The 56,357-nt window shown below is 48.5% G+C and carries 59 protein-coding genes (1 of these 59 running past the window's edge); 39 read left to right on the top strand and 20 right to left on the bottom strand.

Annotation, left to right across the window (positions count from 1 at the left end):
• Positions 1-4, top strand: partial view of a putative hemolysin gene (locus tag L2I46_RS17650; RefSeq protein ID WP_236948090.1) — the 3' portion only. 260 nt of this gene lie to the left of the window's left edge; 4 of the gene's 264 nt are visible here — the last part of the coding sequence; the start codon falls outside the window, past its left edge; the stop codon is at positions 2-4.
• A gap of 31 nt (positions 5-35) precedes the next feature.
• Here L2I46_RS17650 and hslJ read toward each other — a convergent pair whose 3' ends face one another.
• From hslJ to L2I46_RS17635, 3 genes are all read right to left on the bottom strand, one after another.
• A complete protein-coding gene (hslJ, locus tag L2I46_RS17645; RefSeq protein WP_048334938.1) occupies positions 36-476 on the bottom strand; it encodes a heat shock protein HslJ in 441 nt (146 codons plus the stop codon).
• A gap of 122 nt (positions 477-598) precedes the next feature.
• Complete coding sequence (locus tag L2I46_RS17640) at positions 599-1,588, bottom strand: 2-hydroxyacid dehydrogenase (RefSeq protein ID WP_065805961.1); 990 nt, start codon at positions 1,586-1,588, stop codon at positions 599-601.
• A gap of 147 nt (positions 1,589-1,735) precedes the next feature.
• A complete protein-coding gene (locus L2I46_RS17635; protein ID WP_023289432.1) occupies positions 1,736-2,236 on the bottom strand; it encodes a DedA family protein in 501 nt (166 codons plus the stop codon).
• A 206-nt stretch (positions 2,237-2,442) separates the two neighbouring features.
• On the opposite strand from L2I46_RS17635, the gene L2I46_RS17630 reads away from it, so the two are divergent.
• Genes L2I46_RS17630 through L2I46_RS17620 form a run of 3 tightly spaced genes read left to right on the top strand, consistent with a single transcriptional unit; the run spans position 2,443 to position 5,595 of the window.
• Positions 2,443-5,082 carry a YdbH family protein gene (locus L2I46_RS17630; RefSeq protein ID WP_236948089.1) on the top strand — a complete coding sequence of 880 codons (2,640 nt, stop codon included), beginning with the start codon at positions 2,443-2,445 and terminating at the stop codon, positions 5,080-5,082.
• Positions 5,079-5,264 (top strand): YnbE family lipoprotein, encoded by a 186-nt coding sequence (locus L2I46_RS17625; protein WP_004204017.1) that lies wholly within the window; start codon positions 5,079-5,081, stop codon positions 5,262-5,264. The genes L2I46_RS17630 and L2I46_RS17625 overlap by 4 nt, the downstream gene beginning before the upstream one ends.
• A 7-nt stretch (positions 5,265-5,271) precedes the next feature.
• On the top strand, positions 5,272-5,595 hold the full coding sequence (locus tag L2I46_RS17620; protein ID WP_023289434.1) for a YdbL family protein: 324 nt from the start codon (positions 5,272-5,274) through the stop codon (positions 5,593-5,595).
• Here the strand turns inward: L2I46_RS17620 and feaR are convergent, their stop codons facing one another.
• Positions 5,596-6,498, bottom strand: a complete 903-nt coding sequence (gene feaR / locus L2I46_RS17615; protein ID WP_236948088.1) for a transcriptional regulator FeaR — start codon at positions 6,496-6,498, stop codon at positions 5,596-5,598.
• Between the two features lie 251 nt (positions 6,499-6,749).
• Between feaR and L2I46_RS17610 the strand changes: the two genes are divergently transcribed.
• From L2I46_RS17610 to L2I46_RS17600, 3 genes are all read left to right on the top strand, one after another.
• Positions 6,750-6,920 carry a hypothetical protein gene (locus L2I46_RS17610; protein ID WP_023279958.1) on the top strand — a complete coding sequence of 57 codons (171 nt, stop codon included), beginning with the start codon at positions 6,750-6,752 and terminating at the stop codon, positions 6,918-6,920.
• Positions 6,920-7,306 carry a hypothetical protein gene (locus tag L2I46_RS17605; protein ID WP_088402462.1) on the top strand — a complete coding sequence of 129 codons (387 nt, stop codon included), beginning with the start codon at positions 6,920-6,922 and terminating at the stop codon, positions 7,304-7,306. The genes L2I46_RS17610 and L2I46_RS17605 overlap by 1 nt, the downstream gene beginning before the upstream one ends.
• Before the next feature lie 141 nt (positions 7,307-7,447).
• Positions 7,448-8,167, top strand: coding sequence for an HNH endonuclease (locus tag L2I46_RS17600; protein WP_236948087.1), 720 nt, complete (start codon positions 7,448-7,450; stop codon positions 8,165-8,167).
• A gap of 36 nt (positions 8,168-8,203) precedes the next feature.
• On the opposite strand, the gene L2I46_RS17595 is transcribed toward L2I46_RS17600, so the two are convergent.
• Both L2I46_RS17595 and L2I46_RS17590 read right to left on the bottom strand, forming a co-directional pair.
• Positions 8,204-8,863, bottom strand: a complete 660-nt coding sequence (locus L2I46_RS17595) for a baseplate hub domain-containing protein (RefSeq protein WP_236948086.1) — start codon at positions 8,861-8,863, stop codon at positions 8,204-8,206.
• Positions 8,863-9,423, bottom strand: coding sequence for a hypothetical protein (locus L2I46_RS17590; protein WP_236948085.1), 561 nt, complete (start codon positions 9,421-9,423; stop codon positions 8,863-8,865). The genes L2I46_RS17595 and L2I46_RS17590 overlap by 1 nt, the downstream gene beginning before the upstream one ends.
• Before the next feature lie 57 nt (positions 9,424-9,480).
• Here L2I46_RS17590 and L2I46_RS17585 point away from each other — a divergent pair, with 57 nt between their 5' ends.
• The 5 genes from L2I46_RS17585 to L2I46_RS17565 are packed head-to-tail and all read left to right on the top strand — an operon-like array spanning position 9,481 to position 13,660.
• Complete coding sequence (locus L2I46_RS17585) at positions 9,481-9,966, top strand: glycoside hydrolase family protein (protein WP_236948084.1); 486 nt, start codon at positions 9,481-9,483, stop codon at positions 9,964-9,966.
• A 35-nt stretch (positions 9,967-10,001) separates the two neighbouring features.
• Positions 10,002-10,316, top strand: coding sequence for a hypothetical protein (locus tag L2I46_RS17580; RefSeq protein WP_023279964.1), 315 nt, complete (start codon positions 10,002-10,004; stop codon positions 10,314-10,316).
• A 41-nt stretch (positions 10,317-10,357) separates the two neighbouring features.
• On the top strand, positions 10,358-10,699 hold the full coding sequence (locus tag L2I46_RS17575; RefSeq protein ID WP_134914114.1) for a hypothetical protein: 342 nt from the start codon (positions 10,358-10,360) through the stop codon (positions 10,697-10,699).
• 9 nt (positions 10,700-10,708) lie between these two features.
• A complete protein-coding gene (locus L2I46_RS17570) occupies positions 10,709-12,973 on the top strand; it encodes a hypothetical protein (protein WP_236948083.1) in 2,265 nt (754 codons plus the stop codon).
• A gap of 57 nt (positions 12,974-13,030) precedes the next feature.
• Positions 13,031-13,660: a hypothetical protein gene (locus L2I46_RS17565; RefSeq protein ID WP_236948082.1), complete on the top strand. Its 630-nt coding sequence runs from the start codon at positions 13,031-13,033 to the stop codon at positions 13,658-13,660.
• Here the strand turns inward: L2I46_RS17565 and L2I46_RS17560 are convergent.
• Positions 13,609-14,049 carry a hypothetical protein gene (locus L2I46_RS17560; RefSeq protein WP_236948081.1) on the bottom strand — a complete coding sequence of 147 codons (441 nt, stop codon included), beginning with the start codon at positions 14,047-14,049 and terminating at the stop codon, positions 13,609-13,611. The genes L2I46_RS17565 and L2I46_RS17560 overlap by 52 nt on opposite strands.
• A gap of 367 nt (positions 14,050-14,416) precedes the next feature.
• Between L2I46_RS17560 and L2I46_RS17555 the strand changes: the two genes are divergently transcribed.
• Complete coding sequence (locus tag L2I46_RS17555; protein WP_236948080.1) at positions 14,417-14,956, top strand: hypothetical protein; 540 nt, start codon at positions 14,417-14,419, stop codon at positions 14,954-14,956.
• Here the strand turns inward: L2I46_RS17555 and L2I46_RS17550 are convergent.
• From L2I46_RS17550 to L2I46_RS17530, 6 genes are all read right to left on the bottom strand, one after another.
• A complete protein-coding gene (locus L2I46_RS17550; RefSeq protein ID WP_236948079.1) occupies positions 14,933-15,172 on the bottom strand; it encodes a hypothetical protein in 240 nt (79 codons plus the stop codon). The two genes, L2I46_RS17555 and L2I46_RS17550, sit on opposite strands and share 24 nt — an antisense overlap.
• On the bottom strand, positions 15,169-15,336 hold the full coding sequence (locus tag L2I46_RS17545; RefSeq protein WP_168734026.1) for a hypothetical protein: 168 nt from the start codon (positions 15,334-15,336) through the stop codon (positions 15,169-15,171). Before L2I46_RS17545 ends, L2I46_RS17550 begins: the two co-directional genes overlap by 4 nt.
• Positions 15,337-15,485: 149 nt before the next feature.
• A complete protein-coding gene (locus L2I46_RS29770; protein WP_032427763.1) occupies positions 15,486-15,692 on the bottom strand; it encodes an FmdB family zinc ribbon protein in 207 nt (68 codons plus the stop codon).
• On the bottom strand, positions 15,679-15,819 hold the full coding sequence (locus tag L2I46_RS17540) for a hypothetical protein (protein ID WP_168734025.1): 141 nt from the start codon (positions 15,817-15,819) through the stop codon (positions 15,679-15,681). The genes L2I46_RS29770 and L2I46_RS17540 overlap by 14 nt, the downstream gene beginning before the upstream one ends.
• 44 nt (positions 15,820-15,863) lie before the next feature.
• Positions 15,864-16,724, bottom strand: a complete 861-nt coding sequence (locus L2I46_RS17535) for a hypothetical protein (RefSeq protein WP_236948078.1) — start codon at positions 16,722-16,724, stop codon at positions 15,864-15,866.
• A 12-nt stretch (positions 16,725-16,736) separates the two neighbouring features.
• On the bottom strand, positions 16,737-16,910 hold the full coding sequence (locus tag L2I46_RS17530) for a hypothetical protein (protein ID WP_168734024.1): 174 nt from the start codon (positions 16,908-16,910) through the stop codon (positions 16,737-16,739).
• 1,627 nt (positions 16,911-18,537) lie between these two features.
• On the opposite strand from L2I46_RS17530, the gene L2I46_RS17525 reads away from it, so the two are divergent.
• The 17 genes from L2I46_RS17525 (at position 18,538) to L2I46_RS17450 (ending at position 38,258) form a co-directional block, all read left to right on the top strand.
• Positions 18,538-19,038 carry an HNH endonuclease gene (locus L2I46_RS17525; protein WP_159204651.1) on the top strand — a complete coding sequence of 167 codons (501 nt, stop codon included), beginning with the start codon at positions 18,538-18,540 and terminating at the stop codon, positions 19,036-19,038.
• Positions 19,038-19,175: a hypothetical protein gene (locus L2I46_RS17520; RefSeq protein WP_168734022.1), complete on the top strand. Its 138-nt coding sequence runs from the start codon at positions 19,038-19,040 to the stop codon at positions 19,173-19,175. The genes L2I46_RS17525 and L2I46_RS17520 overlap by 1 nt, the downstream gene beginning before the upstream one ends.
• The gene (locus L2I46_RS17515) at positions 19,153-21,063 is read left to right on the top strand and encodes a terminase gpA endonuclease subunit (RefSeq protein WP_236948077.1); all 1,911 of its coding nucleotides are present in this window, start codon (positions 19,153-19,155) and stop codon (positions 21,061-21,063) included. The genes L2I46_RS17520 and L2I46_RS17515 overlap by 23 nt, the downstream gene beginning before the upstream one ends.
• A gap of 33 nt (positions 21,064-21,096) precedes the next feature.
• Positions 21,097-21,579 (top strand): hypothetical protein, encoded by a 483-nt coding sequence (locus L2I46_RS17510; RefSeq protein ID WP_136342811.1) that lies wholly within the window; start codon positions 21,097-21,099, stop codon positions 21,577-21,579.
• Complete coding sequence (locus L2I46_RS17505) at positions 21,576-23,126, top strand: phage portal protein (RefSeq protein WP_110244157.1); 1,551 nt, start codon at positions 21,576-21,578, stop codon at positions 23,124-23,126. Before L2I46_RS17510 ends, L2I46_RS17505 begins: the two co-directional genes overlap by 4 nt.
• A 61-nt stretch (positions 23,127-23,187) precedes the next feature.
• Positions 23,188-25,167 carry an HK97 family phage prohead protease gene (locus tag L2I46_RS17500; protein ID WP_236948076.1) on the top strand — a complete coding sequence of 660 codons (1,980 nt, stop codon included), beginning with the start codon at positions 23,188-23,190 and terminating at the stop codon, positions 25,165-25,167.
• An 81-nt stretch (positions 25,168-25,248) separates the two neighbouring features.
• Complete coding sequence (locus tag L2I46_RS17495) at positions 25,249-25,545, top strand: hypothetical protein (RefSeq protein ID WP_117264067.1); 297 nt, start codon at positions 25,249-25,251, stop codon at positions 25,543-25,545.
• Positions 25,538-25,945 (top strand): hypothetical protein, encoded by a 408-nt coding sequence (locus L2I46_RS17490; RefSeq protein WP_134914121.1) that lies wholly within the window; start codon positions 25,538-25,540, stop codon positions 25,943-25,945. Before L2I46_RS17495 ends, L2I46_RS17490 begins: the two co-directional genes overlap by 8 nt.
• A 1-nt stretch (position 25,946) precedes the next feature.
• Positions 25,947-27,134, top strand: coding sequence for a hypothetical protein (locus L2I46_RS17485; protein ID WP_236948075.1), 1,188 nt, complete (start codon positions 25,947-25,949; stop codon positions 27,132-27,134).
• A gap of 9 nt (positions 27,135-27,143) precedes the next feature.
• Complete coding sequence (locus tag L2I46_RS17480) at positions 27,144-31,238, top strand: tail fiber domain-containing protein (RefSeq protein ID WP_236948074.1); 4,095 nt, start codon at positions 27,144-27,146, stop codon at positions 31,236-31,238.
• A 54-nt stretch (positions 31,239-31,292) separates the two neighbouring features.
• A complete protein-coding gene (locus tag L2I46_RS17475; protein ID WP_236948073.1) occupies positions 31,293-31,763 on the top strand; it encodes a hypothetical protein in 471 nt (156 codons plus the stop codon).
• A gap of 76 nt (positions 31,764-31,839) precedes the next feature.
• On the top strand, positions 31,840-32,253 hold the full coding sequence (locus L2I46_RS29765) for a DUF6950 family protein (protein ID WP_442910096.1): 414 nt from the start codon (positions 31,840-31,842) through the stop codon (positions 32,251-32,253).
• A gap of 1 nt (position 32,254) precedes the next feature.
• A complete protein-coding gene (locus tag L2I46_RS17470) occupies positions 32,255-36,412 on the top strand; it encodes a phage tail tip fiber protein (RefSeq protein ID WP_236948072.1) in 4,158 nt (1,385 codons plus the stop codon).
• Between the two features lie 39 nt (positions 36,413-36,451).
• Positions 36,452-36,745, top strand: coding sequence for a hypothetical protein (locus L2I46_RS17465; RefSeq protein WP_236948071.1), 294 nt, complete (start codon positions 36,452-36,454; stop codon positions 36,743-36,745).
• On the top strand, positions 36,738-37,220 hold the full coding sequence (locus L2I46_RS17460) for an endonuclease domain-containing protein (protein WP_236948070.1): 483 nt from the start codon (positions 36,738-36,740) through the stop codon (positions 37,218-37,220). Before L2I46_RS17465 ends, L2I46_RS17460 begins: the two co-directional genes overlap by 8 nt.
• Positions 37,221-37,373: 153 nt before the next feature.
• A complete protein-coding gene (locus L2I46_RS17455; protein WP_236948069.1) occupies positions 37,374-37,913 on the top strand; it encodes a hypothetical protein in 540 nt (179 codons plus the stop codon).
• A 30-nt stretch (positions 37,914-37,943) separates the two neighbouring features.
• Positions 37,944-38,258 carry a hypothetical protein gene (locus L2I46_RS17450; protein ID WP_236948068.1) on the top strand — a complete coding sequence of 105 codons (315 nt, stop codon included), beginning with the start codon at positions 37,944-37,946 and terminating at the stop codon, positions 38,256-38,258.
• A gap of 21 nt (positions 38,259-38,279) precedes the next feature.
• Here the strand turns inward: L2I46_RS17450 and L2I46_RS17445 are convergent, their stop codons facing one another.
• Positions 38,280-38,537 (bottom strand): hypothetical protein, encoded by a 258-nt coding sequence (locus tag L2I46_RS17445; RefSeq protein ID WP_236948067.1) that lies wholly within the window; start codon positions 38,535-38,537, stop codon positions 38,280-38,282.
• The gene (locus tag L2I46_RS17440; RefSeq protein WP_236948066.1) at positions 38,530-40,044 is read right to left on the bottom strand and encodes a recombinase family protein; all 1,515 of its coding nucleotides are present in this window, start codon (positions 40,042-40,044) and stop codon (positions 38,530-38,532) included. Before L2I46_RS17440 ends, L2I46_RS17445 begins: the two co-directional genes overlap by 8 nt.
• 211 nt (positions 40,045-40,255) lie before the next feature.
• Between L2I46_RS17440 and L2I46_RS17435 the strand changes: the two genes are divergently transcribed.
• A complete protein-coding gene (locus tag L2I46_RS17435; RefSeq protein WP_072420307.1) occupies positions 40,256-41,755 on the top strand; it encodes an aldehyde dehydrogenase family protein in 1,500 nt (499 codons plus the stop codon).
• A gap of 124 nt (positions 41,756-41,879) precedes the next feature.
• Positions 41,880-42,770, top strand: a complete 891-nt coding sequence (locus tag L2I46_RS17430) for an oxidoreductase (RefSeq protein ID WP_048334934.1) — start codon at positions 41,880-41,882, stop codon at positions 42,768-42,770.
• Between the two features lie 17 nt (positions 42,771-42,787).
• Here L2I46_RS17430 and L2I46_RS17425 read toward each other — a convergent pair whose 3' ends face one another.
• Genes L2I46_RS17425 through L2I46_RS17410 form a run of 4 tightly spaced genes read right to left on the bottom strand, consistent with a single transcriptional unit; the run spans position 42,788 to position 46,798 of the window.
• Positions 42,788-43,519 (bottom strand): class II aldolase and adducin N-terminal domain-containing protein, encoded by a 732-nt coding sequence (locus tag L2I46_RS17425; protein WP_032452631.1) that lies wholly within the window; start codon positions 43,517-43,519, stop codon positions 42,788-42,790.
• 5 nt (positions 43,520-43,524) lie between these two features.
• On the bottom strand, positions 43,525-44,355 hold the full coding sequence (locus L2I46_RS17420) for an ABC transporter substrate-binding protein (RefSeq protein ID WP_032452632.1): 831 nt from the start codon (positions 44,353-44,355) through the stop codon (positions 43,525-43,527).
• A 23-nt stretch (positions 44,356-44,378) separates the two neighbouring features.
• The gene (locus tag L2I46_RS17415) at positions 44,379-45,251 is read right to left on the bottom strand and encodes a phytanoyl-CoA dioxygenase family protein (protein WP_065882212.1); all 873 of its coding nucleotides are present in this window, start codon (positions 45,249-45,251) and stop codon (positions 44,379-44,381) included.
• 26 nt (positions 45,252-45,277) lie between these two features.
• Positions 45,278-46,798: an amino acid ABC transporter permease/ATP-binding protein gene (locus L2I46_RS17410; RefSeq protein WP_023289441.1), complete on the bottom strand. Its 1,521-nt coding sequence runs from the start codon at positions 46,796-46,798 to the stop codon at positions 45,278-45,280.
• 488 nt (positions 46,799-47,286) lie between these two features.
• Here L2I46_RS17410 and L2I46_RS17405 point away from each other — a divergent pair, with 488 nt between their 5' ends.
• From L2I46_RS17405 to L2I46_RS17375, 7 genes are all read left to right on the top strand, one after another.
• Positions 47,287-48,201, top strand: a complete 915-nt coding sequence (locus tag L2I46_RS17405) for a LysR substrate-binding domain-containing protein (protein ID WP_004204026.1) — start codon at positions 47,287-47,289, stop codon at positions 48,199-48,201.
• A gap of 170 nt (positions 48,202-48,371) precedes the next feature.
• Complete coding sequence (locus L2I46_RS17400) at positions 48,372-49,628, top strand: flavin-containing monooxygenase (protein ID WP_102002224.1); 1,257 nt, start codon at positions 48,372-48,374, stop codon at positions 49,626-49,628.
• Positions 49,629-49,654: 26 nt separating this feature from the next.
• A complete protein-coding gene (locus tag L2I46_RS17395) occupies positions 49,655-50,089 on the top strand; it encodes a RidA family protein (protein ID WP_044522612.1) in 435 nt (144 codons plus the stop codon).
• Positions 50,086-50,760, top strand: coding sequence for a DUF1028 domain-containing protein (locus L2I46_RS17390; RefSeq protein WP_044522615.1), 675 nt, complete (start codon positions 50,086-50,088; stop codon positions 50,758-50,760). Before L2I46_RS17395 ends, L2I46_RS17390 begins: the two co-directional genes overlap by 4 nt.
• Positions 50,738-51,922: an acetylornithine deacetylase gene (gene argE, locus L2I46_RS17385; protein WP_406943777.1), complete on the top strand. Its 1,185-nt coding sequence runs from the start codon at positions 50,738-50,740 to the stop codon at positions 51,920-51,922. Before L2I46_RS17390 ends, argE begins: the two co-directional genes overlap by 23 nt.
• Positions 51,923-51,946: 24 nt before the next feature.
• A complete protein-coding gene (locus tag L2I46_RS17380) occupies positions 51,947-52,765 on the top strand; it encodes a phytanoyl-CoA dioxygenase family protein (protein WP_236948065.1) in 819 nt (272 codons plus the stop codon).
• A 22-nt stretch (positions 52,766-52,787) separates the two neighbouring features.
• Positions 52,788-53,771: a zinc-dependent alcohol dehydrogenase family protein gene (locus L2I46_RS17375; RefSeq protein ID WP_074423194.1), complete on the top strand. Its 984-nt coding sequence runs from the start codon at positions 52,788-52,790 to the stop codon at positions 53,769-53,771.
• Between the two features lie 2 nt (positions 53,772-53,773).
• Here the strand turns inward: L2I46_RS17375 and tynA are convergent, their stop codons facing one another.
• Positions 53,774-56,041 carry a primary-amine oxidase gene (gene tynA / locus L2I46_RS17370; RefSeq protein ID WP_064154698.1) on the bottom strand — a complete coding sequence of 756 codons (2,268 nt, stop codon included), beginning with the start codon at positions 56,039-56,041 and terminating at the stop codon, positions 53,774-53,776.
• Positions 56,042-56,357: the final 316 nt, after the last annotated feature.

Here is a 56,357-nt window from a genome sequence, read left to right as displayed (position 1 = left end):
TTAATGGCAACCCCGCAGCGGGTTCACCACGCCGGCTAGTGCATCAGGTCGGCGAGCTTATAGACCAGCGTCTGGTCGGCGGTCGCCAGCGTCAACTGGTTTTCCGTCAGATCGACCTGCGCGCCCTCGCGCAGCATCTTACCAATGGTCGCGTCAAGGGTATTGAGCTGGGCATCGTGGCACAGCATCCGGGTCATCGCCAGCGATTTAACCTTCAGCTCGCCGTCCGACACCTTACCTTCCCCGCTGAAGCCGTTGCACATATTGCCCGAAACATACATATTGCCCGTAAGAGCCATCTTCTCGCCGAAGCTCAGCTCCAGCGGCCGGTCGCCCGCGTTCACTGCCTGGCCGTTGACGCTGGTCAACACGAAACGATGATGCTGTAGCTGTTCCGCGCCGGTGGACACCTTACTGTTATAGACACAGCCGGACAGCAGCAACCCTGCCGCCAGTAATGCCGCAAATTTGTTCATTTTTACTCCAAAACATTCACATTACTAATAAAACAAAGCCAGTGTAACGGTATCGCAGCGGGGATCTGTGGGGATTATCTGAATGTGCTCCCCCGGGGAGAGGAGCACAAAAGGGAAAGGAGTCAGACGATAGCGTTCGGGCAGGTTTCACCGTTGGCGACCTGCTGCAGATTGCCCAGGGTGGTCTCCGAAATGCTGATCAGCGCCTCGGCGGTGAGGAACGCCTGATGGCCGGTAAACAGCACGTTGTGGCAGGCGGAGAGGCGACGGAAGACGTCGTCCTGGATCACGTCGTTGGATTTGTCTTCGAAGAACAGATCGCGTTCGTTCTCATAAACGTCCAGCCCCAGCGCGCCGATTTTCTGGTGCTTCAGGGCATCGATGGCCGCCTGGGAATCGATCAGCGCGCCGCGGCTGGTGTTAATCACCATCACCCCGTCCTTCATCTGATCGAAGGCCTCGCGATTGAGCAGATGGTAGTTTTCATCGGTGAGCGGGCAGTGCAGGGAGATCACGTCCGACTCCTTGTACAGCGTGGCCAGGTCAACATATTCCACCCCCAGCTCCAGCGCGGCGGCGCTTGGGTACGGGTCAAAAGCCAGCAGACGCATGCCGAAGCCTTTAAGGATCCGTAGCATCGCCACGCCAATTTTCCCGGTGCCGATCACCCCGGCGGTTTTGCCGTACATGGTGAAACCGGTGAGGCCTTCGAGGGAGAAATTGGCATCACGGGTACGCTGGTAGGCGCGGTGGATGCGGCGGTTAAGCGACATCATCATGCCGATCGCATGTTCAGCGACCGCTTCCGGCGAGTAGGCCGGGACGCGCACGACGCGCAGGTCAAGCGCTTTCGCCGCCTCGAGGTCGACGTTGTTAAACCCGGCGCAGCGCAGGGCGATATACTTCACGCCGTGAGCCTTCAGCTCCTCCAGCACCGGACGGCTGCCGTCGTCATTGACGAAGATGCATACCGCTTCGCAACCGTGGGCGGTTTTGGCGGTTTTCTCTGTCAGCAGGAAGTCGAAGAATTCCAGTTCAAAGCCGTAGGTATCATTAACGTGCTGCAGGTACTTTTTATCGTACTGCTTCGTACTGTAAACCGCGATTTTCATAAGACTTTTCTCCAGTGATTATAACGTCACGGTAGCATATTTAAAATTATCGTACAATTATTAAAAAATAGTTTAAATAGCAGGTGCTTATCCTAATTCTAGAGCATATCGCGGATTTGCGGAATCTCTTTGAAAGACAAAGTTTTTTCACCACAAACTCAGGCTTAAAGCGCCGGGGGAGAGCAGCAGAAACGGCCACAGCAGACCGGAGGTGACGTTAGCCAGCTGAAACGACCACAGCGGCAGGCCGCTGGCGCCGCTGACCAGGGGCAGGGTGGCGCGCAGGGGAGAGAGGAAGCGACTGAAAAAGACCGCCCACAGCCCGCGGCGCTGAAAAAAGAGTCGACTGCGGGCCAGCCGCTCGGCGGTCAGCCAGCGCAACTGCGTGAGGCGGTGACGATAGCGAACGCCTAACCACCACGAGAGCCAGAATCCGCCGATGGCGCCGAGGCTGGCGCTGGACCACATTAACAGGAAATGACCGAGGCTGGCGGAAGCGAATGTCCCCAGCAGCAGCAGGCCGGAGGTGCCCGGGATCGCCAGCGACACCAGCGCGCAGGATTTAGTGAAAGTGAGCAGGAAAACCATCAGTAATACCAATGGATAGTGGCCCTGTGCGCTCTCAATGAGCGAGATAATTAACGACACTGTCTCTCCCGCAAGCAAAACCGAACTGGCTGGAGTGTGGCAGGTAGCGCTTAAACAAAAGCTAAATAGTGACGAGCGATCGCCGCGCCGCGATACCGGCTGGCAACTATGCTTTAACAGGTCGCAAACTTTCACTCACTGGTCGAACGTGTCACAATGGGCGCCTTTCGGCTTTTACTTATGTTGAATCAGGATATTAACTGCCCATGAAGGGTAAATATAAAGCCGCCATCGCGCTGGTGCTAGCGCTGGTGTTACTGCCGCTAACCCTGCTGTTGACGCTGACCCACTGGGTGCCGACGCTGGCGGGCATCTGGCTGCCCGTGGGGACTCATATCGCTTTGCAGGAGAGCCCGCGTCTTACGCGCTCCGCCCTGCTGATCCCCGATCTGCGCTATCTGGTGGGCGACTGTGAACTCGCCCGGGTGACCGATGCCCGTCTCTCGCGCCCCAGCCGCTGGCGGCTGCATATTGGCCAGCTGGAGATCAACAGCGCCTGCCTGAGCAAACTGCCGGCCAGCGATCCCGCGCCGGGGGCGCCGCGCACCCTCGCCGAATGGCAATCAATGCTGCCCTACAGCTGGTTAACCATTGAGAACCTGCGGCTGTCGCCGTGGGAAAAATGGCAGGGGCGGCTGGTGATGTCCTTGACGCCTGCGCAGCAGGATATCGGCTTCGCCGGAAACGATTTGAGCCTGCAGGCGCGCCTGCGCGGCCAGGCGCTCACTGTCAGCCAGTTCAGCGCCAGGCTGACTGACGATCAGCCGCCGGTGAAGCTGGTGGGGACCTTCCATCTGCCGCTGGTGCCGGATGGCCTGCCGGTCGATGGCCAGATGCAGGGCACCTTCGAATTCCCGCAGACTGCAGAATGGATCGATGCCGAGCTGGCGTGGCAGCATAATCGCGGCCAGCTGCTGGTCACCCCGCGCGGCGAGGTGGAGCCCATTCTCGACCTGCCGTGGGAGATCACCCCGGAACGGATCACCATCAGCGACGGCCGCTGGCGCACCCGCTACGAGGCGTATCCGCTGAGCGGCCGCGTGGCGCTGTCGGTCGGTGACTGGCAGCAGGGCACGGAACAGATGATCGTCAGCGGCCGCTTAAATGTGCTCACCGAGGGGCATGCCGGCAAAGGCAACGCGGTGCTGAATATCGGCCCGGGCAAGTTAAGCATGGATAACAGCGACCTGCCGCTGCGGCTCACCGGCGAGGCCAAGCTGGGGGAGATGATCTTTTACGCCGCGCTGCCGGCCCAGCTCAGCGGGTCGCTGGTCAGCCCGCAGCTGGCGTTTCACCCCGGGGCGCTACTGCGTTCGCGCGGGCGGGTGATCGACGCGCTGAACATTGACGAAATCCGCTGGCCGCTGGCCGGGGTGAAGGTCACCCAGCAGGGCGTCGATGGCCGCCTGCAGGCGATCCTCCGCGCCCATGAGCAGCAGATGGGCGACTTTACGTTGCACCTGGACGGGCTGGCGAACGATTTTCTGCCCGACAGCGGCCGCTGGCAGTGGCGCTACTGGGGCGAGGGGCATTTCACGCCAATGCAGGCGCGCTGGGATGTGAAGGGCAGCGGTGAGTGGCGGGACAATGCCATTACGCTGAGCAGCCTCTCCACTGGCTTCGATAAGCTCGAGTACGGCACGATGCGGGTCAGCACGCCGCGTCTGACCCTCGAGCAGCCGATTCGCTGGCTGCGCGACGCTGAGCATCCGCGGCTGACCGGCACGCTGTCGCTGGATGCGGCAAAAACCACCTTCTCCGGCGGCAGCTATCTCCCGGCGTCGACGCTGAAATTCGCTCTCGACGGCCGGGATCCGACGTGGTTCCAGTTCACCGGCGCGCTGCACGCCGATACCATTGGCCCGGTGCGGTTGACCGGGCGCTGGGATGGCGAACGGCTGCGCGGCCAGGCCTGGTGGCCTAAACAGTCGCTGACGGTATTCCAGCCGCTGGTGCCGCCGGACTGGAAGATGAACCTGCGCGAAGGCAGTCTCTATGCGCAGGTGGCCTTCTCGGCAGCAGCCGGGCAGGGATTTGAGGCGGGCGGTCATGGCGTCCTGAAGGGCGGCAGCGCCTGGATGCCGGATAACCAGATCAATGGCGTCGACTTCGTTCTGCCGTTCCGCTTCAGCGATGGCCACTGGCAGCTGGGCACCCGCCGTCCGGTCTCCCTGCGCATTGGCGAAATCGTCAACCAGGTCACCGCGCGCAACCTGACGGCGGACCTGCAGGGCACCTGGCCATGGAGCGAGGCCAATCCGCTGCAGCTTAGCGACGTCAGCGTCGACCTGTTAGGCGGCAAGCTGACCCTGCTGCAGCTGCGCATGCCGCAGCGCGACCCGGCGCTGATCCGTCTGCAGCACATCTCCAGCAGCGAACTGACCAGCGCGGTCAAGGTGAAGCAGTTCGCCATGTCCGGGGCGGTGAGCGGCGCGCTGCCGCTGTGGCTGGAGAACAATCAATGGATTATCCACGACGGCTGGTTGCGCAATGACGGACCGATGACGCTGCGGCTCGATAAAGACACCGCCGATGCGCTGGTGGCGGACAACGTCTCCGCCGGGGCGGCGATCAACTGGCTGCGCTATATGGAGATCTCCCGTTCATCGACGCAGATTAACCTCAACAATCTGGGCGTGCTGACGCTTAAGGCCGCCATCAACGGCACCAGCCGGGTGGACGGGAAAAGCAGTACCGTGCATTTAAACTACGCTCATGAGGAGAATATTTTCGATCTGTGGCGCAGTTTACGCTTCGGCGACAATTTACAGGCGTGGCTTGAGCAAAATGCCACGCTGCCCGTGCGGCGCTGTACGGACGGTAAGACATGTAAGGAACCTAAATGAAGAAGCTGTTACTGGCCATAGTGGCGTCGATGCTGCTCGCCGGCTGTACGCCGCGTATCGAAATTGCGGCGTCGAAAGAGCCCATCACCATCAATATGAATGTCAAAATTGAGCATGAGATCCATATCAAGGTCGATAAGGATGTGGAAAACCTGCTGAAATCCCGCAGCGATTTGTTCTGAGGCGACGATGAGAAAACGACTGTTAACCGCAGCGCTGGCGCTGACTCTGCTCAGCGCGCCCGCGCTGGCGTTGACCCTGAACGAAGCGCGCCAGCAGGGGCGGGTGGGGGAGACGCTGAACGGCTATCTGGCGCCGCTGCGTCAGGATAAAGAGACGCTGGCGCTGGTGAAACAGATTAACGCCGCGCGCAGTGAAAGCTACCAGCAGCTGGCGGATGACAACAATCTGCCGGTGGATGAGGTAGCGAAAATGGCCGGACAGAAGCTGGTGGCCCGCGCTCAGCCCGGGGAGTACGTCCAGGGGCTGAACGGCCAGTGGCTGCGCAAATAGTTAGCGGCAGCGCTTACGGTATTCGCCCGGCGAGACGCCGAAGCGCTGCTTAAAGGCGGTGGAGAAATGGCTGTGGTCGCTGAAGCCCCAGCGGTAGCCGATCCCCGCCAGCTTTTCGTCGTCATGGACGTTCTGTAACGCCCGGGCGCACAGATCCAGCCGCCGGTTCTTAATATACTGCGCCACTACCAGCCCTTTGTCGGCAAACAGCCGGTAGAGGCTGCGCACCGACATTCCCGTCTCGCTGGCCAGCCACTCCGGCCGCAGGTGTTCCGACTGAATGGACGCGTCGATTAACGCAATGATCTTCTGAAACTGCTGGTCCCGCCGGGACGGGGTCGGCTCGCGCTGGCGCAGCACCGGGCGCAACAGGCAGGCGATCGCGTCCAGCGCCGCCTCACTCTCGCTGGCGGAGAGCGTCGTGCCGCCCATACTCTCCAGCAGCAGGCGCTGACTGAGCTGCACCATCGGCAGAGACTTGTCCAGCCGGCAGGCGGTAGCGATCTCGCCCGTCGGCGCCACCCGCTGGCGCGGCAGCAGCAGCGAAGCCTGACGCGAGGTCTGCTGCCAGACGATAGAGCACGGGCGGGCGGCGTCGATCAGCGTGATATCCCCCGCCGCCAGGGTCACCTGGCGATCGTCCTGTTCGATCACCGCTTCGCCGGCGAGCTGAAACACAGTATAGAACCAGGCGTCGTTATCGCGTTTGATCTCATTGCGCGTGCGGTAGAGATTGACGCCGGCGGCGGTGACCGTGCTGACTTTGAGACTGCCGGCGTAGCGGGCGTCAATCTCGCCGTGAAAGTGTCCCTCCAGCGGCCGGGCGGCGAAATGGCCGCAGACCTGATTGATCGTCGCCAGCCAGCGCTGGTAGGCCAGCCCCCCCTCAGCCGTGGTCATCATTCGCCGTTCTCCTGTAATAATAATGTTTCTGCATTGTTGCATTTATGCCGCCTCAGGCAAGGGCGCGATGGCGGGTATATGAAAGAACTATTACCTGAAGAACGGTTTCATTTTGACAAAAGAATATTTCAATCAATCTCAATAACTTAACGGCTTATGACTGTATATCCATACAGTTCTGGTGTACGCGTGTGCACACACGGATTATATTAAAACTCCGAGCAAAACTTACTGTTTATCAAGGAGTTAACATGGAAAGCCGCTTTGAAGATATTTTATTTGATACTGTGAACTCGATCGTTGAGTACACAAGGATAGGGCGTACTAAAGCTGTTACTAAGTTGTACAGAAACGGGAAGTTGGCAGCGGTGAGAACCATCACTGCGGAAGGTACTACATATGCTTTTAAAGGAGATAACTGATGGACCAGAAGTTCAAAGACGAGTTCTTGAAAGTAGGCATCACTGAACATCTACTGCCAGTGATTGAGCGGTTGTTTAGTCATACTGCGGGAAGGTTCTGTGAGAATTTTGTTGAGCAAGAATGGGCTTCATTGGATTTTCCGGGATTAATCTATCACCCGCTGCATGACACTGCATATTACGTAATCAATCCAGGTAATCAATCAGATGCTATTCTGAACAACAGAGAGTTTGGAGCATTCGTCTCAATGATGACGATTAACAACCTGTGCTGGAAGTTCGAGAACACAGACTATTGCTCAAGCATATGTGATTTGTACTATCAAACGAGGGAGTCATTCTATGATAACTTTAAGAATCGATCCTTATTTAGGCTTATTGATTAAAATACAATGAGTTAGCTGGAGTGTGTTTTATGGCTCGGTTCAAAAAATACTACAATTCAGTCCTGAGCCATAGATTTCCATTTTATTGTTTACTTCTGCTGATAAAATGAACTCTTGTATAAAACGGGTTGAGGTCATCATATGTTGAACAATATAGAAAGAATGAAATATGCATTAACCGAATGGGCTATTAAAGAGGGCGTATTTGATGATGCAACTTTCTATACTCAAAGGGAGTGGAAAGAACGTGGAGAGGATTTTCACAATGATGCGGTAATGGTGCTTGTGATCGATGGTAGTGGATTATTCCATCTGCTTAATTATGGCTGTGACACAACTGAATTTGAGGATTTGGTCGAATCCTTTGGGTTCTTCTATGAACAAGGTTATAGCTGGAGCGTTGGATTTTATCCTGTAGATGACTATGACTACAGAAGACAGACCGGAAGTTACCGTTCTAAATTACGTGATCCTCGGTGGTTAAGGAAATCCGAGTTAGTTAAAAAACAAGCGGGGAATCACTGCCAAGATTGTGGAGCAGTGGGACGTCTCGAAGCTCATCATTGTTATTATACGACGATGAGCAAAGGTTATGAACCATGGGAGTATCCTCTGAGCGCATTTAGAGCACTTTGCCCTACATGTCATGATAAGCGTCCAATACCTGAAATCAGAGCACGTGCTTTCTTGGCTAGATTAACTCATTCCCAACTAACTGGATTGCTTGAGGGATTGGACAATGGTTTTAATCGATTTGAAGCAGATTCTTTTATTGAGTTTATGAAGAAGGCCACTTTTGACAAGAAGCGCATGGAAGAAGCGTTATTACTTCTAAAGAAAAATGGTGAAATCTATGATTAATGATTGCTTTTGATAAAAAGGACCTAACGGTCCTTTTTATTTGACTGACGTCCAACGTGCTTCACTATTCCACTTACCAATTCGAGCAAAGAAACTGTCATTTTCATTACCTGGATAAGCACGATGGACACCATCTGATGCATGATTACGAGCTGATTTTTCAAGTACAGCCCAGATACTATCTAAAGTTGCTTCTGTTTCGTTCTTACATTCTGCGTCATTATAATCAAGTTGAATACTTAACTTATCAATGACACCAGTAAAGATGTTAAAACTCGTCTGAACTGAACCGTTGTTTGGGTTAATAAAGCCGATATCAATTTTTACTTCAGAGTTATCAAGAGCTTTGGAACGAATAAGACTGATATACTCAGTCCGCACGTTTGATAGACGAACTGTCATACCAGTGTTATTAATCTCTTTACTTTCTTGAATGGTACTAATATCCGTAAAATCACCAGTAGCAAGATAAGTTTTTCCTTGATATTGAACATCAAAGTAAGCATCTGTAATGAGTAGTTCTTGATTATCATGAGTTTTGATACTCACGAAGTGAAACAAAGTACCAACAGAAAACAACTGGCTAAGACTTAGTGAGGCAAGACTTTTGCCATTAAAATCGTTATATGCACTGATAAAATCAGGGTTCTTGCATAACTCTTCAAATCTTTGTTTGATATTATTAATCTCAGACATTAGATGTTCTCCGTTGCTGTGAATGATATTTTACTAATGCTTTTCAAATCGTAAGGTATAGAGTCATTCGTCAGAATAAACTCACCACGAGGGTTCTGATATTTAACAGTCTCGCCATTCTGAACATTCTTTATTAAAGCAGGGAATAACTTCATTGGTTTCCCTGAAACAACATCTTCAGTTACAGTATAAAGTTTTTTATGATTTTCAAACTGTATGATTGTCCCTGCTTCCAATGTACCAGAGAAACCATTAACTACAATCTGTCGAGCGCCGGGTTGAATGGTCTGTGTTGTATTAACAGAACCGCGAGCTGTACCAGTGTATTGACCAGCATAGCTGATATTAAATTCAAAAGGACGTCCATACATATGCTTGGCAATAAAGTTCTGAACTATTGAAATATCTTTAGCCATATAGTTAGCGTTAAATTCTAAGTCGTAGTACTGAATGCCTGTGTATCTTCGTTGGTATTTTCCTGAAACTGCTCTGTTCCCAAAAAACGGAGCATTAGACGTTAATTTAACGTCAGTTAGTTTAACGTTAGTGTTAGATAACATAAGAGCCTCTTATTAAATACGTATACAAATCTATTTAATAAGAAAATAAGAGGCCGTATGACATTATATGAAATGCTCCGCTTTGATGAAGGCGAGAAACTACAAGTTTATAAAGACACTGAAGGATATTGGACTGTTGGTATTGGTCATTTATTGACTAAAAACCCATCTAAGGAACAAGCCATCGCTCGTCTTGATAAAGAACTAAACCGAGTTACTTCTGGTGTTATCTCTAAATCAGAGTCAGAACAGCTGTTCAATCAGGACATTTCTAGGGCACTCCAGGACATTTCCCGCTCAGAATTGAGTTCCATATACATTCAGATGAATGGACCTCGTAGGGCTGCTCTGGTGAACATGGTGTTCCAGTTAGGGCTAACTGGTGTGTTGAAGTTCACGAAAATGATTCAGTACCTCAAAGTTGGTAATTATGAGGCTGCTGCTGATGAAGGGCTTGATAGTAAGTGGGCAAGACAGACACCTAATCGTGCACGTCGAGTAACTGAAGTTATTCGGACAGGAACCTTTAGTTCTTACAGTTGATAAATACACCTATAAACTAACTAAAGGTAAAATAAATGTCTAAATTTAACTTCGAAGAAATGATTGCTGCTCTTAGTCCGAAACGTGAAGCAGTAGAACTGAATGGCTTTAAATTCTATGCTCGTCCAATGACTGTATCTGAATTTGGTGAAGCTTTCTATCAGGGTAAAGATAAAGAAGACCGAAACGACATCATGATTTTGGAATGCATCGAACATGAAGATGGCTCTAAAGTTTTCGACTCACTTGAGCAAGTCAAAGCTCTTTATACGACTGTTCGCGCTCAACTTGCTGGTGCCGTTACTCGCGCAAGTATCTTTACTGAAACTGTAGAAGAACTGGAAAAGTAATACGCGCCAACGATTTTTTAATGTTCAAATTCAGGACCATGATGCGTAAAGGACTCACTGGAGATGAAATACTCTCCATGAGTATGAAAGAATTCTACATGGTATATCTGTTCGATACTTTCATTGAGCCTCAAGGTCCTGTCATGAACGATTTCTATCAGGCGCGTCTGGCGCATAGTGTAATAGCTTCTAATCCTAATCTTACTGCTGAAGGCCGTAAGAAAATCAATATGAAAGATTTCTATCTGTTGAAGGATAAAGTATTCAAAAGTCCTGAGGAACTTCAAAAAGAAAAACAGAAAGAGCAAGAACGTAAACGAAAAGCTCTTGAAAGTATGTTTGAACCTGAACTTCTGGCTAAAGCTAGAAAGTCAATCAAATAAGGTGGGATAATGGCACGTTCTAGATATGACGTAGAAATTAATGGCGACAACAAAGGTCTAACAACGGCCGTTAATAAATCTATGGATGAACTGAACAAACTCAATGAGGTCGCCGGAGGGTTGTTCAGTAATTTAACCGGACCACTTGGTAGTCTCCAAGGTGGTATTAATACCATAAACACAATGAACCCTGCTTTACGTGCTCTTGGCGTAGCAGGGTTAGCGGCTGGTGCTGGACTCGCAGCAATCAATAAAGCAGCGGATACGGTTAATACGCTTAATCAGATTAGTACAAACACAGGTGTATCTGTTGAGATGCTTCAAAAGCTCCAGAATCAGTTCAAAGATACTGGGATGGAAGCCGAGAAGTTCGGTGATATCAACAAAGATGCAATGGATAAACTTGGTGACTCATTCAGAAACGGTGGCGGTGGTGTAGCTGATGACCTGAAAGAATGGGGTATAGAACTACAAGAATATACCAAATATGCTGGTGATGCTGAAGGTGGTATCAAAGCTGTAATTGATACTTTCTATAAAATGAAAGAAGCTGGTAAATCTCATGCTGAAATCACTAACGCAATGGAAACAATGGCGAGTGATTCAAGTCATTTAATTACGACTCTTGAGAAGTACAGTTCTACACAAGAAGCTCTTAACAGTATTAATAGACAACACGCTAATATCACCAAAGAAACTTCTGAGGAATACAAGAACTTCCAGAAAAATATCAATACCCTGAATAGTAATGTTCAGGACCTGACGGTTAAGGCTGTTACTCCATTAGTTGCTGAAATCAATGACCTGTGGTCTTTGTTTAATAAAGAATGGACGAAGACGGATATCATGGACGCTCTTAAGCAGTTCTGGTATGGCGGTGATAACGGTATCGCTAAACTTAACCGTTGGATTGATGGCGTTGATGATGAAGGATATACAACAGCTTCTAAGCAACGCGCCGCAAATCTTAAGCAGATGGCAGCTGATTTAGCTAGTGATGTTAAAACATCTGTTGACCAAGCCGAAGAAGCAACTGCTGCTCAAAAAAACATCCTCAAGAAACAACAAGAAGAGAAAGAGAAAGCTGATGCTAAGGCTAAAGCCGCTCGTGATAAGGCTCTTGCTGATGCTAAGCGTAATGCTGCTGAGCAATTAAGAGTTCAACAAGAACTTCTTAAAGGTCTACAGTCATTATCTGAGTCTTCGTCTGGTGCTAATCTGATTGATTATAACGCTGAGGGAATTAAGTTAATCCAGAACGTTAACACTCAGGCAGAGTTATTCAAAAATATAATGAAGAACCTCACTGACGAGTATAAAAATTCGTTCAGAGAAATGAGTGGTAAAGAACTTGGTGATAGTCTTACTAAGTTAAAAGACTATTACAGTACTCGCGAGTTACTTCTTAAACAGTCTCTTGAAAATCAGAAAATCACTCAGAAGCAGTACAATGAAGAAGTTCAGAGAATGCAGGCTGAACAGAAAGCTATTGAAGATGCTCAAGTAGGTATAGATGGAAAAGGAAATCAACTAAAAGACCTGTCGAGTATTGGCTTTACTACCTCAGACGAAGAAATTCAGCTCCAGCAGCAGAAACTTCATGAGCAATTCCAGATGTTGTACGAGAACAACCAGTCGATGTATGAAGCTGGTCTGGTACAGCATGATGATTTTCTTAAACAGAAACAACGTCTTGACCAAGCGTATGCTATTAAATCTCAAGCTATTGAACGTCAATCTGCACAGCAGAAACTTCAAATCGCTAATGATTTAACTTCTGGCATAAGCTCGGCTATGACAGGTATGTTAGGTGAGAACAACAAAGCTGCTCAAGAAATGTTTGCAGTGTCTAAAGGAGTGGCTATTGCAAATGGTATGATGAACGCTCATGAGTCTGCTACGACTGCTATGGCCAAATATCCAGGACCATTAGGGTATGCACTGGCGGCGTCATCATACGCTCGTGTTCTTACTGAAGTAATGCAGATGAAATCTATGTCTCTCGGTCAATTCCATGATGGTATCGATAATGTTCCTAACACAGGTACTTATCTGTTACAAGAGGGTGAGCGAGTAGTAGATAATCGGTTGAACCAAGACCTAAAAGACTTCTTAGGCAAACAACAGACTGGTAAAACAGACAGTCAACCAATCGATGCATCTATCCATATCTCTGGATCTGTGAATGGTGAACGTGAGTTAATGCAGATAATGAAACGTCAACAAAAAATCCTAGCTGATATTGTTCAAGATGCTAATCGGCGTAGAATGTAAAAGGGACCTACGGGTCCCTTTTGTAATTATTTGAACGCTAACTAATTGGTGGGATCTATGTTAGATAATTTGGTCAAGTCCCAATTGCTTAGGGCAGATCTTGTAGCTGCAGATGAGCATTTCGTTGCGCACGGATACAACGACATGACGGGGATGGTGATACTTAAATCAGCTTTTGTTGCACTGTCTAATCTGGTCGATTTTGAATCATCTATTAGACGTTTGTACAAGGAATCACCTCATCTATCAGCAATCTACAAAACTGCTTCAAAGGAATTTGAGTTTGCGAAATACATACGTAATAAGTTTGCAGGGCATATACATCCAGAACTGTTAGCTAAGTCTATAGAGTGGAATCCTGAGATTAGGTTCATTATAGACAGAACAGATGAGCAGAAAGTTATGTGGTACTGCAATATATGGGTATTAGAAACAGCAATAAACACATATGTTGATAATGATGGGAATCATCGAGTGTTTGAATCAGAGACTGACTTATTGTTCCCTGACGACCAAACACGTTTTAGATTGTTTTTAGAGAAAGTAATTAAGACGGGTATTCAGTATCTTACTGAACTTGGGGTTGTGCTAAGGAGTAAAACAGATAAGCCAGCAGAAGTCTTAGAGTCTCTTGACTATTGGAAAACTGCGGGATTAACAGAGTTTAATTTTATTGCTAAACAATAAGGGACAATGTCCCTTATGTAGTTTGATGATTGAGCTCGACAAGCACCGAAGTACCGATCAGCACGAGCTACTTTATCGACATGCATGAAATACTTTTTACCGTTACGAATGGTACTAACAAACTCACCAGTTTCAGTACGGTTGTACTTAACGTCTCCGTAAGTATCATCGCTCTTAGTACTTAATAGACCAGAGTTGAAAACACGCTCGTCAGTTTGGAAAGTAAACCAATGCTTATGGTCTTTTACTTGAACCGTAGAAGTAATAGTTGAACGATTAGCTTCAGTAGTTAAAGTGCAAGTATATGTAGTAGGGAAGAAGTTAATATAGCAGATGTATCCTGTTGCTGATAATAAAGCAATGATTGCGCCGATTAAGAATTGTTTCATTTAAGTGTCCTCATGTTGTTTGGTTAGATAATAAACTTCTAGTTGTAAAGCGTAAACCAATCAGAGAGCGCCTCAGAGACATTCTAAGGCATTCAGTTTGCTCAATGATGGAGATTATTCTTTTCGAAAAATAATCATTCCAGGTTAATCTGGTTAATCCTGGCGGTAAAATCATTAATTATTTTGGGACAGACTGAGAGCCGGGATGTTTCGGGACCGCATCCTTTAGTTGACCTGTAAAATTTTAATTCCATTGCAATTCAAGTTGGACTTCTGGGTTTACAGTCTCGTGAAATCATAGACACACGTTAATAAATATCGTAGGTGCACTAAGTTATTAATTTAAATAAACAACAGGAGAAAATCTATGGCTCGAAAAAAATATGTCTCGATGGCTGATATGGCTCGTCGTTATGGTTATACATTCAACGCGATTAAAGCTTGGCGTGCTGAAGGTCTACCGTACTCTGAAAGTCCTAACGGAATTCCAGAAGAAGAGGGTACTCAATGGATTATCAAAAATAAAATTGAACCGCTGCGTAACACATCAGTTAAAGAGGAGATGGACCTTGAAAAACTCCGCGAACAAAAAGCTAAAGCTGACTTAGCTCAGTACGCTGCACAAGAAAAATCGGGTGAGTTAATCTCAACTGATTACGTTCAGTCTGAGCTTAATAAGTTCTGTGCTAACCTAAAAGATACGTTAAGACTTATTCCTTCAAAACACGCGATTGATTTGATTGAACACGCTGACTCTGTTGATGACCTCAAACAACGACTGCGTGAAATCATCGATGAAGAACTGCTAAAGGTATCAGAAGTGTTTGAGCAAGAAGATATTCAAGAGACCGATCAAGACGAATCCGAACAACCAGAACAAGACTTAATTGATATCGATATCGATTAATCTACTCGGTTGAAGTCTATCAATAACGTGCCAGAATTTAATCTCTGCTTGTATAGACTCAAAAGCTATTGGAATAACATTTTCATTCTGATAGAAATAACTATATTTGTAGTACTTATAAGGCCTACCGTATGAGTAGGCCATTTCCTCAATTTGTTCCTCTGTAATTCCTGTCTGAACTTCAAGTACATCCGCACCATCAGCGTTTAAAATCATTTTAACCTCCGGGCTTTTTCTTTACATAACTTAGCAGTTATCTCCCAATACTCTGATTGTTCTTTATTATAGATTGAGCGAAGCTTGATTAGCTCTTTTACTTGATTAGAAGAGAATTGCTCAAGTTCATTAATTAGTAAGTCTACTTTCTGTTCTATGTTCATTGGTTTTCCTTAGTGGTTTTAAGATTAGGTAAACTGGAAGTAAAGCAACAAATAATACGCTTGTGATACAGAACCATACTGCTGTTAGCACAGTACAGAGGCATCCAAAAAGAAATTTCATAAGTTCTCCTGAGGGCGGAATCCCCCTGTTAACGATGTGCTGTTCTAAAAGGTTGTTTAATACGATTGATAGACATGTTCTGATTATAATAACCGTCTTGAATTCCTGATGGAGCATCTACAAGTTTAGTAGAGATTTTCCCGCAGTCTTTGCAAGGAGCGGTTTCACGCTCAGAGATTTTCCTGATTGTCTCAAACTCACCATGAGTAGGGCAGTAATAACTATACGTTGGCATTCTTTTCCTTATTGAACATCAGTTCAATTGTTTCGATTAATTTAACATGTTTCAGTAGTTCTTCTTTAGAAAGTTCATTGTTGAGATATTTTTCATAGATAATATCAAGTACTTGGTCAGCGTTCATATTTTCTCCATTGATTTGATATAGATATTTATTACACTGAAACCTTAGATAACTACAAGTTCACCAGAGTTAATCTGATTTTGCTTAATGCTGTACAGCATTGGGTTATGGACACGAAGCATACGAAGTTCTTCTTCAGTAATAGTCTTAGCTGTCTTGATCGGTTCTAACTTAGGAGTTTCAACGTTTGGCATTACAGGAGAAACCTCTTCAATAACAGGTAGAACGATTTCAGGTTTTTCTTCTGGTTCAACAACAAAGTTATCCAGTTGTGCTTCAATATCTTCTACTAAAACAGAAGAGTTAGATTTAGCTGCGTTGATACGTTTGTTTCTTTCAATCTGGCTTTTGGCGTAATGTTTAGCTTGGATACGTTTAGCTTCATCACGTTCTTTATAAGCTGCGTCACGTTGAGCAACAAGGTCTTCGATTTCTTTACGTTGTTGTTCAATGATTTTAAGTGCTTCTTCAAGAGTTAATTCAGTACTGGCGAAACTGTTAGTTAACTGTAACTCATCAACACGGTCATTAGAGTTTTCATCTTCAGTACGCAGATTCCATACTGTACGTCCCTTAGAAGTGCTTGCAGCAGCTACCGCTCTATACTCCTCAAAGTTCTTACCATTACGATAGAACACAACACCATGAGAACGGTTATCATCCATAAAGACGATAACGTGTTTAGTGTTTTTATCCTCCACAGAAGACTTATAGCCAGCGTAGTACCAATGACCGCGACCTTTATCATCACAAGCTTTGATACGAGCTTTGGCTGAACGGTCTTTAACAGAGCGTACTAACTCAGTACGCGTTTCAGCATATGATTTAACTACAGATACTTGGCGGTTTTCGTTGACAAAAACAACGATATTTTTATTTGATTGGTCGAAGATTGAGATACGCATTGTGGTTTCCTTTTAAATGATAGTTACTTGTTTTTTTATACCATGCTTGATACACCAGCGACGAAAGGTTCTTGCCGATACACCAAGTTTTTCTCTTGTCCAATTGTCTTGCTCCTTAACAGGCATGTTGAAGAAGATATTTGCAAAGTATTTAAGTCCGTCAGTTCCGGTCATTTGAGTTTTCATTATTGTCTCCAGTCAATTTTTTGACATCAGCTTTAAAAAAGAACCTCTCCGAAGAGAGGGGTTATACAACACAGAGTGTTAATAGAGTAATTATATCAAAGATATCTTAAAGCAAATAACCTTTAATATGATTACTTTTTAACCAAATCACTTAATGTTGAAGGTGTTCAACGTGATTACAGATATATTTATTACACTAATCCGGGCGGTTTCTTAGATGTCTCAATAACTAATTTTTAGCTCAAAAAGATATCCTATTCAATTTTTATTCAATACTCAAAGAGTGTGATTTGAACCATACTGAATAATAAAACAGCCTATATTCAGCCTAAAATCCGCTTGCTGCCAGCTTAAAAAAGCGCTTTATTCAAATATGCGAATTTTTATTCAGGTTGTATAAAATACTGTTAGAAATTAAAGAATTTAATATGATTGGAAATTCAGCCTGAATGATTAATTAATCACTCTGCCCGGCCGAAGCCGGGTCTTATGAGCTAACAACAGGAGAACTACCGACGAACGGTGAACACAACCACTAAGGATTACCATAAAGGGCTCTCCACCACAAAGAACCCTTGAGTTAATACCTATGGAATCTCAATCTTTAACAACGCTAAGGACCACCGCAATCCTTAATACAATTATATTTATTACGGTGTTTAGCACACATTTTAGATGACACTCAATCAAAACGAATAAGTGTCACGAGGTTAAGATGCAACTTCTGTCATTAGTTTTGACATCAGAAATTGCATTATTTTTAGTGCAAGTTATTGAGTTTTAAACACATTTCATAACTATGGGATTCAGATTATACAAATTTGACATCTCAAATACCATAGAAGTTGCATAGTGCAATTTGTCCAGTGAATGCAATTTCTGAACTGAAAAATGCAATTTGTCCAGTGAATGCAATTTCTGAACTGAAAAATGCAATTTGTCCATCAAAAACAGCTGCTAAGTTATTGAGATTAAAACCATTGTTGCCCCTTTAAATATAGTCTAACCTTTGTTTTCAAGTAGACTTTCAACAATGAACCACAGAAAAGTGGTCCATTATTCCAAGTAACTTTCAATACAAACTTCTAACGAAGTTCCACTAAAAAGATTGTGAAACTCCGCCCGAAGGGCGGATAGACTAATAGTTTTATAAACCAATGGTGAAAAGCCAGTACAGAACCAAAGACTATCGTCGAGGCTAAAGCCTCTCCGAGTTTCACAATTATTCTTTCTAAACTAGTTTGATACTGGAAGTACTATCTAGAATCAACCTGATCAAATCTGGTACCAGACTAGTTCCTGTCTTTATATTTCCATTCCAAACCAGTTAAATCAATCTGGATGTATTCCAGAACATCTAGTACAACAACCAGTTTCTATCTTGTTTCTCCACGAGCAAGCTCGTTCCGAAACGACGCTTCGCGTCTACTTGTTATTTGCTATAAAAACTTGTTGGTATAATGGTCTTAGTCCTTCCAATTAATACTAATCAGACTGGTAATAGATAGACCAGATAGATTAGCCAACCAGATTGTGCTTTAGCACTACTTCTAGTTAAAGCAATTCCGTTCATTTCCAACGTAATAAATACCTGTATCAAATCAACTAACAAACAACAGGTATGAAAATGTCTAAATCTTATAACTCTATTCCTTATTCTCTGGTAGAAAAGCTCTTCGTAATTGACTCATCTTCCAAAACTGGTATTGCTTGGAAAAAGAACGCCCGTCCTGCTGGTACAGTTCTTCCAAGTGGTTATTGCCAAGTTCGTGTTCCTTCTTCTGATAAGAACTTATTTGTTCATACACATCGTATTGTATGGATGCTCGCAAAGAAAAAAGATATTCCAGATGAGTCTTATCACGTTGACCATCTTGATTTTGACCGTACAAATAACCGTCCTGAAAATCTTCGTCTGATTAAACGTTATTGGAATATCAGTCGTCGTCAAGATAAAAAATCTGATGGTCTTCCTTCTAATATCTACAAGAAAGCTGATGGTAATTTCTTTGCTCAGTTTAGTTTTGAAGGCAAAGGATATCGACACGATGATGAGTCAGTCCAGAAATGCCAAGAATGGTTGTATAAAAAACGTGCTGAAGTTATCGGCATAATGGAAGAATTCTAATGACAACAATAATTATTGGAGCCATCACATTCGGTGGCTTGTTTATTGCTGATTACGTCAAATTTAAATTACTTGATAAACGCCTCAAAATCGTTGAGGCGAAGCTTGGGCTAAATGAACAGACAAAAACTTCTTAATATAATTAAAAAATCCAGACAGTTTATTCTACCGCCTCCTGATTACACTCCTTCTGAATGGGTTGAACATAATCTTATATTCCCTGATGGTCCATACGCAGGGCAACCAATGAAATTGTTTGAATTTCAGAAAGGGATGATAGATGTAGTTAAAGAACGTAAACGAAAAATTGTATTCGAGACTTCTGCCCAAATCGGCAAGACAACCATCCTGAACGGGATTTTGTTCTACAAATCTGCTAATGACCCAGGAAACGCAGGGGTACTTCAATCAACTGGTAAAGAAACAGGCCAATGGTTAGCAGGCAAGATACGCCCAATGATTGATGCATCACCAGAGATGCAGAAAATCGTAACTGATAAGAATGACCGTAACGCAGTCAATAACGGTTCTCAGATTCAGTTAAGGACTGGTGGGTTCTGGTACTTCATGAGTTTGAACTCTCCTAGTCATCTTCGCGGTAAGACACTTCCTCTTATTCTTATGGATGAAGTGGACGCAGTTGAAACTGATACTGACGAAGGGAACCCGATCGTTATAGCTGAAAACCGCGCAACAACGTTCGGTGAAGACGCTCGTATCTTTATTAGTTCTACGCCTACTTCTAAGCATGGAGCTATCCATACGCAGTACGAAGCATCTGATAAGCGTAAGTATCACGTCCCATGTCCTAGTTGTGGTCATTATCATGAACTCATCTGGGGAAACGTTAAGTTCTCTTGGGTAAAAATTGACGGTAAGTCTGTTCCTGATACAGACAGCGTATATCTGGAATGTCCAGAATGTGGTCATCATATCTCTGATGGTGAACGAGCTAGAGCAGTTAAGAACGGGCAATGGGTGATTACTCAGCCTGACTCACGAATTGCTGGGTTCCATATCTCACGGCTATACAGCCCGATGAGTTCTTTACGCTCTGTGATGGAGGACTATAAGCAAGCGTGGCAATCGTTCAGTTTATCAACTTTCTATAACACTGTTCTTGGCTTGCCGTTTGACGATCTAAACGAAGACGTAGAGCTATACAAGTTAGAGAAATTAAAAACCGACGTTGGAGTGAACAACATCCCAGATGATGTGTTGTTCCTCACGGCAGGAGTTGACCAACAGCAAGACCGCTTAGAAGTTACGTTGCTCGGACACTCAGAAAAAGCTCTGTACATCATCTGTCACCGTAGCTTCATGACCATGAACGCTGAAGTTATTGAGAGCCCGGCATATAGAGATTTACTGGCATTCTTAAAGGCACCGTTTAGAACGGTCTCTGGCCGTAGAGTAACTATGGCTTGGGCTAACGTTGACTCCGGTAACGGACGTGCAACTAGAACAATCTACAGGTTCTGTTCTCAGTGGAAGCATCTACACGCTATTAAAGGTTCAAGTTCTGTTGACGCACCTTATGTACCAACCAAAGAGTCGAAATCAGGTGGTTATCGTCTGTTTATGATTGGTGTCAACAAAGGCAAAGACCTTATCAGGGAATTGATAGTTCGTAATACGTCAACAACATTACAGACGCCTGTACATCTCGAAATATCCGATCAGGAAGTACCTGATGATTATCTTGAGCAATTAATGTCTGAAGAACTTAAACGTTCAGGTAATACAGTTCGTTGGACAGTTAAACCCGGTGGTGTGCGAAATGAAGCACTCGACTGTATTAACTATGGCTATTGTGCTCGTCTGCAAGTTATTGAACAAATCAAATGGCATGAGTGGCGGAAGATAGTTGCCAGACAGACAATCGACGATACACCAGATGCATCAGAAACGATTGAGCCTGAACAGTTAATAGAAACCATACCTGAACAAAAAGAAACGCCTAGAAAGGCTGTAGTTAAACGTAGAGTAGTAAAACCGTCTCGTCCAAGAGGTTTCGGTCTGTAATAAATACATAAAGAAACCGGATGAGGAATTTTTATGATTAAAGAAATTTTCATCGGTGAATTACTCGAATTAACTAATCCTACCAACGCTTCTGTTCAGATAGGTTCTAAAGAACTTGTTCTGTTCGAACAAAAACAATGCCCGGAGAATATCCGGGTAGAAACTACTGATTTCACAGAAGGTACATTCTCTGTTGTTGTACTTAATGACGGTCAGTTAATTTCTAATGAGTTAATTAAAGTTAAATCACCGTTTATTGGGAAGACTAAAAAAGAACAACTGCGAGAAATGATTAATGACCTTGATAAAGTTATACAGTATCGCCTGACTAATAATGAAGAAGCAATTCAACAGATGAGTATTAACGGAAAATCTTTCGTATATGAAACTCTTGAAGCTTTGATGAACACCCGTAAGAAATTAGTAGCTAATCTGGCGAATATCATTAAGTCAGAAGACCTCGCTAAAGGGAAGTCTCCTATTTTAACAATCAAGGCAAGGTTTAGAAACGCATGAAATTATTCTCCAGAAAGAAAACTACTGTTAAGAAAGTAAGAAAATCACCTAAATTGGTCATTGATAATTCAAAATCGTTTGAAAAAGGTCTTGATACTCGCCAACTTGGTCCACGTATTGACCGTTTAAGTGGTGATTTTGAAGAAAACCTAATTCGTACAGCAACTATTAACAACGAAATTCGTTCTTCAGGAGATAATCTGAGGGCGATGTCTCGCACGCTGTCAATTAATACTCCTTACGGTAAACGAGCTGTACAGTATCAGGTTGATAACGTAATTGGTGAAGGTATTAATCCGCAACCACGTATCATTGATCGCGATGGTCGTCCTAAAAAAGACTTGAACAGTCTTATTGCTGATAGTTTTGAGTACTGGGCTAGTTCTCCTAAACGATTCAGTAGAAACAAACGATTGAACTGGCGCCGTTTCCAGGAGCTAGTTGAACGAGCTCGTGTAGTAGATGGTGAAACGTTTATTCGCATTCACGAAGAAGTTGACTCACTTCGTATTGAAATAATTGAAGCTGCTCGCTGTAAATTCGGTGATAGAGAAAAAACTGAAGATGGCTATATTCTCGATGGTATCGAATATGACGAAGATGATGCTCCGATTAGATATTGGTTTACTGATATCGATAAAATGACTCAGACAGAAAAGGGTGGTTCATATTCAGTACCTGCTGAAGATATTATCCATTACTACAGAGAGTTATTCCCAGACCAACGACGCGGTATTCCTGAAGCTGTTGCAATCATCGCAACAATGAACCAATACGATGCGTTCAGTCACGCGACTTTAGTACAGAAACGTGCTGCTGCTAGTTCTATGGGTTTTATTACTCAGGATAAAGATGGTCAAGAAGATATCGACCTTGGACTTGAAGAAAAAGAGCATGATGGTGAACAACCTGATGTTATTCAAGACTTTGAGTCTGGTACTATCCATAAACTTCCTGCTGGTCACGATATTAAACAGTTCAGCGCAACTCAAGGTGGTGATGATTTCATTAGCTTTACCGATCGATTAGAGGACCAACTTGCTATGGGTTATGGCTTCTATAAGCAAGGATGGAAAGGCGATACAGCTAATATCAACTACTCTGCGGCACGATTTGGCGATCAAGCTCAACGTAAGATGTTTAAGACTGTTCAACAGAATTTAAAAGAACAAGTCTTTGAAGTTATCTACGAACGTTGGTTAGCGTGGGCAATTCTCAATGAGACTATCCAAGTTAAGATGACGAATATTCCAAGCATTCTTCGTCAGACTATCTGGACATATCCAAAATGGGAAAGCATTGACCCGCTTAAAGATACTCAGAAAGACCAGCTTGATGTTGATAATGGTTTTAAATCTGCGTCTGACGTAATTATTAGTCGTGGTGAAGACCCTGAATTGGTATTTGCTCAGATTGAACAAGAACGTTCTCGTTATGTTCCTAAACACGCAAATCAAATCGATATCGCTAAAGCTCCTGCTGAGGTTACTGCTGGTGCTCAAGTAGAAGTAGCTGAGATTAATTCTGATTCAAGCACTGACGAGTAAGCGTAATAAATATAAACATACCGAGCAACTTCGGTTGCTCTTTTCATTCAAAGGACCAACTATGTTAAAGCTCAAGCGAGAATATACGGTCCAGGAAATTCAAGCATCTGAAGACGGTACTTATGAAATCGCTTTTAGTTCTGAAACTCCTGTAGAACGTCAAATTCAAGATGAGTATGGTCAGCCTGTTACAGTTAATGAAATTCTTGTCCACGATGGTCCAGAAAATGCAGACCTGACTCGAATTAATAACGGTGCAGCACTTTTGTTTAACCATAATTTTGATAACCATCTGGGTATTGTTATTCCTGGTTCTGTCCGAATTGATGCAGACCGTGTTGGTCGTGCAGTGGTTAAATTTAGTAAGCATGGCCAATTAGCTCAAGAAGTACAAGCAAAAGTCGACGAAGGGACAATTAGTAAAATCTCTTTCGGTTATGACATTAACGAATACGAACTCAAAGGTGATGACCTTATTGTTACTCATTGGGCTCCGTATGAAATCTCTTTCGTAACTGTTCCTGCTGACGACAAAGTTGGACTTGGACGGTTAATAAATACATCTGACACAGCTTCTGCTGTAAAAATTTCAAATTCAAATAAAGGAAACTCCCGAATGAAACGTTACGAAGAAATGTCTGTTGAAGACATCGTTGAAATGACTATTGAAGATTTAGCAGATATGTCTGTTGAAGATATTGAAGCTCTAACTGATGAAGCTCGCGCTAAGCGTGAAGAAATTCTTGAAGAAGACAAAATTGAAGCTGAACAAGCTGGTGATTCTGCTGTTAATGCAACTGATGATAGTCCGGCTCCAGTTCCTGCTCAAGATGAACTTTCTAAAGAAGAACGAGAAGAAGAAACCGAAGAAATTCTCGAAGTAGCAGAACGCTATAAAGTTCCTCAGAAACAAGTTGCTAAAGCTCTGGCTCGTGGAATGACCGCTCGTCAGTTCAAACGTTCTATTAAACCTAATAAAGCTCCGGCGGTAATTCGTAATATGCGCAAAGATAATAAAGAAACTCTCGAAAATCGTTTTGATTTAGGCGACGCTGTTCGCTCCATGATGTCTGGTAAAGCTGTTCGCGGCGCTGCTGCTGAATATACTCAGGAAATGACTCGTAAACGTCTGGCTCGTGGTCAGAACGTAAGCACCGGTATCTATCTGCCCGTTAATGCTCTGGCTCAGAATTCTCGTGCTATCAACACCGTTCCGAGTGTTTCTGCTATCCAAGAAACTGTTCAGCGTTATGACTCTTTCGTTGAAATGCTGTTAAAAGGCACTGTAGCCGATCAGCTGGGTGTTAATTTCCTGACTGGCCTGACTACTCCGATTTCTGTTCCGAAACAGACTAAGAGTTCTGTTGATGCATTCGGCTTCGTTGATGAAAACGGTGAAAGCCCGGAAGGTGAAAGCTCGTTCACCAACATTCAGTTCATGCCGAAAACCTTTACTGGTGGTAACCCGATTTCTCGTCAGGCTCTGCTGACCATGCCTAATCTGGGTGCATTCATTTCTGACCATATCGTTAAACATTCTCGCGCTAAGCTGGAAGGTCTGATGTTCGGTTCTGTAACTGATGCCAAAGCTCCAGAAAGCATCATCGCTCAGCTGGTAGCTCAGAAAATGGGTATGACCTATAAAGAGTTCGTTGTTGAAGCTGCTAAAGCTAAAGGCAATGGCGTTGATATGGCTGCATTCAAATATCTGATGCACGCTGCGCTTGAAGGTGATTTGAAAACCACTCTGCGTGATGCTGGTGTTTCCGGTTATATCATCGATGATGAAAACCGTATCGGTGGTCATGGCGTTATCGGTTCTGGTCTGGTTAAAGACGGACAAGTAATCGCTGGTGATTTCTCTGCTGTTACCGTTGCAGAATGGGAAGGTCTGGCTCTTGACCTGGACGATACTACTTATCGTAATCGTGGTGCTATCGTTCCTCGCGTATGGGCTGATATCGACTGGAAAGTCTGTGCAGATGACCGTCTGTTCCTGTACGAAAAAGGTACTCCGGCTGAAGCTAAAGCTGCTAAGTAATAAGTAATAAAACACGGGCTCCTTCGGGAGCCCTTTTTTGTTTCTGAACCGTTGATAAATACACCATATAGAGGAGGTTATATGTTATTTCCATATACCAATAAGCAGAAAAAAGAATTTTTAAAACGGTTCGGACATCCAGTTAAAATTAACGACGAACCAGAACTCGCGATAGTTGAAAGAGAAATTACTAACTCTGATGGAGAAGTATCAGAGACTTTATACGTAACTATCGATCAGAAGTACAAACAAGACGATATTGTTGAGCTTGATAATACCATGTACAGAATCGCTTATATTGTCAATGACGGTTCAGGTCTTGTTGATGCTTATCTGTCTTTCCAATCAGAAGAAGGAAGGGTATCTAAATATGACTAATATGCCGTCACTAGGTATTAAACGTGCCTTTGAAGAAATTATAGTTAATGAATTAAATCTGAAGTACGTACAAGATGCATTCACTACAGGTGTTAAGAAAGAAGTACAGGTCATGATTAGTGGATGGACTGAAGAATATACTCGTCCGCAGTTAAATTCTCGTGGTCTTGCTGCTGAAATGAACTTAACGATCGATGTTTTTTCGGAAAATAACGAAACTGGTGTTCACGAGGCTGTTTTTAACTTAATTAAAGTTAGTCCAGTGCATCCTAAATTACTCAAGTTCAAAATTGACAGAATGTTTCCTGCTAGTTCATTCACAAGCTATAACACAGAGTCTTCTAACGGCCATATCCAAGCACAAGTTTCAATAACAATCCAGTACATCATAAGGAACTAAAATGGCTACAGACAAACCAGATATTTTCGTTGGTTCATACGTTAGAGTTGCAATTAATAAAGATACTTCAACAGAAAACCCAAGCTATTTTGATCCTGGGTATATTGAAACAAAAAATTTAGCAGCTTTCCCGGAGGTTTCTCTAAGTCCAGAAGTACAAAGTATGGAAGAATATCGTGATGAGTATGTTGTCAAACTCTCTGGAGATATCATTGCTAAAGACACTCAGTTGAGCATTTTTAATGTACCTGATGACCCTTTAGTAGTTGAATTAAACTCAGCCATTGAAGGTAATTACCCATTACGGTTTCGTAATCTGTACGTGATAGACACTGAGCACGGTGAAAATTCTCAGAACGGCCTTTATCACATTTTCGACGCATACGTTAAGAAGAAAACTACCTCTGGAAGTTCAGACTCTGTAGTTACTAACCATTATACACTAAGTCCTACAGGAAGGATTTTCCAAGGATTTGCGAAAGTTGGAGAAATTATACGTGAGGGTGATTACGGCGTAGGTGCAGGTACTGAAGATATTCCTGGAGTTAAAGACCTCGGGCTATTGACTGGCAATAGATGGATTACTGTCGATGCATCACACTCTCAGAACCCATTCGGTTCTGATACTTCTGCAATGGCAATTCAACATCCTAATAATCTTGGATGGGAAATCATCGGTCAGACGGTCGGTGCGCCAGCGATCAGAATTCGTAATAAGAAACTTAAATCTGATGGTTCTGTTGAAGCATCCAAATGGATAAAGGTATATTCCGAAACAGACAAACCGCAAGCTGATGATAATGATTTCGTATCTAAGAAATCTGGTGGTACTTTTACCGGAAACTTACAGATTAATTCATCTGCTCCGACTTTAGCTATGGGTTCTGAAAAACTGTGCGGATTACGTGTTGGCGGTACTAACAATGACACAATGGTTGTTGGTGGTAAAAGTGTACTGATATTCCGTACTGGTGGAAAGGGAATTGATAGTAACGCTTCTGGAATGAACGAAGTTAAGATCGATAACGCAGGAAATATAACAGCTCAGAACCAACGTATTACTGCTAATGTTTTTACTTCGGTGGCCCAGCCCACAAGTGTATCTGATTTAACACGAAAAGACTACGTTGATAATGGATTAAATAAAAAAATAAACGTAGGTGTTGAAATAGATTTTGGAACATACTAAGGAAATAAAATGGCAAATGAAATTAAATTTATTCGGTTTAAACGAACCGAGACAGCTGGCCGCGTTCCTACTGCTGCGCAGATAGAAATTGGTTCTGTAGCTCTTAATATGGCCGATAAGGCCATATTTTCTAAAAATGCCGCAGGGCAAGTTGTTCAGTTCACTGGTGCCGGCGCAGATATGCCAGCTAAAACTGTTACTGCAACAGGTACTATCAAGTCAAATACTGGAGTGCAAGCTGGAAATGCTAAACTAGGTACTGACGGCAATATTACTGGTGGTTCTAAATTCGGTGGCAACTTAGATAATTATCTGAACTCAATTAAGGGTGAGATCTCTTCTACGGATAAAGCTGCTGTTAAGAAAGCTGGTGATGTAATGACAGGTCCGTTAGTAATTAATACATCGGGTAATTCTGACCCTGCAGTAAATGGACTTTCTGTGTCTGGATCTCAACATACTCCTATTATGTTAACCCGCAACACAGATAAGAACCTCAACATAGGATTTAAATTAACAGGCGGTTCAACTGTCATTAACCGAAAACTTGGTATTGACTCTGATGGCACTCTACACTGGGGACCTAATGATAACCAAGCTGCTAACGGGCGTGTAGTTACTCAAGATTATATTGATGACAATATAACTGAACTTAAAGGCGGTTATAGAGGTTCAGAAGTTGGGGTTGATTTAGGTGGTTGGAACGGTTCTGTTAATGACTTATTCATTGGGAACAGTGAAGACATTGGTACTGTAAGGACATGGTTCTGTGCATCAATGGCTGGTGGTAATAATATTACCGATGTACCGGCTGGTAAAGGAAACTTTGTACTTCGTGTTGAAAGTCTTCGCGCCGCAAACGGTGTAGACTATAAAAATAAGCAAACTTTTATTAGTGGCGATGCAAGTAAAACGTACGTTCGCTATGGAGCAGGAACAGGAACAACAACCGCTCCTAAAATGAATTGGGGGCCTTGGTTAGTATCTCAAGAATTTTCTAATGGAGTTACTCCTATATCTAACGGTGGTACAGGCGCTACTACTGCAGGAGACGCCCGAAATAATTTAGGTCTTAGAACTGCTGCTGTACGTGATGTTGGTGAATCTAGCGGAAACGTAATGGAAGTTGGTGCCTTTGGTATTGGTGGTGTCGGAAAATCAATAGTAGATATTACGTCTGATGTCGATTTAATGACTCGCCTTAAAGCTATTGGTGGTACAACATTTAGAGCTAACGTTAAAACTGTAGATGGAAAACCAGTTTGGACAGGCCCAGGATTTTTCTCGCATGGTTCCGGTTTTTATTCTAGAGCTGGAGACACCATGTCTGCGCTTAATATAGATTACGCAACTGGTAACGTTAGAGTATTCGCTATTAATGATAGTAATCTTAACGCCGGCAAAGTAAACCATAACATGCTCTACGGTACTGCTAATAAACCTTCTAAGGATGATGTCGGACTTGGTAATCTAACAAACGATGCTCAAGTTAGGAAAGCCGGTGATACTATGACCGGAGATTTAACTGCTCCTAATTTTCACGCTTCTGGACCGGGAACGGCATCAGTGTATGTTAATGCAGGAAGCGGAAACGCTCATGTATGGTTTAGAACAAACGCCAATGAACGCGGTGTAATTTGGGCAACTCCAAATACTTCAGATCTCGGCCAGATTAATATTCGTGCAAAAACTACTGGAGGTACTTCTGCTGGTGATTTTAGTTTCCGTTCTGATGGCCGATTTGATGTTCCTGTAGCAGTTAAAGTTGGTGGAGCAGCAATGCTAACCAAAGACGGAAATATTACCTCGGGTTCAATGTTTGGTGGTAATCTTAACACCTATTTGAATGCAATTAAGACTAGCATCGTTACTGGCGATAATAAGCAAGTAAGTAAAACCGGCGATACTATGACCGGTAACTTGACTATTAACGCTAACCTAAAAGTCGAAAATCCTAATGGGACATTTGTTGATTTGGGTTCAGAGAACTCAGACAAGTACAGCAGATTGACTCTTGCACGTAAAGTTGGCGATGGCGCTGCCGTAGCAATGCTTAAAATTACTCCTGAAGGATACGTACAATTTGGTTATCAAGATGCAGTTGCTACTCCATCTCCTACCAAGTACATCCGAGTTAAACCTGATGGTCTTGATGTAGAAGGGGATTTGGTTTTTAATCAGACATATCGTGGTGCTGAAGAAGCAATTGATATTTCTGATAAGACTATTGATCTTAATGATCTAGTTATTAAAAAAACCGGTTTAGGTACTCGTCAATTATACAAATGCATCTCTTCTGGCGGTGGTTCTAAGATAACGAATAAACCTACATCTGATGGCAACTTTGTTCTCGAAGTTCTGTCTTTGCGTAAAGTTTCTGATACTGATTGGACATGTAAGCAGACCTTTACTACAAAGAATAACACTACTGTTGGCACATATGTTCGCTACGCCCAAAACGGTTCATGGACTGCATGGCAAGAAGTTGTATCTGGCGTTCAACCTATTAATTTAGGTGGTACTGGAGCAACTTCTGTAGCTGCTGCCCGTAATAACCTTGGTGTTGGCGAAGGACAAACAGTATCATTCGGCAATTTAGTTACCAACGATTTAACTGTGAACGGAAATGCTAGATTAGTTGGAAGATTGAACCTTGGTTCTACTTCTGCGACTGGCGTATTACGAGCTAATGAAGGTGGCGCGGTTGTTTTAGGTTCTGCTAGTGGTCAAAACATCCACGTTAGAGCAGGAACTCCTGATTCCTCTACAGGTGAAACCCGTTTTGAGCCAAATGGAAACGTTGTAATTGGTGGCGCGCTGACCGCTTCTGGAAATTTACAAGTAAATGGTGAAGCCACGTTAAGTAGAAGTTTAATCGTTTCTCAAAATATAAAGAATACTAACGATAACAGTTTTATTCTGATGGGTAAAGATTCTGATTTAGGCTTCGTCAAAAAATCTGGGTCAAGTTCTAGATTGGCATTTGCTTCAGGAAAATCATTCGTTGTTTCTAAATCTTCAGCAACTGCTATAAGTAATCCAGGATCAGAAACTTATACCGATGTGTTTAAAGTAGATGCTGACGGAAACCAAACAGTCTATGGAAATTCAACAATTTCTAGGGCTTTGACAGTATCAAGCGTTATTAATGCTAACGGTGGTATCATTGTTCCTACTACAAAGTATGTACAAATTGCTGATGCTCCTACACAAAATAACCAAGCTGCTAACAAAAAATATGTTGATGATCGGATTAACACCCGTTTAGCAACCGCAGGTGGTACTGTAACTGGCGATTTAAATGTTAACGGTACTGTTGGACTTAAAGGACAAGTCGTTCTGAGTAAAGACTTAACTGTTAATAATGGCAAAATTAGTGCTCAGGCGATCGAATTATCAATGGGTACACCTTATATTGATTTCCATTTCAATAACAGTAGTTCAGATTACACGACGCGTCTTATTGAGAACACATCTGGGGAGCTAACCCTTGAAGGTGCATTTATGTGTAAAAAACATATGTATGCATGGGGTGCTGTGATGGCTCGAAACATAGCTCCTACGAATCCTCCTAATGGAACACTTATAACAGGTGCGCCATTACAGTCTATGACAGAAGGACGAGGCGGTAACGGAGACGCTCGGGGGCTTGTTGCTAACTTCTACTCTGAAGAGTTGGTTGGTACCTCTCATCGCGCGGTTATCTATCTTGATGGGCATAAACGAACTGATGCATGGATTTTCAATGCTGGGGGCGTCATTGATACACCTACAGGTGCTGTTCAGACTGCAGGTTCTGATATCAGACTGAAAAGTAATATCACTCCTGCAAAAGATGGTGCTCTGGAGCGGATCATGAAGCTCGGAACTGTAGAGTTTGACATGAAGGGCGAAACCCGTCGTCGCAGAGGCTTTATTGCTCAACAGGTTGAAAAAGTTGATGCTGGTTATACCTTTCAAGGTAATGAACAAACGATTGATGGCGAGAAAATCAAGATCTTAAACATCGATCAGACTGCTATTGTCGCTGACTTAGTAAGTACCGTTCAGGAACAACAGAAGCTTATTCTTGAACTTCAAAAACAAATTAATACTCTGAAATAAGCCGGGAAACCGGCTTAATAAATACATCTGTACTTAAATTTAAGGAAATAAAAAATGGCTGAAAAATTTGATATCTTTGCTGGCTCTTACGTCAGTGTTTACTACAACTCTAATGTTGATAACACACAATTCGACTCTGATGAGTTCGTAGAAATCCCGGAAACTGGTGCATTTCCTCAGACTGGTATTGAACGCGAAGTAATTACTGCTCCTAACTATACTCACAAATATAGTCGTAAACTGGCTGGTCGTGGTTCTGTACCTGATATTGACCTGACTGTAAACTATATTCCTGAGAGTATCCATGACCAGCTTTATAAGTTGGCTGAAGATGGTAAACGTGGACAGTTCAAAATCGTATATTGGTTAGATGCAACTAAAACGACTGGTGTTGGTAAAGTCTATAATGGCTTCTTGAGTAACGCTACTTTCGGTGGCGGTGAAACTGAAGTTACTTCTCTGGCACTTACTTTGTCGGTAGACGGTGGTCCAGTAGCGTCTGGTGTTATTACTCCTAAAGCTTAACTGTGAAAAAATTTAAAGGGACCTTCGGGTCCCTTTTTTGTTTTCCAACGGTATTAAATAATACCAGAGGTGAACAATGTTTAAATTTCAAGCTGACTTAACAAATCTACTTAATAGATATATCGGTAAACAACACCAGTTTGGACAGAATGATTGCAATATTCTTATTGCGGATTATCTTGATACGTTCTGTTCAACTAATTACTTATCAAAATTAAAAGGACAGTACACGTCGATTAAAGAGGGTCTTTCATGCTGTAAAGAACTGACTGGTTTTCATAACGTTCTACAGGCATGTGAAAAACATCTTATTCGTTCTGAACAGATAAAAGACGGCTCAGTACTTTTAATTAAAAAAGAACTCAAGAAAAGAGTTTATTACATCGCTACAGTGGTCTTTAACAATAAAGCTCTAGTCGAGCACGAAAATTATTACACGTTAGTTGATGTACAGCCCGAACAATACGAATTAGTTTTTAATAGGAGTTAATATGGCTGTTGTTGCTGTAGGTGCAATTATTGCTGGCGCAGCTGCTGGCGCCGCGGCTTATGCCGCTGGTATGACTATTGCCTTTGCTATTGGTATAGGTCTTGCTACTGCCGCTATTTCTGGACTCATGTCTTATATGGCAATGAACCAGACCATTCCAAGATATAACACAACTGATACAGCTACTGCGTTAGGTACTACTTCCGATCCAAAGACGGTTATTCCTGTGGTTTACGGACAACAACGAGTAGGTGGTATTAACGTATGGAAAGCTGTAGGTAAAGACACAACTTATCTTGTTCAGATTTTCGCTCTTTGTGAAGGACAGATTGGTGGATTTAAATCTTTGTATCTAGATAACAAGAAAATCGTTCTTGATGGGAATTATCAGAGTGGTATTCTTAACGAACAGGCTATACATCCAGATTATAGAAAATTTGTTGAAGTTGAATTGTCTGTTGGTGCTCCTAAGGGACATGTTTTCACACTGGCTCAGAAGTACTTAGGTAAAGACATCAATAACTCGGGTTGGCCTGACTCAGCAACTGGTAATAACGTTGCTGCAGTTTGTGTTGTTATGCGCAAACGTAATAAAGACCTGCAAAACCAAGCTGATATTCTCCAGCCTAATTCTCAGTTAACTGCTGATATTAATGGTCTGTTAATTCAAGACCTAAACACCGGTAATAGAGAAGCGTCAAGAAATGGTCCAAGTCAACTTCTTGATTACGCAACTAACACTCGTTACGGTCTGGGTATTCCTCTTGATAAGATTGATACAGAGAGTTTTAAAGCGTGTGCTGACCACTCATTAAGAAACAATCTATACAGCGATGGTTCAACCGATCCAAACGCAACGTTTAAAGAAAACCTTACTCAAATGACTGCTGCGTTTCAGGGTGTTATTTTTGAGTCCTTTGGCCGAATGACCTGCCGTATAGATGGTCCTGATGTAGTACAGTTTGATTTCAACGAAGATAATATCTCTGCTGGTTCAGTAACTCTTAACTCAGGTGGTTCAGAAGGTTATTACAACACGCTGAACGTTTCATACCAAGACCCTGCTCTTGATTACTCAGACCAAGTATTGCGCTATCCATCTGATACTGTTAATGATGGAACTATCGCAAAAGACAAACGAATTATTGCTAAAGATATTACTTATCGTTTCGTTAAACAGAAATCTCAACTGGATGTTATTGCATCAATCGAGCGCAATAAGTCTCTGCTGAAAAATCAAATTGTGTTCAGTACTGTCGATGCTTATACAGTTCAAGCATGGGACGTTATTAGAGTTAATTTCCCTGAATTACAACTTCAAGACTCGTTATGGCGTGTTTTTCAAGTTGACCGTTCGTTAGAGAAGGGGGCTGCTGGACTGATTACTATCACAGCTGCTGAGTACGATCCGAAGGTCTATACCGATCTAGATTATGCTAAAGACCCGAATAATTCAGGTTCAAACATTCCAAATGCCTCGGTACTTATCGCACCAAAAAAACTGCAAGTAACTTCTGTTGCTGAAACTGCTATTGGACGTACTTTTAAAGTTCAATGGGAAAGTGAAGAAGATTTTAACCGAGCAGGTTTCTACGTCCAGTATGCTGTTTCTGGTACTGATGAGTGGACTCAAGCTGGTTTCACTTCAGGTAATTATTTCATGATAATGAACATGGATATTACCAAAAAGTACGATATCCGTGTTTGTGCCACTGGCCTTGTGTATCGTTCAGAGTGGGTCTATCAGAACAACACTAACCCTGCTGTTTCTTACCAGCTTCCAAAGGTCACTGGATTGCGTCTAGTGAACTCTGATGCTGGGACTAATATTACCACGGCAACTCAGTTTGAATTCGCCTGGGATGACCAGAGTAACCAGAAATTCAACGTTAACGGTACTACTCAAACATTCGATGAAGTGTTCCAGTACTATGAAGTCCAAATCACTGGTACTAAGACCGTTTCGTACAGAACTAAGAACATTAACTTCACGTATGATTTCAGAATGAACCAGTTGAACGGTCTGTCTCGTGAAATCACCATCAAAGTAATCGCTGTTGGTTATGCTGGTATGAAGTCTGAACCGGTTCAAATCACGGCGAAGAACAATCAGCATCCTGCAATTCAGAACTTCGTAGCTCGTACAGGTATTAGTCTTAACTCAGGTATGATTTTCACTCAGTGGAAACCTTCTGCTGTTCCTGATTTTGAGCAAACTACTGTTCAGATTGCTCGCGATAAGGAGTTCACTAAAGAAGTTCGTTCATTCGTTTCTAAAGATGATGTTCTTAACTTTGAGTTAGGTGAAAACGGCGAAGGTACTTGGTATTTAAAAGCTGCGCAGAATGACGTATTTGGTTCTGATAACGCGGTATGGACCAGTCCTACTATATTAGACGTTAAGTACGAAATCCCGTTCACGCCTGATGATATTGACACTATAGAAGACATGCTTGGTCTTAATGAAAAGCTCAAGGATACGCTTGATAGCGCTAATACACATGCTAATAACGTTTCGGAACAAGCTAAGAAAGACGCTGAAAAATACGCCGATGATACAGTTAAACGTTCTGAGGTCAAAACTAAAGAGTACGCCGATGCTGAAGTTAAAAAATCTAATGACTATACTGATGCTGAAATAGGGAAATCTAATGATAGAACTGATGGCGCTATCAAAGACTCTGAAGCAAGAACTCAAGTTAAAATAACAGCAGCTCGTGAGTACACCGATACTCAAGTTGCTGAATCTACTAAAGCTCTTAACCAGACTATCGCTGAAAACACCACTGAAATAAATGGAAAGATTGACGGTGTTGAAACTTCTATTAACGGTAAAATTACTACCATTGAGAAAAACCAAACGACTTTTGAAGAGCAGACTAATCAGAAGTTAACTTCAATGGAAAGTAATTTCACTACAAAAATTGGTGAGTCTGAAAAACGTACTAACGCTAAAATCACTGAACTTAATGAAACGGTTACTACGAATGATGAAGCGTATACTCAGAGATTTAGTAAGATGGAAAGTTCCATCGAAGATAATACAACTGAGATTGGTAAGAACACTGCTTCGATTTCTTCTTTAAGTGAAACAGTAGCTACTAATGAGAAGAACTCCGCAACTAGCATGGAACAACTTGAAGCTCGTGTTGGTGATAAAATCGCCAGTGTTTCTTCTGAATCTAAAGCTGAGATTGATAAAGTTACTAACCAAGTTAACTCTCAGTACGCAATGACTGTTGATGCTAATGGTGTTTATGCGGGCTTTACTTTATTAGCTCAGGATGGTCCAGTTAAAGGTTCTAAAGCAATATTTGCAGCTGATAAGTTCATGATCGTTCCTACCGAACAAGATGCAGCGAAAGCTAAACCTGTGTTCTCTGTAGATACAACTACCAGAACTGTCTATCTTGACAACGCTGTTATTAAAGATGCTTCTATTGGTACTGCTAAAATTGCAGATGCTGCGATTGATACAGCCAAAATTAAAGATGCTTCCATTACTAATGGAAAAATCACAGGGTTTATCCAATCAGATAACTATGTTCCTGGTTCTCAGGGTTGGAAAATCAACAAGAACGGTGGTTCTGAATTTAGTAATGTCGTTGTTAGAGGTGAAGTACATGCTAATTCTGGCGTATTTAACGGTACAGTTAACGCGAAGGATGGTGTATTTAACGGAACAGTCAATGCTAATGGTGGTGTGTTTAACAACGTCAGAATTGAAAGAAACTGTACTGTTCTTGGAACTATCTACGCTGAGAATATTCAAGGCGATATCGTCACTATGACTGACCGTGTATCTAAAGCATGGCCACCTAGTGGTAATACAAGTTCTGGTACTCGTTATCCTATCGCAACTATTGACGGCATGCCATTTAACAGGGTTATGGTCTTTAGTGGTGATGTTTCTATTCAGCAAACATGGAGACAGAACGTTACTATTCGAGTTAATGAAGACGTTGTATGGACTTTTGACTCAGGTAACGATGGTAAAAACTTTGATACAAATATATTTTCATTCAGAGTTCCTGCTGCCCCTATGGGAACTAAGCAGTATGTTACCATTCAGTGGCCTAACCGTGGTGATAGCGGTAGGTTCGCGTTTACCGGTGTTGTTTCGTTGTACAAAACTTCAGGAAGCATAGCGTTAGCTTAATTGACGAGCCAAGGACGGTTTTATTTCTGAGGCAAGACTATGATAGGAGATATCACTGTATATCTTGCGATTGCTTCACTTGTGGGAGGATTAATAACATGGGGAATGTCTGAGATAAGAAGAAAGTACTCTAATAAAGAAGACCTCGAAAGACGTATGGCAGCTATCGAGTCGAAATTAGATATTAATAGTACTAACAGTAAGAATTATCTTGAGCGTCTTAATGAAATTAAAGATGCATTAGGAGATATTCGTACAGAAATTCGGACTGTTGAAGAAAGGACCCGTGGAAATGAAATTCAACTAGCAAGAATAGAAGGTCGTAATGATTAAAAGAAAAGACATTCCTGATTACAAACAAGAGTTATATAAAAGACAGAACAAACGATGTGCTCTAACTGGTGTTCTAATTGAAGACGTTAATAAAGCACATCTTGACCATGACCATAAACTTGATGGACCCGGTGCAGGAAGATGCAGGGGGCTTCTGTTAGGTCAAGCGAATGTTCTTGAAGGGCGTATTAAGCATCAGTTTGAACGCTCTGGTCTTGCCGGGAAAATCGGCTATATAGATTTTCTTAAAAATCTTGTTTTTTATCTGGAGGCTGATTATACAGCTAATCCTAGACACCCTCAGTTAATCCCAGACCTCATTAAACGGTTCAGCCGTATGAACCTTAATACAATGAGACAAAAGCTCTTAGAGTGTCATCAGGAAGCTTCTGGGACAAAGCAAGAACTAACTCATAGGTATAAGAAATACCTAAGGTCAAAATATGAAAATAAACCTCAAGGAGTGTGCGTCTAATATCAAATCTGGAATGCTATTCGTTATAGCTGCTTCAGTAATCTATAACATGGTTATCGTTCCTTTACTTACCGCTTTCGGTGTTCCAGCACCAGTCATTCTTATTGATGAAGCAACTAAATTCCTTCTTACTATTGGTACTATAGGTTTCTAATGGCTAAATTAAAAACTGTTAAAAATGACTTATCAAAATGGAAAATAAAGGAAACAGACGTATTCAGTAAGAAAGTAACTAAAGCATCTAAACTGGCATCTGTAGAACTTCAACGTAAAATCAACAGACGCGTTAAAGGTCCAGTTAATTTTACCAAAAATGCAGTAGGGTTTAGCTTTAGATATGATAAGTACGGTTCAAAGAATAGGATATACATCAAGGATACTCAGGCTGATTATCTTAGTCATTTGATTGATAATCCACGTCCCATTAATAAGTTTGTTCCAACAGGTGTTCAAGGTTCTAAGAACCAGTTCGGTAATATTCCTGGGTTGAAAACCAAACGTAATATGTCTGTTGTTAAACAGAAAAAGGACGGACAACAACGTACTATTTTGATCAGGACAAATGCAAGACGAAACAAACGATTAATCGCTGTGTTCAAACGAAATCAGTCAAGACGTAAAACGATAGGTAGTTGGGATAAGATTAGTCAAGATATTCTTAAGACTGTCAATAGAGTTTCGGGACTGCGTTAATAAATATCAGTATAATCTATAGGAGCTGATATGAACTTCCCTACATATTCTCAAGACGAACTTAAAAATATTACTATCAATGGAATTTGCCCAGAAAGTATGACACTTCTGTATGATTGCGCTGATATCAAAATTGAACGGTTTAAAAAGAACTTACTGAACGATAAAGACGTATTTGTTGTAAGTACACAAAAGAAAAAACCTTTGCATCGCTTTAAAGAGTACCAAGAAGTCACGGTCAATAGCCAGTATCTCTTTGGCGATGTTGAGGCTTATTGTTTTGGCAAGACAGAATTTATCCATAAAGGATTTAGGATGATTGCGTATTACTTTCAACTAAAATAAAGGGACCTTGCGGTCCCTTTTTTATTTCTTTAAATCTTCAAGTATTTGTTCAAGTTCTTCAGTTAGTTTTTTATTTTCTTCAGGGCTTAATTTTTTAAGTGGTTCTACCTTTTCACCTCTTTGAATTTTCTCGTATCGTTCCCATAGAAACGACTTCAGTTTATCCTTAGGGCATCCCATTTCATCAGACGCTATTTGTTCAGGAGTTCTATTTTTAAGATACTCTTGAAGCTCTCGTTCTTCTTCATCGCTAAGATAGTTTATCTTATGCTCACTCATCTGTAGTTCCTTCTTTTAGTTTACGTAAATGCTCTTGTAGAGCTTTAGTATCTGCGTTTAACATTATCTTGCCGTTATTAACTATAAAGCTCTGATAATGCCCGTCAGTTTTTTCAATCTTAATCCTGATATTCTTAGGACCATTCAACTGAAAGATAGTTATTCTTTTAACTAAACGTTTTAGGTATAGATTATACTGTTCAGCGTCTTTTATTGCAACTAATGTCTTGACATCTGTTGATTTTGTTGGTTGAACATCTGGTTGCTCCAGAAGTTCTTGTAGTTCTTTCTCCAGCGCACTTATCGTTTTAAGTACAGAAACTGGAGGCATTTCCAATTCAAGAAGCATTTTGTTCAGTTGGTCTATCTTTTCACGCTTAGCTATTATCTGTTCATTCTTAATATTCTTAACTGAACGAGTTTTAATCTGTAGTTTATCAATAGCCTTTTCAAGAGGTATATGAAGGTCTCTAATAGCTTTGTTGTTCTTACACCTGCTTTCAAATGCACCGAAGCAATTAAAGTACTGATACTCTTTAATTCCTTTTTTGGTTACTGATGTATTAACTTTCCTGCATAGAACAGCACCACATTCACAATAAAGAACACCACTGAATTTGTGTCTTGATGGTCGTCCTTTTGATACTCGTTTATCATCAAATTGAATTTGTGAAAATGTTTGATAATCAATCAGGGCAGGGTAGTAGTTTTCAATCAATGAAACAGGAATGTATTTTTCTTCAATAATCTGGTGTGTCTGATAAGCTCCGTAAAGAACTGGGCTTTTTAACAACCTCTTTACTGACATCTGGTACCATTGTTTTCCAGTTGGACCAGGAATGTTTTCTTCATTTAGTATGCGGGCAATCTTTCTAACGCCTTTTCCTTCAAGACGCATTTGAATTATTTTTCTCGCTAAATCAACACGTTTGTTGAACACGTACTTTTTGTTCTTCCTGTCATAATCAAGATAGAACACTGACTTACCGGGAAGGATTTCACCATCAGCAGCTTTTTCACGGGCAATAGCCTTTGAAGCTTTAACAAGTTTTGATTTTCTTAATGACTCCTTGTGCGCTAAATCAGCTGCTAGTGCAACTAATATCACTGAGCTTAAATCGTTCAAAGAGTCTTTATTGAGAATATGTCCTTGAAGTGTTTTGGCATCTTCACCAACGAACGCGACCTTAACGTCGTACTGAAGGATTTTCTTCAGGATGTCTTGTGTATGGCTGATTCCTTTACGACTTAATCGGTCAATCGCCTCAATCAAGATATAACTGCCTGATGGGATATCACCAGTTTGAATGGCTTCAAGCATTTGCTCTAGCTCTGGGCGTCTGACGTTTTTGAACCCTGAGATGCCTAGGTCATGATAAGACTGATTGGACAGAGTTAGTCCATTTTGTGAACAGAACAGCTTAGAAGCATTTACCTGCCGTTCTAACGAAGTACCTGACGCTTGGTGCTTGGTACTGAACCTTACGTAACTGAATGCCAGTGTCATTTCAACCTCCTGATACTGCTAAGTGGTTGATTATAACAAGGTTATTTCTTTTGTAAAATGATACTATTACCTGCGGCACATTTCTGTCAGGGCAGGCGACGGAATTGCGGCGACTGTCACAGCGGCGCAAACGAATGTCACAGAGAAAAAAGCGCCAGCCGCCAACCGGACATAGACTGAAAGCACTATCCGCGAAGAATAAGGAAAGGGTATGTCCACCTCTCAGATAGCGCTGCTTGCCAGCGTCCAGCAGTTTTTAGACCGTCAGCATGGCCTGTATATCGACGGCGCTCCCTGCGCCGCGCAGAGCGAAAACCGGTTAACCGTCTGGGATCCGGCCACCGGGCAGGCGATCGCCACCACCGCCGACGCCAGCCCGGCGGATGTCGACCGGGCGGTGATGTCCGCCTGGCGCGCCTTCGTCGATCGCCGCTGGGCCGGTCGCACCCCGGCCGACCGTGAGCGCATCCTGCTGCGCTTTGCCGATCTGGTGGAGGCGCACGGCGAGGAGCTGGCGCAGCTGGAGACCCTTGAGCAGGGTAAATCCATCGCCATCTCCCGCGCCTTCGAGGTCGGCTGCACCCTGAACTGGATGCGCTACACGGCGGGGCTGACCACCAAAATCAGCGGCCGGACGCTGGACGTCTCGATCCCGTTCCCGCAAGGGGCCCGTTACCAGGCGTGGACCAAAAAAGAGCCGGTGGGGGTCGTGGCGGGCATCGTTCCGTGGAATTTCCCTCTGATGATCGGTATGTGGAAGGTGATGCCGGCGCTGGCGGCGGGCTGCTCGATCGTCATCAAACCCTCGGAAACCACCCCGCTGACCCTGCTGCGGGTGGCGGAGCTGGCGACCCAGGCGGGCATTCCTGACGGGGTGTTCAACGTGGTCACCGGTAGCGGCGCCGGCTGCGGCGCGGCGCTGACCTCGCATCCGCAGGTGGCGAAGGTGAGCTTTACCGGCTCGACGGCCACCGGGAAACAGATTGCGCGGGTGGCCGCCGACCGACTGAACCGCGTGACGCTGGAGCTGGGCGGCAAGAACCCGGCGATTGTGCTCAAAGACGCCGATCCCCAGTGGGTCATTGAGGGGCTGATGACCGGCAGCTTCCTCAACCAGGGACAGGTCTGCGCCGCCAGTTCGCGGATCTACATTGAAGCGCCGCTGTTTGACACCCTGGTCAGCGGTTTCGAGCAGGCGGTGAAATCGCTGCAGGTGGGACCGGGGATGCAGGAGACGGCGCAGATCAACCCGGTGGTCTCCCGGGCCCACTGCGACAAGGTGGCGGCCTACCTCGAAGAGGCCCGCCAGCAGAAGGTGGAGCTTATCAGCGGCAGCGCCGGGCCGGATGCCGGGGGGTACTATATTCCGCCGACGCTGGTGGTCAACCCGGACGCCGGGCTGCGCCTTACCCGCGAGGAGGTGTTTGGCCCGGTGGTGAACCTGGTGCGGGTGGCTGACGGCGAGGAGGCGCTGCGCCTGGCCAACGACAGCGATTTCGGCCTGACCGCCAGCGTCTGGACCCGCGACCTGACTCAGGCTCTCATCTATACCGACCGCCTGCAGGCCGGGACGGTATGGGTCAACAGCCATACCCTGATTGACGCCAACCTGCCGTTCGGCGGCATGAAGCAGTCCGGTACCGGTCGCGATTTCGGCCCGGACTGGCTCGACGGCTGGTGCGAAACCAAATCGGTCTGCGTGCGTTACTAGCCCTCCGTCGGGGAAGGCGCATCGCTTTTCCCGACATCCCGCTTGCCGACCTCCGCGCTTTCTCGCTACTGTGGAGGGCAATCTTTGCCCGCGCAGGGCGGTGAATGATGAGGAGGTCTTCGGCATGACAGCATTTCCTGAGGTTGCACTAATTGGTCCCGGCGCCATCGGCACGACTATCGCCGCCGCCCTGTTTGCGGTGGGAAGGGCGCCGGTGGTTTGCGGGCGCACTGCCCATACGTCGCTGGTGCTGCGCACTGATGAGGGTGAGATCGTGGTCCCCGGCCCGGTGCTTACCGACCCGACGGCGATAGCCGCCCCCTTCGACCTGGTGTTTGTCGCGGTGAAGGCCACCCAGACGGAGGCCATCGCCCCCTGGCTGACGGCCCTGTGCTCGCCGGACACCGTGGTATGCGTGCTGCAAAACGGCGTCGAGCAGCGCCAGCAGTTTGCCCCTTTGACCGGCGGCGCGACGGTGCTGCCGTCGGTGGTCTGGTTTCCGGCGCAGCGCGACGCCGATGCTTCCGTCTGGCTGCGCGCCGCGCCGCGACTGACGCTGCCGGACCTGCCGGGGGCGGAGCGGGTGCAGCAGGCGCTGGCGGGAACCCGCTGCGCGGTGGAGCTGGCGGCCGATTTTACCACCGTGGCCTGGCGTAAACTGCTGCAGAACGCCGTCGCCGGACTGATGGTGCTGACCGGACGACGCGCCGGGATGTTCGCCCGGGAGGAGATCACCGCTCTCGGACTGGCCTATTTGCGCGAATGCCTGCAGGTGGCGCGGGCGGAAGGGGCCGTCCTGAGCGACAGCGTGCCGGAGGAGATCATCGCCGGTTTTCATCGGGCGCCTGCCGACCTGAGCACCTCTATTCTGATCGATCGCCTGCATGGCCGACCGCTGGAGTGGGATATTCGTAACGGGGTGGTGCAGCGTCGCGGGCGTCAGCACGGCATACCGACGCCGCTCAGCGATATCATCGTGCCGCTGCTGGCGGCGGCCAGCGACGGCCCGGGCTGACCCGGGCTGGCGCGGGGTTAGTCCACCAGGGAGGGATCGAGGTCGATCATCAACTGCTTCATCTCGGCAAAGTGCTGCCGGGAGAAATCGGCAATCTTCTCCCAGTCCTGGGCGGTTTTTTCCGCCACCGCGTCTGACAGCACCTTCAGCGGCTGGCCGGTTGACCAGGCGGTGATCAGGATCTGACAGGCGCGCTCCAGGGTCCAGATATCGTCGAACGCTTCGCCGATGGTCGGGGCGGTCACCAGCACCCCGTGGTTGCCCATCAGCAGACGGCGTTTATCCGCCAGCAGCCCCGCCAGCCGGGCCCCTTCTGCCGCGGTGTCCGCCATCCCGCCGTACAGCGTATCGACGGCGACCCGGTTAAAATAGCGGGCCGTGTTCTGGTCGATGGGCAGGATCTGCGGCGTAGCCAGACAGGCGAGGCTGGTGGTGTACACCGGGTGCAGATGCAGCACCACCCGCACGTCCGGCAGCCGCTGATGGATCTGCCCGTGAATAGCCCACGCGGTGGCATCGACGTCAGGGCGCGCGGCGCAGCTTTCATCATCGGCGTTCAGCACCAGCAGATCGCTGGCGCGGATGCGCGAAAAGTGTTTCCACTTCGGGTTCAGTAAAAACGTCTTCCCGTCGGCGGAGAGCGCGGCGCTGAAATGGTTGGCCACCGCCTCATGCATGCCAAGATGGGCAATGATGCGAAAGGTGGCCGCCAGGTCGATGCGGATCTGCTCTTCATCGGTATCGCGCATGGGCATTACTCCGCTTTTGGCATCAGGGTCTGCAGATCCTCTGCCGTCGGCGCCTGGAAGTGATATTTCTTCAGCAGAGCGGCGTATTCCGGCGTGGCGCTGTATTTTTTCAGCGCCTCTTCAAGGGCGGTTTTCACCTCAGTGTTGCCTTTTTTAACGCCAAAGCCGTTCAGCACCGGATAGATCAGGGTGTCAGAGGCGATCACCACCCGGTCGCCCAGCTTTTCCACCACTCCGCGCGCCACGGCGGCGTCGGTGATCTGCGCATCCACTGCGCGCGACAGCAGCGCCTGGGTGGTCTGCGGGTCGGTGGTATAGACGCTCAGCGCAATCGGCTTCAGCCCCTTCTTCACGCAGTAGTCGGCGGAAAGCTTCTGCAACTGCGCCAGCCACGAGGTGGCGCCCATCGAGCCGATTTTATGCCCGCAGAAGTCTTCCGGGGTCTTTGGCTGATAGTCGCTCCCTTTACGGGCGAGGATCGCTTCCCCGCTTTTCAGGTACGGCACCATGTCGATCACCTTCAGGCGCTCGGCGGTAATGTACATCGACGAGTTGGTGATATCGAAGCGCCCGCCCTGCAGTCCGGGGATCAGGTTGGGGAAGCGGGTATCGATATTCACCGCCTCGCGGCCCATGCTCTTCGCCAGGCCGTCGAGCAGTTCAATATCAAACCCCGCCGGCTTATTGTTCTCCATATACTCGTAAGGGAAAAAGGTCATGTCCGAACCGGCGGTGATCTTGCCGCTTTGCTGGAAGGCCAGCGCGTTCAGGGATGTCAGAGCCCCCGCTGCGCAGAGCAGCAGAGCCAGCGGGCGTGGTGCGAAAAAGCGTGTCATAAAACCTCCGGAGTGTGGGCGAATTACATGCTGGCGCGATCGGCACCGGCCTGCTGAACAAAAAACGAAGCGCCGCGCGGCTTCTGCGGCAGACGAAGCTGGTTATCGGTGCTGCGCACCAGACCGCTCTCTTCCCCGGCCACCAGCTGGCCGGCATGGCGGCTCGGCAGCGGGTTTTCGCCGAAGGGCAGCGCATCCTCGGCGGCGTAGACGCTGATGAACAGGGTGCGCGGCAGGGCGGTTTCGTTGGGGCTGGAGGCGTGCAGCAGGCGGGTATGCATAAAGCAGACTGAGCCCGCCGGGCCAAAACAGGCCTGCGGCTGCTGGCAGTGAGTCGTCACCACCTCGTCATCCACCGCTCCGGTGAAGCGCCCCTCCTGCCAGTGGGACCACAGCGGCCCCTGATGGCTGCCCGGCACCACGTTGAGCGGGCCATTCTCCGGCGTCACCTCGCTGACCATCAGCAGGGCGGTGATGATGTCGTCATTGCTGTGCGGGGTGAAGAGGAAATCCTGATGCCATTTCACCTCGGTGGCGGTGTGCGGCAGCTTGGAGTTAATTTTGCTGTGGTGAAAGCGGGTGCCGCTGCCGCCGATCAGCTGCGCGGCGATGGTCGCCATCCGCGAGTTGAGCGCAGTATGGCGATACGCTTCGGAGATCTCCGTCGGGGAGGCGACCCGGCGCAGCGACGGATGGTCGGGAGCATGGTCGCGCTCGATATCGAAGCGCGGCCGCCCGTCGAGGGTTTCCCCCCACGCCGACGCGTGGCGGCGGCTCTCCTCGACCCAGCCGTCAAAATCGCTCTGCAGAGTGGCGATGTCGGCGGCGGAAAGCACCCCTTCGACCACCAGATAACCCTGCTGATGAAACTGCTCAATTTGCCACTGCGCAATCATAGTTTTTCCTCTTCACGTCCCGATAGTTAAGCCAGAGAAACATCTTTCAGAAAGGCCTCGACCCGCGGGTGTTGCCCGCTGCGCATCGCCTGCGGCGTGTCATCGCACACCACCCGGCCTTTCTCCATAAACACGATCCGGTCAGACACTTTGAAGGCGAAGTTCATCTCGTGGGTGACGATGACCATCGTGATGCCTTCATGGGCCAGGGATTCGATAACCTGCAGCACCTCATTCACTTTTTCCGGATCCAGCGCCGAGGTGGGCTCATCGAACAGCATGATCTGCGGACGCATCATCAGGGCGCGGGCGATTGCCACCCGCTGCTGCTGACCGCCGGAGAGCTGGTGCGGATACTTCCAGGCGTGCTCCAGCATGCCCACCTTGTGCAGCAGCTCGCAGGCGTGCTGGCGCAGCTCCGCGTCGCTTGCCAGATGGTGATAGCGCGGGGCCAGCAGCAGATTGCCGAACACGGTCAGATGCGGGAACAGGTTGAAGCTCTGGAACACCATGCCGATATTCAGACGGTGTTCGGCATTCTCCATAAAGCGCGGCTTCTGCTGCCCCTGACGGTCGAGATGAATAAAGGGCTGGCCGTTAATCTGAATTTCGCCGTTGTCGATCTGCTCAAGACCGTTCAGCAGGCGAATGAGGGTGGTTTTTCCCGAGCCCGACGGGCCGATGACCGACACCACTTCGCCGGGCTGGATCTGCAGGCTCACCGCCCCCAGCACTTCGACGTTGTTGTAGGCCTTATGCAGCTTAGAGGCCTGCAGCGCCGGCTCATGGCCCTGGGAGACGCTGCGCGCCATCGCCGGGCGGCGGGCGGTCGCCAACTGCTGCATCTCGGCATCCACCGGCCGGGCGGTGTCGCGTCGGGTGACATCGAGGTAGTTCTCCAGCCGTTTCAGCAGAAAATCGAACACCGTGACGATAAAGATGTAATAAAACGCCACGGCGGTCATGGTCTCCATGACCAGAAAGTTCTGCGAGTAGAGCTGCTGGCCGACCATCAATATTTCGGTCAGGGAGATCACCGACACCAGCGAACTGAGCTTCACGATGGCGATATACTCATTGGCCAGCGCCGGCAGGGCGACGCGCAGCGCCTGGGGAATGATCACCCGCCACTGGATCCCGGCGTAGCGCAAACCCAGGGCCCGCGCGGCTTCACTCTGCCCGCGGGGGATGGAAAGCAGCCCGCCGCGATGGATCTCGGCGATATAGGCCGCTTCGCTGAGGACCATCGCCAGCAGGCCGGCCCAGAAGGGGTCGTTCAGCACCGGCGCGAAGGAGGGCAGCGCCTGCGGCATGTTGTAGACAAAAATCAGCAGGACCAGCAGCGGCATACTGCGAAATAACCAGATATACAGCCGGGCAGGGGTGGATAACCAGCCGCGCGGCGACTGTTTAGCCAGCGCCAGAATAAATCCGAGCACAATACTGCAGCCCCAGGTCAGCAGACTTAATTTAATGACGGTCCAGGTGGCCCACCAAAAATCGGCATCGCTGAGCAGGCTTAACATGTAGTTCCAGTTAAACGTCATGGGCTATTTCACTCGTCATAATTAACCTAAATGAAAGCGGCTCGGCTGTGCATTAATGGGGAGCCGCCGGTGTTCATCGTGCGAATACACTATGCTGGCAGGATGCTTTCAGAGGCAATTAGTAAATTTTTGGTCTTTAAGTTTAAAAAAACTATACAGCGTTATTAACGATATGGAATTTAAAGTGATTATCAGGACACTTTGCGTAAACAATTTAAAAACAATAGCTGTAATTCAATAACGCCATTTTATGCAGACAGGTTATTTTGCGCGAAACTGGGGCGACCTCTGCCTGCTCAATGTGCAGCGTGATGCATGATGGTGCAAACGGGGAAATAAACCGCGCCGGCGCGGGAGGAGAAAAAATAATATCGCCCCCTGGCGGGCAATGCGCCGCCATTCTTCGCGGGTGGCACGCGGATTGCTTGGGACTTAGAGGAAAACTATTCCCCGCGTGCGCCGGACCATATTTTATCAATGGTGATGCTATGAACCGATTTACCCTGAAGCAGCTCAAATATTTCGTCACCGTGGTGGAGACGGAGAGTATCGCCGAGGCCTCCCGCCAACTGCACATTGCGCAGCCGTCGATTTCCATTGCCATTAAGAATCTGGAGAGCACCTTCGACCAGCAGCTGTTTATTCGCCACCATGCGCAGGGCGTCTCGCTCACCTCCAGCGGTCGGCGGATCTACGATAAAGCGAAGGAGCTGCTGCGCCTGTCGTGGGAATTTGAGCAGAATTCACGAGCGGATAAAGAGCTGGTTTCTGGCATGATCTCCATCGGTTGCTTTGAGTCGGTGGCCCCGCTGTATATGCCGAAGCTGGTGGCCGGGTTTAAGAAATGCTATCCGGAAATTACGCTGCATCTGTATGACGGCGAACAGCATGAGCTGATGCATGGCCTGCACCGCGGCCGCTTCGACCTGGCGCTGGTCTATGATCTGGAGCTCGGCCACTCGATCAATAAAGAGCGGCTTAATGCCCCGCATAAACCCTACGCGCTGCTGCCCGCCGCGCATCCGCTGGCGCAAAAGGCGCAGGTGACGCTGCAGGAGCTGAGTCGCGAGCCGATGATCCTCCTCGATGCGGTCCCGAGTAAAAATTATTTCATCTCCATCTTTAAGGAAAAGGGCTATCACCCGGAAGTGGCTTACAGCTCCCCCTCTATCGAAATGGTGCGCTGTATGGTCGGCCAGGGGCTCGGTTTTTCGGTGCTGGTCACCCGGCCCTGCTGCGATATGACCTACGATGGCGAAAGGGTGGTGCAGCGGGATATTGCCGACGACATGCCCGCCTCAACCTTAATTATGGCGCACCTCGCTAATAATGAGCCGACTCGGCCGACGCAACTGTTTATGGATTATTGTCGCAGTATCGAATTAACCCCCTCTCACGGCTGAAATAATGCCTGTCGATCCGGCAGGCGTTATTTTTTCTGTCGCCACTCAGCCTCGTAAAATTCTATTCAGTCGATCGTTTTATAATATTTTACCAATTCGTCACAGTTAAATAACCTGAAAGCCGTCAATTCCGGCGACCTCGTCGGCAACTGTGCTTGAAGGATAGAGAAATGACTGAACAGATAACCGAGATCGATACCCTGGTGGTCGGCGCGGGGCAGGCGGGCGTCGCCATGAGCGAGCATCTGACCCGGCTGGATATCCCCCATCTGGTGCTGGAGAAACAGGGTATTGCCCAGGCCTGGCGCAGCGGGCGCTGGGATTCGCTGGTGGCCAACGGCCCGGCCTGGCACGATCGGTTTCCGGGGATGGTGTTCCCTGACTGCCCGCCGGACAGCTTTGTCGGCAAAGAGCAGGTTGCGGACTATTTTGCCGCCTATGCCCGCAGCTTCAATGCACCGATCCGCACCGGGGTGGAGGTGTACAGCGCCGAACGCCTCGCCGGGCGGCCGGGCTTTCGTGTCGACACCTCAGAGGGGGTGATTGAGGCGCAGCGGATCGTGGCGGCTACCGGACCCTTTCAGCGCCCGACGATCCCGGCCATCGCCCCGCAGAGTGAGGCTATTCAGCAGCTCCATTCGGCGCACTATTTTAATCCGCAGCAGCTGCCGGAGGGCGGCGTGCTGGTGGTGGGGGCCGGATCCTCCGGCGTGCAGATTGCCGATGAGCTACAGCGTGCCGGACGCGCTGTGTGGCTGTCGGTGGGGGCGCACGACCGGCCGCCGCGTCGCTATCGCCAGCGCGATTTTTGCTGGTGGCTCGGCGTGCTGGGGATGTGGGACGCTGCGGCCAATGCGCCGGGGAAAGAGCATGTCACTATCGCGGTGAGCGGCGCGCGCGGCGGCCATACCGTCGATTTTCGCCAGCTGGCGCATCAGGGGGTCACCCTGGTGGGGCAGACTCGCGGCTTTGAAGGCGCCAGGGCACTGTTCCACCCCGACCTGGCCGAGAATATCCGCCGCGGCGATGCCTCCTATCTTGCGCTGCTCGACGCCGCCGACGACTGGGTCGCGCGCAACGGTTTGGATCTGCCCGAAGAGCCCTCCGCCCGTGACTTTCTGCCCGACCCGGCCTGCGTCAGCGACCCGCTGCTTAGCCTCGACCTGGCCGAGGCCGGGATCGGCGCCATCATCTGGGCGACCGGGTATACCACCGATTATCGCTGGCTGAAGGTCAACGCCTTCGATGACGCGCAGCGGCCGCAGCATCACCGCGGCGTGTCGACGGAGCCGGGGGTCTATTTCCTCGGCCTGCCGTGGCTGTCGCGGCGCGGGTCCACCTTTATCTGGGGCGTCTGGCACGATGCCAAATATATTGCCGACCAGATCGCCATTCAGCGCCAGTATCAGCGCTACCAGCCGTCCTGATAACCGATTCCTGAAGGAGTGCTTTGATGCCAACCCATACCCGTATTCGCATGTTTAACACCAAAGAGACCTACCCAAACCAGGCGCTGAATAACGATCTGTGCCAGGCGGTGCGGGCGGGGAATACCGTCTACGTTCGCGGCCAGGTCGGCACCGATTTCGCCGGCAACCTGATCGGCCTCGGCGACCCGCGGGCCCAGGCGGAGCAGGCGATGAAGAATGTCGAACAACTGCTGAAAGAGGCCGGCAGCGACCTCTCGCATATCGTCAAGACCACCACTTATCTGATCGACCCCCGCTATCGCGAGCCGGTCTATCAGGAGGTGGGCAAATGGTTGAAAGGGGTCTTCCCCATCTCCACCGGGGTGGTGGTGTCGGCCCTGGCGCAGCCGCAGTGGCTGATGGAGATTGACGTCACGGCGGTGATCCCCGACGACTGGCAGGGGGAGGCGACAGAATGACCCTCTCCCTTACCGCCCGCTGCCCGGAAACGGGTCAGTTGGGCATCGCCATTAGTTCATCGAGCATGGCCGTCGGGTCGCGCTGTCCATGGCTGCTGCCCGGCGTGGGGGCGGTTTCCAGCCAGAATATTACCCTGCCGTCGCTGGGGCCGCAGATCCTCAGCGCGATCGAGGCGGGGGCCAGCGTTGAGCAGGCCATGAAACAGGCTCTGGCGGAGGATCGCTTCCGCGAATATCGCCAGGTCGCGGCGATTGACGCCAACGGCGACACAGCGGTGTTCAGCGGGGAGTTCACCCTCGGGATCGGCGGCGCCCTGGCGGGGGATAACTGCGTGGCGGCGGGCAATATGCTGGCCAGTCAGGGCGTGATCGCCGCGATGGTGGGCGCCTTTGAGGCCGCCACCGGTGAGCTGGCCAGCCGGCTGCTGGCCGGGCTGCGCGCCGGGATCGTCGCCGGGGGCGAGGCCGGCCCGGTCCACTCGGCGGCGGTGAAGGTGGTGGATGATTACCCGTGGCCGGTGGTCGACCTGCGCATTGACTGGGCGGAGGCGGATCCGCTGGCGGCCCTTGAGCAGCTGTGGCTGGCGTGGGAGCCGCAAATGGAGGCCTATATTACCCGGGCGCTCGACCCGCGCGAGGCGCCGGCCTATGGCGTGCCTGGCGATGAATAACACGCCGGGAGCGATCCTTGCCGCGCTGCTGGCCTTTGATACCACCAGCCGCCATTCGAACCTGGCGATGATCGACTGGATCGCCGATTTTCTCGCCGCCCGCGGCGTGGCGTCCCGCCGCTTTTATGACCCGTCGGGCGGTAAGGCCAATCTCTACGCCCGCCTGGGGCCGTCCGGCGGCGGCGGGGTGATGCTCTCGGGCCACACCGACGTGGTCCCGGTGGACGGGCAGGACTGGAGCGTGCCGCCGTTTAGCCTGACCGAGCGCGATGGCCGCTACTACGGCCGCGGCAGCGCCGATATGAAGGGCTTTCTCGCCTGCGTGCTGGCGGCAGTGGATGACTTTCTGGCGGCGCCGCTGCGGATGCCATTGCATCTGGCCTTCTCCTATGATGAAGAGGTCGGCTGTCTCGGCGTGCGTAGCCTGGTGGCGTTTCTGCAGGCCTCGCCGGAGAAACCGGCGCTGTGCCTCATCGGCGAGCCGACGGAGATGCAGCCGGTGTTCGGTCATAAAGGCAAACTGGCCATGCGCTGCTGCATCGAGGGCCAGGCCTGCCATTCGGCCTATGCCCCACAGGGCGTGAACGCCATCCGCTACGCGGCCAGGCTGATTAACCGCCTGGATCGGCTGGGCGCGGGTCTGGCCCGGCAGCAGGACAGCCGCTTCTCGCCGCCCTTCAGCACTCTGCAGGTGGGCACCATTCAGGGCGGCGCCGCGCTGAACATCGTCCCGCAGTCCTGCCGCTTTGATTTTGAGATCCGCTACCTGCCGGGGATGCGTCCCGAAGCGGTCACCGAGGCGCTGGCGGCCTACGCCCGCCGCCGGCTGCTGCCGGAGATGCGCCGGGTCGGCGGTGAGAGCGACATCCAGTTTCAGCTGTTGAGCCACTACCCGCCGCTGCTCAGCGATCCGCAGTCCGACTTCGCCCGCTGGCTGGCGCAGTGGTGCGGCAGCGATCGGTTTTCCACCGTGGCGTTCGGCACCGAAGGGGGGCTGTTCGATGAGATGGGCGTCGCGACCCTGGTCTGCGGGCCGGGCAGCATGGCCCAGGGCCATAAGGCCGATGAGTACGTCAGCATCGACCAGACCGAACGCTGTATGACGATGCTGGGCCAGCTGTGCGCCTGGATGCGCGCCGAGCCCGCAGAACCGCTTACCTGATCCACCCACACAGGAACCCAAGCGATGCACAATCAACACTCTCCCCATATCGATCAAGCGACTGTCGACCGCTGGCAGGCGGATGGCGTGGTATTACTGAAGGGCGTTTTTACCCCCTGGGTTGAGCGCCTCACTGAGGGGGTCACGGCGCTGATGGCCAGCCCCAGCGAATATGGTCATGCGCGCACGGTGATCCCCAAAGATGGCTCGCCGCCTTTCTTTCAGGATTACTGTAACTGGTCGCGGATCCCGGCGTTTAGCGAGTTTGTCTTCCAGTCGGCGGCCGCGGAGATCGCCGCGGCGCTGATGCAGTCGCAGACGGCGAAATTTTTCCATGAGCATACGCTGGTCAAACCCGCCGGAGGCAGCACGGTCACCCCCTGGCATCATGATCAGCCGTACTATTGCGTCTCCGGCCGGCAGAACGTCAGCTTCTGGATCCCGCTGGACCCGGTAGCGGAGGCCACCTCGCTGCGCTGCATTCGCAGGTCGCATCGCTGGGAGGCGGAGTACAGTCCCACCCGCTTCAATGGCACAAAGCTCTACGAGCACACCCGGTTCAGCGCGCTGCCGGATATCGACGCCCATGAGGATGAGTACGATATCGTCAGCTGGGCGCTGGAGCCGGGGGACGCGGTGGCCTTCCATTTTCGCACCGTCCATGGCGCCCGCGGCAACCCCGGGGCGCGGGCGCGACGGGTCTTCTCCGCCCGCTGGGTGGGGGATGACGCCGCGTTTGCCGACCGCGGCGGCGTGACCTCGCCGCCGTTCCCCGAACTGACTCTGCGGGACGGCGACCCGCTGGATTCGCCACTGTTCCCCCAGGTCTGGCCACCGGCGTAAGCGGCTGCGGACGGGATCTGCTATGATCCCGCCTTTCGTTGTCTGGAGCCTGTCGATGTTCAATGACGCCATTGTTTATGACCGCTACGGGCCGCCGGCCGCGGTGCTATCGCTGAAACGCACCCCGCTGGCGCCGCTGGCCGGCGGACGGGTGCGGGTCAGGATGCGCTATGCCCCGGTGAATCCCTCAGATCTGATCCCCATTACCGGCGCCTATCGCCACCGTACCCGACTGCCGGCCGTGCCCGGCTACGAAGGCCTTGGCGAGGTGGTCGCCGCGCCGTTCGGCAGCCGACTGACCGCGGGCCAGCGGGTGCTGCCCCTGCGCGGGGGCGGCACCTGGCAGCGGTTTATCGATCTGGATGAGACCTGGCTGGTGCCGGTTCCCGCGGCGGTTGACGATCTGCTGGCCGCCCGCGGGTATATCAATCCGCTGACCGCGATGCTGATGCTCAGACGCTGGCCGGTTGCCGGGAAACAGATCGTGCTGACCGCCGCCGCCTCCTCTTGCGCCAGCCTGCTGGGGCAGTGGGCGTTGGCCATGGGCGCCCGTTCGGTAAGCGGGATTATTCGCTCGCCGCAGCATCGGGCGCGTCTGGAGCTGGCCGGGATCTATCCGATCCTTGAGGCCGACCGGGCGCTGGTGGAGAAGGTCAGCCAGCATAGCGATCTGGTGTTTGACGCGGTGGGCGGGGAGCTGGGGAACACGCTGTTGTCGGTGCTGCCCGCGTCATCGACCCTGATCTCCTATGGCTTATTATCCGGACGGCCGCTGATCCAGACGCGCGCCAGCGCGGCGGTGCGCAAGTTTCATCTGCGGGAGGCGCTGCCTGGCCTCAGCGTGGCGGCATGGCGGGCGGCCTTCGACGAGATCTGGCAGCGGCTGCCGACGACCACGCAACCGCCGGCCCGGCGGGTGGCGTTGAACGACTGGCGGGAGGCGATTGCCGCCGCCGGCCAGCCGGGAAGAGGCGGTAAAATCCTGCTCGATTTCACCGTGGGTTAAGATTACTGTTTCTTCTCGCCGAGGGTCGGCGTTTCGTCAAAGAAGTTCCATGGCTTCAGCAGGGCGTGCGCCCATTCGGTTGGCATGATCGGCCACTCTTCAGCCCGCGCCACGTGGGTGGTGCCGGTGGTGATCCACACCACGTCATCCTGGTGCGTCAGCGACTCATCGTCCTTCGCATACTGGCCTAACCCGGTATCGTGAGCGGAGCGGTTGGGGTATTTGCCTTCCGGATAGCGTTCGCTCGGGTGGTAGCGCGTCACCCACAGCTGTTTATCCATAAAGCTCAGACGATGGTAGATCCACTCGTCCGGGGCGAATTTGGCGCCGGTCGCCGCCGGATGGGTGCCGCCGGCGTAAGGGATTATCTGGTAAGAGACCGGGTTGCCCATGCGGTTCTCTTTGCTGGTGTTGCTCAGCAGGCGAATCGTGCCCGGGTCGAATTTCTGCGCCGCTTTCTGTTCGCTGTCGATCGTGTACTGATTCACCTGCATGGTGCTGGTGCGCGGGCCGCCGGCGGTGTTGGGCTTCACCTCCGGGTCCATCGCCACCAGGGTGTTGTTTTCGCCGTCCACGTCGAGGTCGAGACGGAAGTTATAGATATGCTGGTGGGTGGTGCCGACAATATTATGGTCGATCAGCGTTCCGTAGCGGGTATCCTCTTTGGCGCTAGGGTCGTGCATGGTCTTCGCCAGCACGCCTTTCACCGCCTCAATCCCGGTGGCGCCGGCGTCGATACCGATGGTGCCGTTGTCGTGGAATACCCAGTCAAAGATATAGTCGTAGTTGCCGACGGTGCTGATCCAGCGCACCACCAGCTCCCGGCGCTCGGTACTGACGTTGGGCTTGCCCATCTCCAGGTGCTTATATTCCGGCCCGGCGTAGCGCTCGAAGATGGCGACAGCGTGCGGGATGGTGGTCGGCGCGCCGGTGTAGTCGGCGATGGTTTCATCCAGCAGCACCGCATTCGACGGCGCGTCTTTGCCGCGTACAATCGGCGAGGTCAGGGTGCCCATGCCGTAATCGCCGGAGTCCAGATAGGCTTTGAAATACCAGCCGACGTCCGGGTCGCCGTAGGGGACGATCATCCCGCCGAGGGAACCTTCATACATCACCTGGCGTTTTTTGCCGTTATCGTTGTAGGTCACCGTCGAGAGGATGGGCCCGACGCGCGAGTTAAGACGCAGGTGGAAATCCCAGTTCCGCCAGTGAATGGTATCCCCGGTAATGGTGTAGTTTTTGCCTTCCGGTTCAGTAATATCCAGCGGTTTCACCGCCGGGGCGTTGCGGTCCCGGCCATCATACGGCCGCGGTTCCATCGGCACCGGGATCACCGGGCCTTCCTCGATTTTGATGATTTTCTTCGCTTCCAGGTCGACCACCGCCACCAGGTTTTCAATCGGGTGCGCCCAGTAGTTGCCGTCGCCGGTATCGAGATAGCTGACCACCTTCAGCAGGCGCGCATCCTGCTGCAGGCCATCTTTGCCATCGAAGTAGCCGACGGTGAGCGGGGTGGTGACCACTTTTCCAGGATCGGTAATCCCGTGCTTTTTCAGCACCGTCGCGAATTCACTGCTGGCGTTGATGATGTTCTGCACGCTGGCGAAATCATCGAGCAGCACCATGCCGTGGGCGCCTTTGATCGGCGTCCATGAGAGGATTTTTTTGTGTTGCAGATCGACCACGGCCTCCATCACCTGTTTGCCATCCAGCATCACCACATCGGCAGTGCGCGGCGCATCCACCGGCGTGCCCTGCAGGGCGAAGGCCCATACCGCCGCTTTATCCGGCTCATGCAGGGAAATTTCGCTAAACCGGGTATTAGGCTGGAATTCCGGCGCGGCTTTGACAATGGTCACCGCGTCGCTGATTTCCGCTGCCGAGAGCGAGTTTAATGGGTGAGGGCGCTTTTCCACCTGGAAGGTCTGGTCGAGACCGGACTGGAACACGTCGTTGATGAAGGTATCGGAGACCCAGGCTTTACCGTCCTTCATCACCACCGGCACCGGCAGATCAAGGGTTTTGCCGTTGACGATCGCGGTTTTAGCGCCGGGCTTCACTTTGACGTAAGCGCCGTCTTTTATCAGGGTAAACATTTGCGCATAGTCGTCCCACTGCACGTCAGCGCCAAACGCCTCCAGCGTTTTATCCAGTGGCACCATGTGCGCCTCGCTGCCGTGAGCGAAAACCGGGGATTGCCAGGCGCAAACCACCGCCACGGCCAGCGCCAGCGCGGTTTTACGAGGGGAAAATTTCAAGCCGTTTGCCATGATGACCTCATCTTATTGTTGTGTTGTCTTATGCCGCTGCGAATGTCGGCTTTGTCACCCTTAAGCTACCAGCCCGCGGCGCCGGGGCGTTTGTTTGCTCTTGCCAGGTTATTTGTCAGGTTTGCCAGACGGACGTAAAAAATGCCTCCGCAGAGGCATGGAGCACGTGCGCCGATTTTTTGCCGGTTGGCGGCTGCGCCTTTCCCGGCCTACCTGTCCGGGTCTGACTGCCAGTAGGTCCGCGCAAGCGCAGCGCCGCCGGGCAAGGACAGCGGGCACGGAGCCGGTTTTGTGCCGGGTGGCGGCTGCGCCTTAC

Origin of the sequence: Klebsiella sp. 2019SCSN059, from assembly GCF_021739525.1 — a bacterium.
Classification (GTDB): Bacteria; Pseudomonadota; Gammaproteobacteria; order Enterobacterales; family Enterobacteriaceae; genus Klebsiella; species Klebsiella quasipneumoniae.
This window is presented reverse-complemented; position numbering and strand designations above follow the sequence as displayed.

What these genes read in the sequence shown, in the direction of transcription:
- L2I46_RS17490 (WP_134914121.1), top strand. Translation starts at nt 25,538, where the DNA reads ATGACTAATATGCCGTCACTAGGTATTAAACGTGCCTTTGAAGAAATT.
- L2I46_RS17475 (WP_236948073.1), top strand. Translation starts at nt 31,293, where the DNA reads ATGGCTGAAAAATTTGATATCTTTGCTGGCTCTTACGTCAGTGTTTAC.
- L2I46_RS17410 (WP_023289441.1), bottom strand. Translation starts at nt 46,798, where the DNA reads ATGACGTTTAACTGGAACTACATGTTAAGCCTGCTCAGCGATGCCGAT.
- L2I46_RS17400 (WP_102002224.1), top strand. Translation starts at nt 48,372, where the DNA reads ATGACTGAACAGATAACCGAGATCGATACCCTGGTGGTCGGCGCGGGG.
- L2I46_RS17560 (WP_236948081.1), bottom strand. Translation starts at nt 14,049, where the DNA reads ATGAAACAATTCTTAATCGGCGCAATCATTGCTTTATTATCAGCAACA.
- L2I46_RS17445 (WP_236948067.1), bottom strand. Translation starts at nt 38,537, where the DNA reads ATGAGTGAGCATAAGATAAACTATCTTAGCGATGAAGAAGAACGAGAG.
- L2I46_RS17540 (WP_168734025.1), bottom strand. Translation starts at nt 15,819, where the DNA reads ATGAACGCTGACCAAGTACTTGATATTATCTATGAAAAATATCTCAAC.
- L2I46_RS17530 (WP_168734024.1), bottom strand. Translation starts at nt 16,910, where the DNA reads ATGAAAACTCAAATGACCGGAACTGACGGACTTAAATACTTTGCAAAT.
- L2I46_RS17430 (WP_048334934.1), top strand. Translation starts at nt 41,880, where the DNA reads ATGACAGCATTTCCTGAGGTTGCACTAATTGGTCCCGGCGCCATCGGC.
- L2I46_RS17425 (WP_032452631.1), bottom strand. Translation starts at nt 43,519, where the DNA reads ATGCGCGATACCGATGAAGAGCAGATCCGCATCGACCTGGCGGCCACC.
- L2I46_RS17525 (WP_159204651.1), top strand. Translation starts at nt 18,538, where the DNA reads ATGTCTAAATCTTATAACTCTATTCCTTATTCTCTGGTAGAAAAGCTC.
- L2I46_RS17625 (WP_004204017.1), top strand. Translation starts at nt 5,079, where the DNA reads ATGAAGAAGCTGTTACTGGCCATAGTGGCGTCGATGCTGCTCGCCGGC.
- L2I46_RS17375 (WP_074423194.1), top strand. Translation starts at nt 52,788, where the DNA reads ATGATCCCGCCTTTCGTTGTCTGGAGCCTGTCGATGTTCAATGACGCC.
- L2I46_RS17460 (WP_236948070.1), top strand. Translation starts at nt 36,738, where the DNA reads ATGATTAAAAGAAAAGACATTCCTGATTACAAACAAGAGTTATATAAA.
- L2I46_RS17640 (WP_065805961.1), bottom strand. Translation starts at nt 1,588, where the DNA reads ATGAAAATCGCGGTTTACAGTACGAAGCAGTACGATAAAAAGTACCTG.
- L2I46_RS17510 (WP_136342811.1), top strand. Translation starts at nt 21,097, where the DNA reads ATGATTAAAGAAATTTTCATCGGTGAATTACTCGAATTAACTAATCCT.
- L2I46_RS17390 (WP_044522615.1), top strand. Translation starts at nt 50,086, where the DNA reads ATGACCCTCTCCCTTACCGCCCGCTGCCCGGAAACGGGTCAGTTGGGC.
- L2I46_RS17605 (WP_088402462.1), top strand. Translation starts at nt 6,920, where the DNA reads ATGGACCAGAAGTTCAAAGACGAGTTCTTGAAAGTAGGCATCACTGAA.
- L2I46_RS17610 (WP_023279958.1), top strand. Translation starts at nt 6,750, where the DNA reads ATGGAAAGCCGCTTTGAAGATATTTTATTTGATACTGTGAACTCGATC.
- L2I46_RS17545 (WP_168734026.1), bottom strand. Translation starts at nt 15,336, where the DNA reads ATGAACATAGAACAGAAAGTAGACTTACTAATTAATGAACTTGAGCAA.
- L2I46_RS17570 (WP_236948083.1), top strand. Translation starts at nt 10,709, where the DNA reads ATGGCACGTTCTAGATATGACGTAGAAATTAATGGCGACAACAAAGGT.
- L2I46_RS17590 (WP_236948085.1), bottom strand. Translation starts at nt 9,423, where the DNA reads ATGTTATCTAACACTAACGTTAAACTAACTGACGTTAAATTAACGTCT.
- L2I46_RS17630 (WP_236948089.1), top strand. Translation starts at nt 2,443, where the DNA reads ATGAAGGGTAAATATAAAGCCGCCATCGCGCTGGTGCTAGCGCTGGTG.
- L2I46_RS17505 (WP_110244157.1), top strand. Translation starts at nt 21,576, where the DNA reads ATGAAATTATTCTCCAGAAAGAAAACTACTGTTAAGAAAGTAAGAAAA.
- L2I46_RS17515 (WP_236948077.1), top strand. Translation starts at nt 19,153, where the DNA reads ATGAACAGACAAAAACTTCTTAATATAATTAAAAAATCCAGACAGTTT.
- L2I46_RS17620 (WP_023289434.1), top strand. Translation starts at nt 5,272, where the DNA reads ATGAGAAAACGACTGTTAACCGCAGCGCTGGCGCTGACTCTGCTCAGC.
- L2I46_RS17585 (WP_236948084.1), top strand. Translation starts at nt 9,481, where the DNA reads ATGACATTATATGAAATGCTCCGCTTTGATGAAGGCGAGAAACTACAA.
- L2I46_RS17455 (WP_236948069.1), top strand. Translation starts at nt 37,374, where the DNA reads ATGGCTAAATTAAAAACTGTTAAAAATGACTTATCAAAATGGAAAATA.
- L2I46_RS17420 (WP_032452632.1), bottom strand. Translation starts at nt 44,355, where the DNA reads ATGACACGCTTTTTCGCACCACGCCCGCTGGCTCTGCTGCTCTGCGCA.
- L2I46_RS17555 (WP_236948080.1), top strand. Translation starts at nt 14,417, where the DNA reads ATGGCTCGAAAAAAATATGTCTCGATGGCTGATATGGCTCGTCGTTAT.
- L2I46_RS17535 (WP_236948078.1), bottom strand. Translation starts at nt 16,724, where the DNA reads ATGCGTATCTCAATCTTCGACCAATCAAATAAAAATATCGTTGTTTTT.
- L2I46_RS17500 (WP_236948076.1), top strand. Translation starts at nt 23,188, where the DNA reads ATGTTAAAGCTCAAGCGAGAATATACGGTCCAGGAAATTCAAGCATCT.
- L2I46_RS17405 (WP_004204026.1), top strand. Translation starts at nt 47,287, where the DNA reads ATGAACCGATTTACCCTGAAGCAGCTCAAATATTTCGTCACCGTGGTG.
- L2I46_RS17580 (WP_023279964.1), top strand. Translation starts at nt 10,002, where the DNA reads ATGTCTAAATTTAACTTCGAAGAAATGATTGCTGCTCTTAGTCCGAAA.
- tynA (WP_064154698.1), bottom strand. Translation starts at nt 56,041, where the DNA reads ATGGCAAACGGCTTGAAATTTTCCCCTCGTAAAACCGCGCTGGCGCTG.
- L2I46_RS17485 (WP_236948075.1), top strand. Translation starts at nt 25,947, where the DNA reads ATGGCTACAGACAAACCAGATATTTTCGTTGGTTCATACGTTAGAGTT.
- L2I46_RS17550 (WP_236948079.1), bottom strand. Translation starts at nt 15,172, where the DNA reads ATGATTTTAAACGCTGATGGTGCGGATGTACTTGAAGTTCAGACAGGA.
- L2I46_RS17440 (WP_236948066.1), bottom strand. Translation starts at nt 40,044, where the DNA reads ATGACACTGGCATTCAGTTACGTAAGGTTCAGTACCAAGCACCAAGCG.
- L2I46_RS17495 (WP_117264067.1), top strand. Translation starts at nt 25,249, where the DNA reads ATGTTATTTCCATATACCAATAAGCAGAAAAAAGAATTTTTAAAACGG.
- hslJ (WP_048334938.1), bottom strand. Translation starts at nt 476, where the DNA reads ATGAACAAATTTGCGGCATTACTGGCGGCAGGGTTGCTGCTGTCCGGC.
- L2I46_RS17395 (WP_044522612.1), top strand. Translation starts at nt 49,655, where the DNA reads ATGCCAACCCATACCCGTATTCGCATGTTTAACACCAAAGAGACCTAC.
- L2I46_RS17415 (WP_065882212.1), bottom strand. Translation starts at nt 45,251, where the DNA reads ATGATTGCGCAGTGGCAAATTGAGCAGTTTCATCAGCAGGGTTATCTG.
- L2I46_RS17435 (WP_072420307.1), top strand. Translation starts at nt 40,256, where the DNA reads ATGTCCACCTCTCAGATAGCGCTGCTTGCCAGCGTCCAGCAGTTTTTA.
- feaR (WP_236948088.1), bottom strand. Translation starts at nt 6,498, where the DNA reads ATGATGACCACGGCTGAGGGGGGGCTGGCCTACCAGCGCTGGCTGGCG.
- L2I46_RS17465 (WP_236948071.1), top strand. Translation starts at nt 36,452, where the DNA reads ATGATAGGAGATATCACTGTATATCTTGCGATTGCTTCACTTGTGGGA.
- L2I46_RS17450 (WP_236948068.1), top strand. Translation starts at nt 37,944, where the DNA reads ATGAACTTCCCTACATATTCTCAAGACGAACTTAAAAATATTACTATC.
- argE (WP_406943777.1), top strand. Translation starts at nt 50,738, where the DNA reads ATGGCGTGCCTGGCGATGAATAACACGCCGGGAGCGATCCTTGCCGCG.
- L2I46_RS17520 (WP_168734022.1), top strand. Translation starts at nt 19,038, where the DNA reads ATGACAACAATAATTATTGGAGCCATCACATTCGGTGGCTTGTTTATT.
- L2I46_RS29770 (WP_032427763.1), bottom strand. Translation starts at nt 15,692, where the DNA reads ATGCCAACGTATAGTTATTACTGCCCTACTCATGGTGAGTTTGAGACA.
- L2I46_RS17600 (WP_236948087.1), top strand. Translation starts at nt 7,448, where the DNA reads ATGTTGAACAATATAGAAAGAATGAAATATGCATTAACCGAATGGGCT.
- L2I46_RS17575 (WP_134914114.1), top strand. Translation starts at nt 10,358, where the DNA reads ATGCGTAAAGGACTCACTGGAGATGAAATACTCTCCATGAGTATGAAA.
- L2I46_RS29765 (WP_442910096.1), top strand. Translation starts at nt 31,840, where the DNA reads ATGTTTAAATTTCAAGCTGACTTAACAAATCTACTTAATAGATATATC.
- L2I46_RS17565 (WP_236948082.1), top strand. Translation starts at nt 13,031, where the DNA reads ATGTTAGATAATTTGGTCAAGTCCCAATTGCTTAGGGCAGATCTTGTA.
- L2I46_RS17480 (WP_236948074.1), top strand. Translation starts at nt 27,144, where the DNA reads ATGGCAAATGAAATTAAATTTATTCGGTTTAAACGAACCGAGACAGCT.
- L2I46_RS17470 (WP_236948072.1), top strand. Translation starts at nt 32,255, where the DNA reads ATGGCTGTTGTTGCTGTAGGTGCAATTATTGCTGGCGCAGCTGCTGGC.
- L2I46_RS17380 (WP_236948065.1), top strand. Translation starts at nt 51,947, where the DNA reads ATGCACAATCAACACTCTCCCCATATCGATCAAGCGACTGTCGACCGC.
- L2I46_RS17595 (WP_236948086.1), bottom strand. Translation starts at nt 8,863, where the DNA reads ATGTCTGAGATTAATAATATCAAACAAAGATTTGAAGAGTTATGCAAG.